The organism is Deinococcus wulumuqiensis R12, from assembly GCF_011067105.1.
Lineage (GTDB): Bacteria > Deinococcota > Deinococci > Deinococcales > Deinococcaceae > Deinococcus > Deinococcus wulumuqiensis.
In genome coordinates this window covers 1,257,297-1,313,907 of record NZ_CP049357.1, presented here as the reverse complement: position 1 = coordinate 1,313,907, position 56,611 = coordinate 1,257,297, and the positions used below count along the sequence as shown (strand labels likewise).

The window sequence follows — 56,611 nt, the reverse complement described above, 5'->3', positions numbered from 1 at the left end:
GCGAGGCCGCTTTGCAGGTCTTCTTTTTCGGTCTGCCCCGGCTCGCGCAGGTGGGCGTGAATTTCGAGGAAGGCGGGCGCGACGGTGCCGCCTTTGCCGTCCAGGACGTCACCTTCGGCGGGCAGGTTCCAGCCTTTGATTTTGCCGTTTTCTACTGTGACGGACTCGGTTTTATCCGAGCCGACGCGCTTGATGTTGGTGATGGTCAGGGTCATGGTTTCTCCTTGGTGAAGTGGGGGCCGCATTGGTCGGCAGTGAAGTAGCGCATGGTGCCCAGCGGGACGGAAGCGTCCGCCGAACGGCTGATAGAAACAGCGATGGTCGGCCCGCGCCCCAGCAGGTTGCCGGGCAGCACCGCACACTCGCCCACCGCATAACGGGCGCTGCTGCGAAGGCCGAGGCTGGCGCAGTCGGGCGGCATCAGATAGGTCCACGGGGACTTTTTCTGCTGCTGTTGAAAGGCGAGGAGAGCTTTTTCCAGGTCGAGTTCCAGCTGCTCACTGACGGGAGACTTCCGGCGATACTCCACGCGCGTGCCGCCGGAGACGGGCTGGATGATGATGCTGGCGGGAGTGCCCAGACCGTTCCAGGTGATACGGATTCCGATTGAATCTGGTAGTTTCAGATTCAATCCGAGCGGATGCGAGTAGGAAAAAATACGGATTCCGCGATATGGATGCACAGGCGGCGCTTTCCCGACTGTGCAGGAATTAAGCGGAATCCGTATGAGTTGTCGCCCGTTCCCAAAAGCTTTGTCCGTACCTGGATAGGCTTTCTTGTAGAGGTCAAGCACCGTTCCCAGAGGGGCGCGGTACAAGAGGCACTTCACGAATTCGGACGCGGCAGTCCGGCAGCTCAAGTTTTGCTGCGGCAGTTGCGCGATTCTCTTCCTCGCCGCACGCTGGGCTTCGGGCCAAGTGGCCTGCTCGCAAGTCAGCGCCCAGCCCCAACCGGACAAGCCCCAACCGGACAAGCACAGGAGGAAAACGGCTGACGCTCGCCTGCTCATCTGACCTTCGGCAATTCGCCCGCCGACACCCGCCGCGTGCCGTTCTTGTCGCTGACGGCGGCCGTTTCACCACCGGGCAGCGCCAAGGCCCATTGCATTACTCCCGCCCGACCAGCAGGTGGTACAGCACGCTCATCCGCACGGCCTGCCCGTTTTCCACCTGGTTCAGAATCCGGCTGCGCGGCCCGTCTGCCGCCTCGGAGCTGATTTCCAGGTCGCGGTTCATGGGGCCGGGGTGCAGCACGATGGCCCCGCTCTCGGCCTCCTGCATCAGCCCTTCGTTGACCTGATAGGTGTCGGCGTACTCCTGCATACTCGCCAGATAACCGCCGTTCATGCGCTCCTGCTGGAGTCTCAGCGCCATGACCGCGTGTGCGCCGCGCACGGCCTCGCGGGGGTCGGTGGTCAGGCGCACGCCCGGCAGCGCGGCGAGGTCACGCGGCAGCAGGGTCGCCGGGCCGCACAGTACGACTTCCGCGCCCAGCTTGGGCAACAGTTCGGCGTTGGAGCGGGCCACCCGCGAGTGGCGGATATCTCCGATGATGGCGACTTTCTTGCCAACGAGTTCGCCGTATTCCTGCCGAATGGTGTAGGCGTCGAGCAGCGCCTGGGTGGGGTGTGCCCGCCGCCCGTCGCCCGCGTTGATGACGGGTTTACCGCTGTACTTGGCGACCAGATGCGCTGCGCCCGAAGCGTGGTGCCGGACGATGTAGGCGTCCACCTTGTAGGCGGTCAGCACCTCCAGCGTGTCGCGTAAGGACTCGCCCTTGCTGACGCTGCTGTTTCCGGCGGCGAAGGTGAGCACGTCGGCGCTCATGCGGCGGGCGGCGAGTTCAAAACTCGTGCGGGTGCGGGTGGAGTTCTCGAAAAAAGCGTTGCAGACGGTCAGCCCTTGCAGCGCCGGAACCTTCTTCACCGGGCGGTCAAGCACCTGAAGCATGGTGTCGGCGTTGTCGAGAACGGCGTGCAGGCGCTCGGGCGTCCAGCCCTGAAAGTCGAGCAGGTGTTTGGGACGGGGGCCGGTCATCGCAGGTACTCCATCTCGTACAGTTCCACGATGTCGATGCCGTCGGTTTCCTGCAACTTGACCTTGACGATTTCGTGCTTGGCGGTGGGCAGGTTCTTGCCCACGTAGTCGGCACGGATGGGCAGTTCGCGGTGGCCCCGGTCAATCAGCACCGCCAGTTGGATGCCCTCGGGCCGGCCCAGGTCGATCAGGGCGTCGAGCGCCGAGCGGACCGTGCGCCCGGTGAACAGCACGTCGTCCACCAGAATCACGCGGCGGTGCGCGAGGTCGAACGGCACCTGCGTTTCGCGGATGATGGGCTGCCGCGCCACTTCCGACAGGTCGTCGCGGTAGAGGGTGATGTCCAGGCGGCCCTGCGGCACCTCCACCCCCTCCAACTCGCTGAGCTTGGCGGCGAGGCGCTCGGCAAGGGGGATGCCCCGGGTATGCACCCCGATGATGGCGAGGTTCTCGGCCCCCCGGTTGCGCTCCACGATTTCGTGGGCAATCCGGGTCAGGGCGCGGCGCATCTCGTCGCTGCTGAGGATGATCGCCTTGGGGATGCTCATGAGTTCCCCGGCACAAAAAAATAGCCGCCCAGCGCGTGCTGACGGCTCAGTTGAACATTCTGCATAAAGCTCCTTCTCCTGCCTCACGGGGCGTGCCACATTGGGCGGGTGTCGTCTCACAGGACGACGGAGAGAAAGGCGGGGGCACGGTGCCCAGGCCACCCGGAAGCATAGCAGGCCAGAAGGAAGAAGGCGGGGGAGAGGCGAGGGGTCAGGCGCCATCAGGACGCACGCACCAAACTTGACACAAATGCACTCAAGTTTTAGGATGACGGTACTTGAGCGCAGGTGGCTCAACTTTCTACTTCTCTCCCGGCTACTCCACTCCCGGCCACTTCACTCTCAGGAGGAACAGACGATGATGCGATTTGATCCTTTCCGTGAAATCGAAGAACTGACCCAGCGCATGGACCGCGCTCTCGCGTCCGGCGGCACCCAGACCACCCGCTTCGCCCCGCCGGTGGATGTCCACGAGGACGAGCAGGGCCTCGAAGTCACCCTCGACATCCCCGGCGTCCGGCCCGAGGACATTTACATCGAGGCCGAGAACCAGACGCTGACCGTGCAGGCCGAGCGCCGCTACAACCGCATCGACAGCCGCACCGCCCACCGCGTCGAACGGGCCTACGGCACCTTTACCCGCACCTTCAGCGTGCCCGCCAAGTACGACCTGACCAAGGTCGAGGCCGACTTCGACCACGGCACCCTGTCTCTGCGCGTGCCCCGCAGCGAGGCCGCCCAGAAGCGTTCCATCAGCGTGCGCAGCGGCGGGCAGCTCGCGCAGCCCAAAACCGTCGAGGCCGCGCAGCCGGAAACGGAAAAGACGGAAAAGAACGTCACCGAATAGTCCATCTTTACCTTTTCGGGAGGGGAGCAGCAGACGTAAAACTGCTGTCCCCTCCTGCTTTTTGGCGTTTGCAGCCGGGCGGCGTGACCACCCGGATGAAGACTTTCAGCGCGGGCCTTCAGTGAGGGGTCAGTTTCCGCCCCTACAGTGCGCGGCATGAACAAGACGAACAAGGCGCTCAGCGCCACGTTGGCCCTCGGCCTCGGCCTGACCCTCTCCGCCGCGCACGCCAGCCCCGCCAAGATCACCGCGCAGAGCATCATCGTCAACCCGGTGGTGACCGAGCTGAAGGTGGACGTGTGGACGAACAAGGATGCCACGGGCAACGCCAACCCGGTCTATCAGAAGGGCGAAGCCATCAGTGTCGGCGTCAAGGTCAACAAGGATGCCTACGTCTACCTGTTCAACGTCAACGCCGACGGCGCTATCGACCTGTTTTTCCCCAACGGCTACGAGGAAAGCAACTTCGTCAAGGCCGGAACGACCCGCACCCTCCCCGGCCAGGGCGCCAAGTACACGCTGAACATCGGCGGCCCCGACGGGCAGGACAAGCTGCTGGCGCTGGCGAGCCTCAAGGCGCTGACCCTCGACGACATCGCCAAATTCGTGGGTGACCAGGGCTTCGCGCAGGTGGGCGTCAAGGGGCAGGAGAACCTCGCCAAAGCGCTGAGCATCGTCGTCAACCCGCTGCCTGCCAGCAGCTGGGTGACCGACGTGGCGAACTTCCGCGTGACCGGAACCCAGGCGACCACCCCCGCCAAGCCCGCCCCCAACGTGGGCATCGCCCCCGGCGAGCGGCAGGACGGCACGGTGGACAGAGCGATGGCCGACGCCTACGACCGTCTGCGCGGTGAGGGCAGCCTGGGACAGGCGACCACCCACGCTGTCCGCTGGGGCGACGGCTGGTGGCAGAAGTTCAGGGGTGTCGGGGCTTACGGAGACGCCGCCCTGCTTCACGCCAACGGCAGCAGCCGCGCCTACGCGGTTCACGGCGCGATTCTCAAGCGGTACCTCGACCTCGCCCGGGCCGAAAACGGCGCGACCCGCCCCCCCAGCCGCCTGGGCTGGGCCGCGGGCGACGAAAAAGTGATTCCGCGCAACGCCTACGGCACCAGCGGGCTGTACGGGTTTTTCCAGAATGGGGCGCTGTACTCCACCGAAAAGTACGGCACCTTCTGGCTTCAGGGCCCCGTGCTTAAGACCTATCAGGGGCTGGGCGGCAGCGGCTCGTTCCTCGGCTTCCCCGTCCGTGACCAGTCCCTCAATGCCGGTGCCTGGACCGCCGACTTCGAGGGCGGCAGCATCCGTACCGTGAACGGCGTGCCCAAGGTCTACCGCAAGTAAACCCCTTCTCACCGGGCGCGACAGGTTCGTTTCTCTGGCCCCGCGCCCGCTTTCTCCTCCCACCTCGCGTGGGTCTGAATGTCCGCCGGTTCGGCCTCGCAGGAAAGGCTGCCTGTCTGCCGCGCCTCTCTTCAAGCCACCTTCAGGGAAATCCAGCCTGCCAGCAAAAAGCCCCCGGCACACGCGGCGCGGGGGCTTTTTGCGTGGCGGGAGGGCCTCAGCGGCCTTCGCGCACCTCGTCGAGCAGTTCGCGCACCAGGTCCAGGGCGCCGGGGCCGAGTGGCGAGCGCGTCACACCGAGCAGGATGCCCAGTTTGTCGCGCCGGGTGCTGCTCAGGTGCGCCCAGCGTTCCAGGTCGGTGCGGGCGACGCGGGCCGACTCGTCCCGCAGAAACCGCACGGCGCCGTCGTAGTACCCGGCCTGCACGGCGGCGCGGGCACGCTTTTCCTGCTCGACCAGGCCCAGGCCCCGGGTGGCGACCAGCATCCGTTTGGCCTCGGCTTCGCCGCCAAAGCCGTAGAGCTGGTCGAGGTGGTAGATGGCTTTGGGAAAACGCAGCCCGGCACTGGCCCGCCAGGCGTGGGGCAGGCGAATCTCGTATTCCGGCCAGCGCTCGATGTGGGTCAGCAGCGCCGGGTACAGCCACTTCACGGCGATGTCCCGGGCGTCGGCCAGGGCCAGCAGTTGTTCGCGGGGGCCGTGTCCGGGGCCGGTGTAGGCGGTCAGCGCCGCGCGGTGCGCTTCGGCTGCCCCGAACAGCAGTTCGCTGCGGTACTCGGCCAGTTGCGCCTCGCTGAGGTTCCAGAGCGTGCGCTGAATCCGCCCGAAAAAGCCGGTGGGGTCGTAGGCCACCCGCGCCGTCGCCAGCAGCGCCACCGGCGCCTCGGGCCGCGCCACTTCCCAGTCGCGCCAGAGTTCGAGCTGTTCGTAGGGATAACGGTGCAGCGTCACGCCCGAGCGGGTTTCGGTCTGCGCCGAGAGCAGCCCGCGCTCGAAGGTGATGAAGGTGGGAACGCTTCCGGCCCAGGCCAGTTCGCTGCCGTAGCTTCCGGCCTGCGCGACAGCCCGGACCTTGCGGTCGGAGACGAGCCGCTCGCTCAGCCGCTCGGGGGAGGGTCTGTCTTTGGTGAGGGATTCTTTGGGTTGTCGGGTCGAACGGGTCCTGCTCTGCTTGCTCTCGCTGGGTTCCGGCACGCGCCTTCTTGCCTCCTGCCCCAGCATAAAGACTTGGAAGTGCCTGGAAGAATGAAAGAGATGAGGAACACCCCAAAATCGGGGCGCTCCTCTGAAGGGGTGCCTGAAGCTGAAGGGGTGCCTGCAGCTCAGGCCAGAATCTGAGGCGGGGCCGAGCGCTCGGTCTGCTCGAACTCGATGCTGTCTTCACCCAGCACCACCCGCAGGTCCCGTGCGCCCTGTTCCACGAGGTAGAGCGCCAGCGGGTCTTCGAGTTCCTCGCGCAGCAGCGTGCGCAGTTGCCGTGAACTGCCCACCGCGTGCTTGGGCGAACGTGCCCTGAGCTTGCCCACCACCCACGCGGCGATGGCCGGGTCGAAGGTCACGTTCAGTTCGCGGCTGGCGAGTTCTTCGCGCATCTCGCCCAGCAGTTGCTGCGCGACCCGCACCAGTTCTTCCTCGCCCAGCGACTTGAAGCGAATCACGTCGTCGAGGCGGTCGAGAAATTCGGGCGTAAAGATGTTGCGCAGCGGCGCGTTGGAGTCGGGCGTCACGGGCGAGAAGCCCACCGTGGGGTTGACGTTGAAGCCGGTGTTGCTGGTCATGATGATGACGGTGCGGCGGAAATCCACCGTGCGCCCCTGTCCGTCGGTGAGGCGCCCGTCGTCGAGCACCTGCAGGAAGGTGTTGTAGATGTCGGGGTGCGCCTTCTCGATTTCGTCGAGCAGGATGACGGAAAAGGGCTGACGGCGCACGGCCTCGGTGAGCCTGCCCCCCTGCTCGAAGCCGACGTAGCCGGGAGGCGACCCGATGAGCTTGGAAATCGAGTGGCCTTCCTGAAACTCGGACATGTCCACCCGGATGAGCGCCCGTTCACTGCCAAACAGGGTGCGGGCCAGCGCCTTGGCGAGGTGGGTCTTGCCCACGCCGCTCGGCCCCACGAACAGGAAGCTGGCCGACACGCGGGCGCGTCCGCCCAGACCCACGCGGGCGCGGCGCATCGCACTCGTCAGCGCCCGGACCGCTTCGGCCTGACCGTACACCTGCTCGCCGAGCTGCTCCTCCAGGTCCACGAGTGCCGCGCCGGTTTCCTCGGAGTAGATGCCGCCCATGGAATTGATGACGCTTTCCATGTCTTCTCGCGTCACCATCGGCTCGCCGCTCTCGGTTTCGCCCACCGGCAGGCCGACACTCATGTTCAGGCGAACGCGGCTGGCGGCCTCGTCGATCAGGTCGATGGCCTTGTCCGGGAAGTTGCGCCCCGGCAGGCTGCGCTCCCCGATGCGAACGGCGAGTTCGAGCGCCGAGTCGGGAATCTGCACGCCGTGGTGCTCCTCGTACCTGGGCTTGAGGCCGCGCAGGATTTGCAGCGTTTCGGCGGGGCTGGGTTCGAGCACGATGACCGGCTGAAAGCGCCGTTCGAGCGCGGCGTCTTTTTCGATGTAACGGTGGTACTCGCCGGTGGTGGTCGCGCCGATGACCTGAATCTCACCGCGTGACAGCGCCGGTTTGAGGATGTTCGCCGCGTCGAGCGTGCCTTCCGCGCCGCCCGCGCCGACCAGGGTGTGCAGCTCGTCGATAAAGGCCATGACCTTGGCGGTGCGCAGCTCCTCGATGATCTGCCGCAGGCGCTCCTCGAACTCGCCCCGGTACTTGGTGCCCGCGACCACGCCGCTCAGGTCGAGGCTGATCAGGCGCACGCCGTGCAGCGACGGGGGCGTGCGCTGCTCGTGAATGGCGAGTGCCAGCCCTTCCACGATGGCGGTTTTGCCCACGCCGGGGTCACCGATCAGCACCGGGTTGTTCTTGGTGCGCCGGGTCAGGATCTGGGTCACGCGCCGGATTTCCTCGCTGCGCCCGATCACCGGGTCGAGCTTGCCTTCACGCGCCCATTTGGTCAGGTCGCGGCCATATTCGTCGAGAAAAGGCGTGGGGACGGGCTTGCTTCCCTTGCCTTCGCCGCCGCTGTCCTCGGCCAGAATGCGCCAGCGAATCGTTTCCACGTCCTTGGTGAGGTCCTGCAGGATGCGGAAGGCCACCCCGTCGCCTTCCCGGATGATGCCGAGCAGGATGTGCTGGGTGGAGGTGGTCTGCGACCCCAGGGCGCGGGCCTCGGCGCCCGAAAGTTCCATCACCCGGCGGGCGCGGGGCGTGATGCTCGGGGCGTCGTTCAGGCGGCTGCCTTCGCCCCGGCCGATGATGTCTTCGACCTTGCGGCGCAGCGAGTCGAGGGTGGCGCCGAACTCGCCGAGAATCTGCGCGGCGCCGCCGCCCTCGCGCATCAGCCCCAGCAGCAGGTGCTCAGGCCCGACCATCGCGTGCCCGAGACGGTTGCCCTCCTCGCGGGCGTAATGGAAAACGAGCCGGGCGCGGTCATCAAATCGATTGGTCATAGGGCGCTACTCCCCCTTGTGGTGTCCTGGCGAGAAATCTGGAGCGTGGTGTTCTGCATTTTGCGCCTTCTCGCCGTGAAGCGGAGGGCAGAGCGGACGCGGCAGGGACCAGGCCCGTGCAGCATAGCGCCCGCCCCGGACGCGGGCAGGTTGACAGCTCACCATCTGCGGCCCGGTGTGCCGGGGTCAGGGCTGCTCGCGGTCGAGCTTGGCGAAGATCATCCGGCCCACGTTGGTCTGCATGTTGTTCACGACCACCACGCGGGCGGGCTTGCCACGCAGTTTCAGTCCGTCTTCCACGACCACCATCGTGCCGTCTTCGAGGTAGCCCACGCCCTGCCCCTGCTGCTGCCCGCCCTTGCTGATGGTGACGGCCAGGGTATCGCCCGCCTGAAGCTGCGGGCGCAGCGCCACCGCCGCCTCGTGGATGCTCAGGACGTCCAGACCGTGCAGCTTGGCGACCTTGGCGAGGTTGGTGTCGTTGGTCAGCAGCTTGGCGCCGGTTTCGCGGGCCAGCCGGATCAGCTTGTCGTCGGTGGTGGGCAGGTGGGGGTCGTCCCAGTCCTCGATGCGCAGGGGCCGCAGCGCACGCAGTTCCTCCAGCACGCCCAGCCCCCGTTTGCCCCGGGTGCGTTTGTTGGCGTCCGCATTGTCCGACAGCGTCTGCAACTCACGCAGAATGAACGCGGGCACGATCAGGTCGCCGTCCAGAAACCCCGCCTGCGTCAGGGCCACGATGCGGCCATCGATAATCACGTTGGAATCCAGAATCTTGCCGCCGGGCTTGCGCCGCACCTGCGCAAAAGCGAGCGCACCGAACGCGTCGGCGTTGCGCACCGCGTAGGTCATGAAAAAGGCCGCCAGAAGCGCGGTGGCGCCCACGCTCAGCAGCCAGGAGTAGAACGGCAGGCCGCGCAGCAGATTGGTGAGCAGCACGCTGAGCAGCAGCGCCACGATCAGGCCGAAGGTGGCCGCCGCCACGGTGGTCGGGGCCAGGCGCTCGTACCACGCCCGGAAGCGTTCCGCCCAGCGCCGCGCCACCTTTTCGGCGCGGGGGGCCAGCAGCAGCGCCGACAGGGTCCCGGCCAGCATCAGGCTGACGGTGTTGATGACGGCGGTTTCGGGCGAACCGCTCAGTGCCAGAATCTGCCCGCCGCTGTATCCCAGAACCAGCCCCAGTACCATCAGGGCAAGACGAAAGAACATCATGCGTTCGCCAGTGTACCCGCTGCCCGCCCCAACCTTGAGGCGGCCCGGTTCTCTTTGCTGCGCTGCCGGGTGGCTTACTGAGCTGCCGGGTGGTCGGGCGAAGGGGAGAGCGGGGGTGCGCCGCCGGTGTCGAGCAGCAGTTTGGGCCGGAAACGCAGACCGTCGGCGGCGACCAGATGTGCCGGAATGCCGCCCACATGCTTCATCGCCCGTTCGGGCGCCACGCCGTGCAGGTGGCCGTACACCACCACGTCGGGTCGGGCCGCCGTGACGACCTTCGTCAGCGGGTTGGCCGGGTACGGCGGCGAGGCGGGCGGGTAGTGCAGCATCAGGATGAAGTGGTCGCCCGGCTGCCGCAGCCGCTCGGCGGCCCCCACGCTCAGGCTCAGGCGCTCGGCTTCGCGGGCCAGCAGCCGCTCGTCCTCGGCGCCCAGCGGTTCGTGTCCGGGGGTCAGCCAGCCGCGTGAGCCGCCGATCACCACGTTGCCGAGTCTGACCGCGTCGTTGACCACCGCGACCTGGTCGGGGGGCAGCGCGGCGCGGAGCTTGCTGGCGGTGGGCCACCAGTAGTCGTGGTTGCCGCGCAGCAGCACCTTGGTGCCGGGCAGGTCGCTCAGCAGCCGCAGGTCGCTCAGCGCACCGTCGAGCCGCATGGCCCACGACAGGTCGCCGGGCAGCAGCACCACGTCTTCCGGACGCACCTGCTCGCGCCAGTGGTCCCAGATCGCCTGCGGGTGCCCGGCCCAGCCCGGCCCGAACACGGTCATCGGTTTGGGCTGCGCCGTGGACAGGTGCAGGTCGGCAATGGCGAACACGCGCATGGGGGTCAGAATACAGAGGACAGAGAAAGGCGACGGGCAGAGAGGCGGGAATCAGAAAAAGACGGAAGGCGGTGGAGGGGGGGCCGATGAAAAAACCTCCCACCCGTTTCCGGAGGGAGGCTTTTTTCGCTGTGGTCGGGGCGAGAGGATTCGAACCTCCGACCCCGTCGTCCCGAACGACGTGCGCTACCAGGCTGCGCTACGCCCCGTCTCGACCACAAACTCCGCCCCTGCATTCAGAGGCAGGGGGTAGTGTACGCGCGGTTTTCCGCAGGTGTCAAGGTCCGGCAGGCGGGCAGGGGCAGCCACAGAACACGGGCATGGCAATTTGTTCGGACCTGCACTACGCTGGCGTGTCTATGATCGCGCACGTCATCAACCCGGGGATCAGTGGCGTCAAGCTCGCCTGTGCGGTGATCGAGCCGGGCCAGAATCCGGCATTTCCCAGCCAGTTGCGGGTGACCCTGACCCGTGAAGAACTGCCGCTGGAGACGGCGCCCGACGAACTCGGTCTGGAGGCCCTGACGCAGCGCATCCTGGAGCAGACCGCCGCCTGGCCTGCGCCCGACGCGGTGGTGGGGCGCGGCGGGCTGATGGGCCGGGTGCCTGCCGGGACCTATCACGTCACCCCCGAACTCGCGCACTACGTTCTCGACAACGTCTGCGGCTCGCCGCCCGCCGACGACCCCAGCCCCGGCCTGGGAGCGCCGCTCGCGCTGCGGGTGGCCCAGGCGCGGGGCGTGCCCGCCTACATCGTGGACCCGCAGAGTGTGGACGAACTCTTGCCCGAGGCCCACATGACCGGGGTGCCCGGCGTGCGCCGCGAGGCCCGCTTTCACGCGCTTAACGCCCGTGCGGTGGCCCGCCGCGCCGCCTACGAGGTCGGTAAACAGTTTCGTGAGGCCCGGGTGGTGGTCGCGCACCTCGGGGCCACCACCAGCGTCACGGCGTTCGATCAGGGCCGCGCCATCGACACCACCGGCACCGCCCCCGACGGCGGCCCGATGGGAGCGCGGCAAAGTGGGCCGCTGCCCACCCGCGCCGTCCTGCGGCTGCTCCAGACACACACCGAGCCGGAGTTGCTGCGGCTGCTCACGCGCGGCAGCGGCTTTTTCGCCCTGACCGGAACCGCCGACCTCAGCGAAATCGAGCGCCGCCAGGAACAGGGGGAGGACCCCGTGGCGCAGACTGCCATCGCCGCCTTCGTTCACCAGGTCTGCAAGGCCATCGGGGAACAGACGGCGGCGCTGCCGGGGCGCCCGGACGCGGTGGCGCTGACCGGCGGCATCGCCCGCTGGGACGCGGTGGTGGACCGCATCGAGCGCCGCCTGGCCTGGATCGCGCCCTTTGTCGTGCTGCCGGGCGAACTCGAACTCGAGGCGCTGGCCGAAGGCGCGGGGCGGGTGCTGCTGGGCCTGGAAGGGGTACGCGAATGGACCCCGGAAGGTGTGACCCTGCGGCCCCCCACGCCGCTGGTGCAGGCGCCGGGCAGCGGAGAGGAGAGCTGATGGCGCGCCGCGCCGGTCGTGCCCACACGGCGCACGAGCCGATCCGGGCGACGAGCATGTGGCGGGTGGATCAGGTGTTTCTGGCCCGGCGCGGACAGCGCATCGAAGTGATCTGTTCGCTGGTCAATGACCGGGGCGGCGACCTGCGGCACCTGAGCGTCGTGGCCCCCACCGACGACCCCGGCGAAGCCGTGCGGCACGCGGCGCGGTTCGTGGCAGGGAAGGGCAACGTGTTCTCGGCGTGGCACGCCCGGGTGCGCTGGGCGCGTGAACAGCTCACGACGCTGCAAGACGAGCTGATCCGTGACGCGCAACTCGAAGACGCTTTTCAGGACGAGTTCGAGGAGACGCTGGCGGCGGTGCGCGACCGCCTGCGCTAAGCCCCCCCGGCTTGACCGGACAGACCGCTCCGCAGCAGGACGGGCGCGTGTTAGCCTCCCCGCCATGACCGACGCCACGCCCCGGCCACCCTCCGTCTTGTTCGAACAGGTCGTGGTGGCCGGGGTGGGCCTGATCGGGGGCAGCGTGGCGCTGGGTCTGCGCGAGCGTGGGCTGGCCCGGCGCATCGTGGGCCTCGACCCCAGCCCCGACGCCCTGCGTGAAGCCGAGGCCCTCGGGGTGGTGGATGAGGTGCGCTCACGGCCCGGCGAGTGGCTCCGTGAGGCCGATCTGGTGGTCCTCGCCGCCCCGATGCGGGCGCTGGCGCCGCTGGCCGCCGAACTGGCCCCGTTGATCGGCCCGGCGGCCCTCGTCACCGATGTCGGCAGTGTCAAGTCGGGCATTGCCGCTGAGTTACAGGCCCTCGGGGTCCGCAACTTCGTTCCCGGGCACCCGATGGCCGGCAGCGAACGTGGCGGCGTGACCCACGCCCGCGCCGCGCTGCTGGAAAACGCCGTCTGGGTGCTCACCCCCACCGAGTACACGCCGCTGACCGCCCTGACCCGCATGCGTTCTCTGGTCGAAGCACTGGGCGCCGCGCCCGTCGTGATGCCGCCCGAGGCCCACGACGGCCTGGTCGCCACCATCAGCCACCTGCCCTACCTTGCCAGCCTCGCCCTGACCCACATGGTGGCCCGTGACGAGCGCCTGAGCCTGCTTGCCGCCGGGGGGTTTCGTGACCTGACGCGGGTGGCGAGCGGAGACCCCGTGATGAGCCGCGACATGGTGATCGAAAACCGCGCCGCGCTGCGGGAGGCCCTGGGCCGGTTCCGCACCCAGCTCGAGCGCCTCGAAGCCGATCTCGACGACCCCGAGGAACTGCTGGCCGCCGCGCACGAGGGCAAACGCACCCGCGACAGCCTGCCGGTGGTGCGCCGCAGCCTGCTGCCCCTGCGCCACGACCTCGTGGTGGTCCTGTCCGACCGCCCCAACCAGATCGGCGCCGTGACCCAGGCACTCGGGGCCGAGGGGGTCAACATCAAGGACATCGAGGTGCTCGCCATCCGTGAGGACGGCGGGTCGCTGCGCCTGGGACTCGAATCTCCGGAGGACACGGCCCGCGCCGCCGCCATTTTGCGCGGGGCAGGCTTCGAAGTGCGGGGTCGGGGAGCGGGCGCCTGACCTTCAGGCAACGGAGAGGGGGGCCGTGCATGATTCGCACGGCCCCCTCTCTTTTCCGTTTTCGCTCAGTCGTCGGCGGCGAGCACCGACTCGGTCTGCGTCACCTGGGCACCGATGCCGCGCAGCCGCTCGGCGAGGCGCTCGTAGCCCCGGTTGAGGTACTGCACGCCGTCGATGACGGTTTCTCCCTCGCAGGTCAGCCCGGCGATGAACAGGGCGGCGCCCGCCCGCAGGTCGGCGGCCTTGACCGGGGCCGCGTGCAGAGTGCCGCCCTGAATGACCTGGGTGTAGCCGCTGACGGTGATGGTGGCCCCCATGCGGTGCAGCTCGGCCACATGCGTCAGGCGGTCGGGGTACACCGGGTCCTGAATCACGCTGGTGCCGGGAACCGTGGCGAGCAGCGCACTCATCTGCGGTTGCAGGTCGGTGGGAAAGCCGGGGTAGCTCTGGGTGGTCACGTTGACCGGCTTCAGTTCACGGTCGCGGGCATCGACGATCATCCGGTTGCCGTCTTCCAGAATGTCCACGCCCATCTCGGCGAGCTTGCTCGTCACGGCCCGCAGGTGGTCGGGGCGCACGTTGGTCAGCGTGAGCTGCGAGCGGGTGGCGGCGGCCAGCATCATGAAGGTGCCTGCTTCGATGCGGTCGGGAATCACGGTGTACTCGCCGCCGCGCAGGGCCTTCACGCCGTGGATGGTGATCGTGTTGGTGCCCGCGCCCTCGATTCGTGCGCCGAGGACATTGAGGAACTCGATCACGTCCACCACGTCGGTGTCGATAGAGGCGTTTTCCAGGATCACGGTGCCCTCACCCAGCGCCGCCGCCAGAATCGCGTTGTGGGTGCCGCCCACCGTCAGCAGCTCGAACACGAAGCTGCCGCTCAGGCTGCCCTCGCGCCGCGCGAAGAAGTTGCCGCCGTCCTCGGTGACTTCAGCGCCCAGCGCCCGCAGCGCCTTGACATGCTGATCGACCGGGCGCGGTCCCCAGGCGCAGCCGCCGGGCATGCTTACGGTGGCGGTCCCGGCACGGGCCAGGATGGCCCCGAGCACGATGAAGCTCGCCCGCATCTTGCTGACCAGCGCGTAGGGCGCGTCCGTGTTCAGGATCTCGGGGGTGTGCAGGGTCAGGCTGTTGGGGCCGACCCAGGCATGCCGGGTCCCGAGGTGATGCATCAGTTCCAGAATCGTGTACACGTCCGAAAGGCGCGGAACGCCATGCAGCGTGACCGGCTCACTGGAAAGCAGCGTGGCGACGATGATGGGCAAGGCCGCGTTCTTGCTGTGCTGAACAGCGATTTCGCCGCTCAGTTGGCGGCCTCCGGTGACGTGGAGTGGAGTCAGTTGCATGGCAATTCCTTTGAAGACGCGGTGCGGCGGCCTGATCAGAAGGCAAGGGACGGCGACCGGAAAAGACGTGAAGAAGGACGGGTCCAGGCTCGGGTCCCACTGTTCCACACTGCGGCCTTCAGCCTGCTGATGCGGGGAGTGGAACGCTAGACGGGTGTATCTTACACATGCTACTCAAGGTGTGTCCAGCGACCGGGGGCCTAAGCCTAGGTCTAAATTGGTCTTTATTGAGGTCCAGAGCGTTCGGCTCCAGCGTCCGGACCAAGCGACCCTTTCGTACATCTACGCTGTCCCTGGCGACCTCGGTTTCTCATGAGTCCTGAAGATGAATCGCCAGTCCGAATCCTCATCGAAATGCGTAACGGTGCCGTCCCTGAGAGGAATAGAGGGGGCACATTTAAACCCTGGCTCTTATCATTCAATCCACATAATTGAGTTGTCAAGGAAGTTTTCGACCTTTTTGGGGTTCTTTTCTCCTCACAGACCAGCCGATTTTCACAGGATACTCATGACGGGTCTCTACCGTGTCGAGAGGAGCTGAAAACGGTTCGGAACACATCTGATCCTCTTCAGCCGCTCAAGGAGAACCCCATGCGAAAGACCCTCGTGATTTCCTCCATCCTGGCTCTGGGCCTCGGCGCTGCCAGCGCTCAGACCGCGGCCCCCGCGACCACCACCGCTGCTACTCAGGTGACGCAGTTCAGCGACGTGCCCGCCGGTCACTGGGCCAAGGACGCCGTTGACCGCATCACCCAGTGCGGCCTGATCCAGGGCTTCCCCGACGGCACCTTCCGTGGCAACGAGAACCTGACCCGTTACCAGGCCGCCCTGATTTTCTACCGCATGCTCAGCACCAACGCGCTGTCGACCTGCGGCCTGAGCCAGGGTGACATGACTGTCGTCATGAACGGCATGCAGGAAGTGAGCACCGAGCTGGCCGCCATCGCCACCCGCGTGGGCGACCTGGAGCGCGTGACCGCCGACCAGACCGCTCGCCTCGCGGCCCTCGAAGAGCGCATCAACGGCATGGCCACCGGCGCTGCCAGCCAGGACGTGACCGCCCTGACCGCCCGTGTCGATGCGCTGGAAGCTGCCGTGCGCAACATCCCCGCCGGCCCCCAGGGTCCTCAGGGCCCCGCCGGCCCCCAGGGTCCTGCCGGTCCTCAGGGCCCCGCCGGTCCCCAGGGTCCTGCCGGCACTGGCACCGTCTCCACCACCGACACCACGACGACCACCACCACCACCGAAGCGCCTGTCACCAACACCGGCACCACTGTGGTGATCGGTGACGTGACCCCGACCGTGGACACCGCGATGGGCAACCTGTATGCCGGCGTGACCGTGGGTGCCAAGCAGGGCATCACCACCCCCGCTCAGAGCCGCTGCATCAACAAGCTTGATCGTCAGGGCGACAACCGCGTGGACTACTGCGTCGAAGTGGGCGGTGTCGTGGGTGCCAAGAGCGTCTTCGGTCCCCTGGGCGCTCGCGTGTCCGCTGCCTACCAGCCTGCCTGGAACGGCGTGAGCGCCGACGTGGCCGCCACCGGCAGCTTCGACGTGGCCGACAACTTCGGCGTGTACGCTGGTGCGGGTCTGGGTATCACCAACAGCCGCACCCGTGCCAGCAACGGCAGCTCCGCCGTGAGCGGCAGCCAGACCGACCCCTACGCTCTGGGTCTGGTCGGCGTCGAGTACCGCGTGAACAACAGCATCGCCGTGTTCGCCGAAGGCAACGGCCGCTACTACCTGAGCAACAGGGGCATGGGCACTGGTCTGACCCCCGCTGCCACCTACGACAGCAAGCAGAAGGGCTTCAACATCGGCGGCAAGGCCGGCCTGAAGTTCTTCTTCTAAGTCTCTCGTAGACTCAGAGCCCCCTCCCCGTGAGGGGGTTTTTGCTGTTGTGGCCTTTATCCGGATGGTGCGGCGAGCTTGCGTTAGACTCACGGAATGCGCGTCATGCCGTTTGTTCAAGTGCTTTGCCTGCTGGCGCTGCTCGCTTATCTGCTGCTGGTGGGGTTGGAAAATCCCGGCATGGTTCGGCTGCCTCTTCCGCTGGGGCGAGGAGAAATGCTGCTCTCGACAGGATGGGCCGTCTCGCTGTTCGCCCTGCTTGGGGGCGGGTACATGTTGCTGCTGCTGCTGCCGCCCGTGGTGCGCGGCTCGCTGCGCCAACGCAAAGAGGGTCGGGAGCGGCGGCTGCTCGAACGTCGTCTGACCGAAACGCTGGGGGCGCGGGTGGCCCTGCCCGGCTCGCCCGGTCCCGAGACCACTGTCGCCCGGGGTGAGGAGTGAAACGTGACCTCCAGACCCGGTGGGTTCTGGCTGCTCCGGCCAGCCGGGACGTTCTGCTGGCAACCATGCGTGAGTGGCAGGTGTCGCCTGCGGTGGCGCAGGTGCTGTGCAGCCGCGACCTACGAACGGAGCTGCTGGCCGCCCCGCTGGAACTGACACCCAACCCGGCGCTCCGTGAGGCAGCCCGGCGCATCGTCGCGGCGGTGCAGGCGGGGCAACGCATTCGTATTCACGGGGACTACGACGCCGATGGCGTCAGCGCCACCGCGACCCTGGTGCTGGGACTGCGCGAGATCGGGGCGAACGTGCACGGCTTTATCCCCCACCGGCTGAACGAGGGGTACGGCATTCACCCTGACCGGGTGCCCGAACATGCCGCCGCCGCCGATCTGGTGGTGACGGTGGACTGTGGAGTCTCCAACCTGGAAGAAGTGCGGGCGCTGCTGGCGTGCGGCACCGAGGTCGTGGTGACCGACCACCACGCGCCCGGTGAAAATTTTCCCGAGTGTCTGGTGGTTCACCCCCACCTGACGCCGGGCTATGACCCCGACCGCCACAACCTGACCGGAGCGGGGGTCGCGTATCACCTGCTGTGGGCCGTGTATGAAGCGCTGGGGCGGCCGGAGCCGCGCTCGCTGCTGCCGCTGGCGACCCTGGGCACGGTGGCGGACGTGGCGCCGCTGCTGGGGGAAAACCGGGCGCTGGTCCGGGCCGGACTGGAGGAAATGGCCCGCACCGAGCTGCCCGGTCTGCGGGCGCTGATGAACGAGAAGCGGGTGCGGCAGCCCACCGCGCGGGACGTGGCCTTTATCCTCGCGCCGCGCATCAATGCCGCCGGGCGGATGGGGGAAGCGGACCGGGCACTCGACCTGCTGACCACCCCCAGCGACCACGAGGCCAAGAGTCTGGCGGCCTACCTCGAAATCCGCAACCAGGAGCGGCGCAAGATTCAGGACGACATGTTCGCGCAGGCGCTCGAACTCGCTGACCCTGGCGACCCCGCGCTGGTGCTCACCCACGAGGACTGGCACGCGGGGGTGATGGGCATCGTGGCGAGCAAACTGGTGGACACCTTCTACCGGCCCGTGTACATCGTTGCGCAGGGCAAGGGGTCGGTGCGCTCCACACCCGGGATCAGCGCGGTGCAGGGGCTGCGGGAAAGCCAGGACCTGCTCAAGCGCTTCGGGGGACACCCGGGCGCGGCGGGGTTTTCACTGGACCCGGACAACTTCGGGGCGCTGCGCGAGCGGATTCACGGGTACGCCCGGCGTTTTCCGCTGCCTGCCCAGACGGTGCGCCTGGACGCGCCTCTGCTTCCGGCGGCGCTGACGCCCGACCTGCTGGGCGAACTGAGTGCGCTGGAACCCTTCGGCGAGGGCCACCCGCGCCCGCTGTGGCACCTGCGCGGTCCCCTGGCCGAGACCCGGCTGGTGGGCAAGCAGGGAGACGCCCTGCAATTCCGGCTCGGCGGCGTCAAGGGCATCAAGTACAGCGAGCGCGACGACTCGCCCGGTGAGCGGGACGTGGCGGCGGAACTCGCCCTCAACGAGTGGCGGGGCCGGACCTCACTGGAACTGCATGCCTCGGGCCTGCGCCCGTCGGCTCCCCTCGCACTTGCCGGAGCGGCGGAGGGGGCGGCGACTCTGGCGCGTCTCCATCCCCGTGAGGCGATGACGTTTCTGAAAACAGGGGCGGCCGCCTACGCCGCAAACGGGGTCGCCGCTTACCTGCGTGACAATGTGCCGGGACTGACCCTGCTGGACGTAAACGCCGCGCATCCCGGCGGAGAGCTGATTCTGTACGGCCTGCCCCCCGAGGCCACCCTGCGCCGCTGGCTGAGCGAGGCCCACACACAGGGTGGCCGGGTGTCCTTCGCGCTGGGGCCGAAAACCCTGGCCGAACTGGACGCCGCACTGACGCTGGCGAGCCTGCTCCCTGACCCCCGCAACGGGGCCGCGCAGGAAACCGCCGCCGACGCCTACCGCTGCTGGCAGTGGGCACACCATTACCGCGTGCTGGACGACGCGGGCTGGACCGCCTCGGTCTACGCGATGCTGGGCGTGGCCGCACCTGCGGCAGTGCGTGCCGGGGCAATGGCGCTGGCCTGATACGGATGCCGGTCAAATCGCGTTGAAAACACGGTGAAATCCGGCCAGCGGAACTGGCAAAGCTGCGAAGGAACAGAGACGGCGGGGGAATCAGTCCGAAGCCGTAGGAGGTGGGCGGCCCTGAGGTCAGCCCTCAGAGCTTCAGCTCGCCTTCCTGGGTCACATTCAGCCCCTGGGCGATTTCGCGGGACGCGTTCTGGCGTTCGCGGTCGAGGTAGTGCTGGGCGTGGCCCACTTCCTTGTCGAGGACGCGGATGGTTTCGCTGAAACGCTCCAGCGCCTGCTGGCGGTAGGTGCTGATGCTGTCGAGTGCGCCGTAGACCTCGCGGAAGGCGTTCTGGATGACCTGCGGGTCCACCGTGGCGCTGCCCGCCTGCTGCTGAATGGCGGTGGACTGCTGGCGCAAAAGCTGCGCGGTGGACGAAATCATCTTGCCGGTGGTGTCGTTGACCGCCGTGACCTGCCCTAGCACCGCCTGCTGCGTGCCGAGCGCCTGCGACACCATCAGCGCGGTTTTGAGGGCACTGACGGTGGTGGTCGTGGCGCGGTCCACGCCCTTGATGAGTTCCATGTTGTTGCGCCGCACGAGGTCCAGGGCGAGGTAGCCCTGGATGCTCACGGCAAGCTGCGTCATCAGGTCGGTCACGCGCTGGCGCACGGCAAAGAGGAGTTCCTCGGAGACGATGCGGGCTTTTTCCGGGTCGGTCTGGGCCAGTTGCGACAGTTGCGCGGTCAGCGCCTCGTCCACCGCCTTGCCGACGTGGGCGTACTGCCGCAGCTTTTGCATGGTTTCCCAGAGGTGGACTTTTTCCGTTTCAATCACGGCGTTGTCGCGTCGCAGTTCGTCCTGGCCCCGGTAGAGCGACTCCAGAATGCCGTTGAGATGCGCCTGCGCCGACTGGTACTTGTCGAGGTGGTTCTGCACTTTTTTCGCGCCCGGCAGCAGCCCGAACAGGCGGCGCGGCGTGGGCGTGCGGCTGGGGTCTAAGTCCTCGACGGTGCGCCGCAGGTCGGTCAGGCCCTTCAAAATGTCGCTGCCCTCGGCCAGTGCCCCGGCTTTGGTGGCCCGCAGGGGGCGGTCGAGCATCCGGTTGCTGCTCTGGGCGGCGGCGCGCTGCTCGGGGAGGCCGAGGTCATGCACCGCGTCGAGCTTGCGGCGGAACTCAGGCGAGTTGGTCCCCGCGCTCAGCACGTCCTGGGCAAAGGCGCGGGCCATCCCGTCGAGCCGCACCCGGTCTTCGGGCGAGAGCGGCACCATTTCGGGCGCTTCGGCGGCCTGGATACTCGGCACCGCGTCCGGGGCCTGGAGCATGGCGTCGGGGGGGGTGAGCAGGGGCCTGTCGGTCATATCTCCATTACGCGCCGGACAGGTGAGAAGTTGCATCCGGCAAAAGGGGGAGAAGCGGGGGGCAGCGGCAGCCTCATACGGATTCCGCTCGGATTGAATCTGGTAGTTTCAGATTCAATCGGAATCCGTATCATGGAGCGAAAAAGTGACCAGACGAAGCAAAATCCCCGCCCGACAGTCAATCGAGCAGGGGAGGGGAGCCGGGAACGTTGGCCTTTATCGGGGTATCACCCAGCCACGCCCAGCGCGGCCACCACGTCCCGCGCCGCCGTCCGGCCCGCGTTGACGCAGTCGGGAATGCCCACGCCCGTGTAACTCGCGCCCGCCACGCGCACATTCGGCGGCAGCGCGGCGCGAATGCGGGCGAGATGTTCCAGATGCCCCACCTGATAGGCCGGGTTTTTGCCGCGCCAGTCGGCATAGGCGTGCCACAGCGGTTCGCCCTGCGCCCCGAACAGACGCTCCACTTCGCGCACGGCTTCGGCGCAGGCCGTCTGCGGCTCCAGTTCCTTGAAAAAAACCCGCACCAGCACGTGTCCTTCGGGGGCACGTCCGTGCATCTTGGCCGAGTGGACGGTGATGGCCTTCATGTGAATGCCCTCGTCGGCGGCGACTTGCAGCCCGTGCAGGTGCATGTCGCGGGGGAACTGCCCCTCGCGGTAGGCCAGAATGACCGCCACCGAGCCGTTCGCCTTCAGTTCGCCGACCAGCGCGGAGGCTTTGGGAAAACTCTGGCGCAGCATCGGCGCGGCGTACCACGCGGGGGTGGTCAGGATGACGCCGCTCCCCGCGATTTTTTCACCGCCCGCAACCGTGACGCCGTCGGGGTGAACGGCCAGCACAGGTGTATTCAGCCGCACGTCGCCCGTCAGCTTCTCGGCCACGGCGTTCGCCAGCGTGGACATGCCGCCCCGGAACGACCCGAAAATCGGCCCCTGGGCGCGGGGTGTGGCGCGGCTGCCCGCGATGACGCTGCCATACTTCTGTTCCAGTGCGAGGAACTGCGGAAAGGCCGCCTTCATGCTGAGTTCGTGGGGGTTGGCAACATAGATGCCCGCCGCGAGGGGCACGATGAAATTCATGGCCTCCTCGCCGAAGCGCCGCGTGATGAAGGACGCCAGCGACTCGTCCTCATCAGTGGGGGGTTTGGGCGGGACGTGCTGCTCGTCCAGCATCCGCTTGAGGCCCTCGGGCGACAAAACACCGCTTTGCAGAAAGCTCTCGTCGTCCAGCGGCACGAACATTTTCAGGTTCTGCGGAAAGTCCAGCAGTTGCCCGCCGCGCAGGAAGTACAGCTTTTTGGTGTCCTCGCGGGGGTGAATCAGTTCCTCGCGCAGCCCGACCTCATGCGCGAGTTCCAGCGCCCAGGGCTTGCCCAGAATGAAGGCGTCGGCGGCTTTTTCCACCAGAAAGCCGTCTTCGGTGGGTTCGGACTGCACCTTGCCGCCGAAATAGTCGCCCGCTTCGAGCAGCACATACGGCACGCCGCGCTGCTGCAATTCCCACGCGGCGGCGAGGCCGGTCATGCCCGCGCCGACGACGATGGTGGGGAGCTGTTCAAGTTGGTTTTGTTGGGTTGTCATGGGCGGTTTTCCCCCTCCGACCCCTCCGGGGCCACCTCCCCTGAAAAGGGAGGCCACTGGCATGGTTTTTTCGGCTCCCTTGTGAGGGGAGCTGTCAGCAGAGCTGACTGATACGGATTCCGATTGAATCTGGTCGTTTCAGATTCAATCCGACTTGCAAAGCTGCGCAGCAGAGCGGATGCGAGTAGGAAAAAATACGGATTCTGCGATATGGATGCACAGGCGGCGCCTTCCCAACTGTATAGGCCCGACTGTGCAGGAATTAAGCAGAATCCGTATGAGGGGTGTCTTTACAGCGCAGCCGCCTTGCGCTCAATCACACTCGCCAGCGTCCCGATAAACAGCGGGTCGGTGTTCAGCGCGGGCGGGCGCACCAGCTTCATCCCCAGTTCCTGCGCGACTTCCTGCGCGGCGATGTCGATGTCGAAGAGGATTTCCACATGGTCGGACACGAAGCCCACGGGCACGCTGACCACCTTCTTCACGCCTTTTTCCGCCAGCGCCTCCAGATGCTCGTCGAGCTGCGGCCCCAGCCACGGCTCCGGGCTGCGGCCCGCCGACTGGTAGCTCCAGCTCCACTGGTCGTCTCGCAATCCGGCGTGCTGGGCCACCAGAGCGGCGCTTTCGAGCAGTTGCCTGGAGTAGGGGTCGCCTTCCTTTTCAATCCGCACGGGCAGCGAGTGGGCCGAGAGAACCACATGCACGTCGTCGCGCTCGCCTTCGGGCCACTGGGCGATGCCTTCGCGCACACGGTCTGCTAGCGCGGTGATGTAACCGGGTTCGGTGTGGTAGTCGTTGATGAACGCGAAGTCGATGTGCCCGTGGTACATCTTCAGGGCCGACTTGATTTTCTTCTGGTACTTCTCGACGCTGAGACTGGAGTAGTGCGGGGCCAGCACGATGGCGATGGCCTGTTCGATACCGTCGTCGAGCATGTCGCGCACGGCGTCCTCAATCCAGGGCGACCAGTGACGCATGCCGATGTACGCCTTGAGCGGGCGGCCCGTCGCTTCCAGTGCCTTCATGGTGGCGTCCACCTGCGCCTGCGTGAACTCGGGCAACGGCGATTTGCCTCCAATCTGGCGGTAGTTGTTGGTGATTTCGTCCAGAATGGCGCTGGAAGTCACGCGACCTGCACGGATGTCGGCCAAGTAACCGGCCATCTCGTCGAGGTTTTCGGGGCCACCGTAGGCCATGAAGAGGATGCCGAGGGGTTTTTGAGTGGATTGTTCAGGGATTGGGGTGGTCATGGGTACTCCTTGAGTTGCAGAAGGCAGATGGCAAAAGGCGTCAAGCCATCTGCTATCGGCCTTCTGCCATCTGCATCAGATATTCCGCACTGCCCCCCGCGCCGCGCTCGTCGTCATGGAGGCGTAGGCACGCAGGGCGGCGGTGATTTTGCGGGGGCGTTCCTCGGCGGGTTTGAAGCCGTGTTCCTCGGCCCTCAGGCGGCGGGCGGCGAGTTCGGCGTCACTGACGGCAAGGTGGATGGTGCGGTTCGGGATGTCGATTTCAATGGGGTCGCCTGTCTGCACCAGGGCGATGGTGCCGCCCTCCGCCGCTTCGGGCGAGACGTGGCCGATGCTGAGGCCACTGCTGCCGCCCGAGAACCGCCCGTCGGTGACGAGGGCACACGCCTTGCCCAGGCCCCTGGACTTGAGGTAACTGGTGGGGTACAGCATTTCCTGCATGCCGGGGCCACCGCGCGGACCTTCGTAGCGAATCAGCACGACCTCGCCTTCCACCACTCCGCCGCCCAGAATGCCGTCCACGGCGGTGTCCTGCGACTCGTAGACGCGGGCGGTTCCGGTGAATTTCAGGATGCTCTCGTCCACGCCAGCGGTCTTGACCACGCATCCGTCTTCCGCGAGGTTGCCGTACAGCACGGCGAGACCACCGTCGGGCGAGAAAGCGTGCTCGGCGTTGCGAATCACACCGCCCTCGCGGTCGGTATCAAGTTCCTTGTATCGGCGCGACTGGCTGAAGGCGAACACGGTGGGAATGCCGCCCGGCGCGGCGCGGTAGAACTCCTCGTGCTGGGCACTGCGTTTCACGTCCCACTCGTTCAGGGCGTCGGCCATCGTCGGGGCGTGGACGGTGCGGGCCTCGGCGTGCAGCAGCCCGGCGCGGTCGAGTTCGCCCAGAATCGCCATGATGCCCCCGGCGCGGTGAACGTCCTCCATGTGCACGTCGGCCTTGGCGGGCGCGACCTTGCACAGCACGGGCACGCGGCGCGACAGGCGGTCAATATCCGCCATCGTGAAGTCCACGCCCGCCTCGTGCGCGGCGGCGAGCAGGTGCAGCACGGTGTTGGTGCTTCCGCCCATCGCAATATCGAGCGTCATGGCGTTCTCGAAGGCGTCGAAGGTGGCGATGTTGCGCGGCAGCACCGAAACGTCGTCGCCCTCGTAGTAGCGCTTGGCGAGGTCCACGATGAGGTGGCCCGCCCGTTTGAACAGCGCCGCGCGGTCAGAGTGGGTCGCCAGGGTGGAGCCGTTGCCCGGCAGCGAGAGGCCCAGCGCCTCGGTCAGGCAGTTCATGGAGTTGGCGGTGAACATGCCCGAACAACTGCCGCAGGTGGGGCAGGCCGAGCGTTCGACCAGGTCGAGGTCTTCCTGGCTCACGTTGTCGTCGGCGGCCATCACCATGGCGTCCACGAGGTCGAGCGCGTGCTCACCGTCTTTCAGGCGCACCTTGCCCGCTTCCATCGGCCCGCCGGACACGAACACCACCGGAATGTTCAGGCGCAGCGCGGCCATCAGCATTCCCGGCGTGATCTTGTCGCAGTTGGAAATGCACACCATCGCGTCGGCGCAGTGGGCGTTGACCATGTATTCCACGCTGTCGGCGATGATTTCGCGGCTGGGCAGCGAGTACAGCATTCCGTCGTGGCCCATGGCGATGCCGTCGTCCACAGCGATGGTATTGAACTCCTTGGCGACCCCGCCCGCCTGATGAATTTCGGCGGCGACGAGTTGGCCGAGGTCCTTGAGGTGAACGTGCCCCGGCACGAACTGGGTAAACGAGTTGACCACGGCGATGATGGGCTTCTGAAAGTCGCCTTCCTGCATCCCGGTGGCGCGCCACAGGGCACGGGCCCCCGCCATGTTGCGGCCTTCGGTGGTGGTCTTAGAGCGGTATCTGGGCATGGGGTATTGTCCGTGATTTGGGGTCTGAGACGGGGGAAGTGTCTAAAAGGCAGATGGCAAAAGGCAGATGGCAGATGGCTAAAGGAGCTTAGGCGTCCGCTTTGGCCCGCCTTCTGCCATCTGCCTTAAGCCTTCTGCGTCCTTTCGTGCACGTACTCCGTCACCCGCATCACCGCGTCCATCGGCGTTTCGGGCAGCAGGCCGTGACCCACGTTGAAGATGTGGCCGGGGCGTCCGTTCGCTTCCGCCAGAATGCGGTCGGTCTGGTGCTTCAGTTCGCGCCAGGGCGCTTGCAGCAGCAGGGGGTCGAGGTTGCCCTGAATGCTCTGGCCCCTTTGCACCAGTCCCCACGCCTTGTCGAGCGGGGTGCGCCAGTCGGCGCCCATCACATCCGACCCCAGCGAAGCCATGTCGGGCATCAGGTGGGTGGCTCCGGTGCCGAAGTAGATGACGGGGACGCCCAGCGCCTTGACGCGCTCGATCAGGCGACCTGTGGCGGGTTTGACGAAGGTCTGGTAGTCGTAGATGCTCAGCGCCCCGACCCAGGAGTCGAAAATCTGCACCGCACTTGCGCCCGCCTTGACCTGTTCGGTGAGGTAGTCGGCGAGCAGCGCCTCGAATTTGCCCATCAGGCGTTCCCAGGCGGCGGGTTCGGCGTACATGAAGCGCTTGGTCTTTTCGTAGTTGCGCGAGCCTTTGCCCTCAATCGCGTAGCTGGCGAGGGTAAACGGCGCACCGACAAAGCCGATGAGCGGAATGCCCCGCGAGTTCAGTTCGGGGACGAGCAGGCGGATGCTTTCGGCGGTGTAGGGCATCGTCTCGGCGGTGGCGGGCACGCCGAGCATGTCCACGTCTTTGGTGGTCGTAATGGGGTTGTGAATGACGGGGCCGACGCCGCCCACGAAGTCCAGGCTCAGGCCCATGGTGGGCAGTGGGGTCAGGATGTCGTTGAACAGAATCGCGGCGTCCAGCGGAAACGCCCCCACGGGTTGCAGCGTGATTTCGGCGGCCAGGTCGGGCGTGCGGATGCAGTCGAGCATGGACTTTCCGGCCCGCAATGCGCGGTATTCGGGCATGTAGCGCCCGGCCTGCCGCATGAACCACACAGGCGTGTAATCGGCCTTCTCGCCGCGCGCCGCTTTCAGGAAGGCCGAGTTGCGCACCTTGGGGTCGAGTTCTGGCTTTTGCACCTGTGGGCGGCCTGGGACGCGGCCCACAGAGGGGTATTGGGCGGCAGGGTGCGCCGCGTCGGGCCTGGCCCCAGTCGGCTGATTTTCGGGGGCTTGTTCGGATTGAGGACGAGTCATCCTTCCCAGCTTACGCGGCGCTGGGGCGTGGAAAGTCCCGTACTGAACGGTCGGAAAGGCTGGGGGCGTCTAAGGGTCTGAGGGGCTCAGAAAGACGACCCCTCAGCTACTCACACTCCGTCAGCTTGGCAGCGGCAGCATGAGCCTATGCGCTTCTTCTGGCTCCTCCCGCTCCTCTTCGCCTCGCCCGCCGCTGCGCAGGTCAGCCTCGAATTGCAGCAGCTTCAGCCCGTGCTGGCGACCCAGCAGGCCAAACTGCGCCTCATCGTCTACAGCCCCAAAACCGTCACCTTGGACGGCTTTCGCGGCGACAGCGTGCCCTGCCCGCTGTTCAAGGTTTTTGATAAGGCAGGCGGGCCACCACTGATAGAGCGTTACCTGACCGCCGACTGCGACACGGGCGAGAAAACCACCTTTCAAGCAGGCAAAGCCCGCGTGTTCAGCGTCACCTTGCCCATGAAACTGAATCCCGGCCAGTACACCGCCATCCTGACCCTGCGAACCCAGCCGCCGCTGTATGCCAAGGCGAATGTCAACGTCGGGCCGGGGCCGTTCGTGACCGAACTGGTGTTTTCCAAGGCCAAGGCGGGGCAACCGCTGGACATACAAGTCGCCTCGCGCAACATCTGGCGCAGTGCGGTAGAGCGGGATATGCGGCTGTGCGGCGCGGGCCTACTCATTCGCAATGGCAACGGCAGGGTCGTCTACGACAGCAAGCCGGAAGGCACCGCCTGTACGACGGATTTGCAGCCTACGCTCGTCCCGTCGGGCGGCGTTCATCTGGAGCCGTGGCGGGGCCAATTGCCCGCGCTGCCCGCTGGAGATTACACGGCGCTGATGTGGCAGGCGGGCGAGAGCGCGGTGAAGCGGTTCACGGTGAAGTGAGGCAGGACAAACGTAAAGCCAGAGCGTCGGCCCTGGCTTTTCCTTTCGCCCCGTTGTCGCGGAGCTTTACTCCACGGTCACCCGGAAGTCGGCGGCGCGAATCAGGATGCCCGCGCCCCGGAACACGGCCCGAATGGTGTATTCCCCGGCGGGCACCGGCTGTCCGGCGGCGTCTTTGCCTTCCCAGCGGATTTTTTGCACTCCCTGGGTCTGACCGGGGGCCACGTCGGTCACGACGAGTTGCAGGGTGCAGATGGTGTTGGTGGGGTCGGTGCGCACGACTTCACCCGCCGCATTGACGACTTCGAAACGCACGTCACAGGCCCCGTGTTCGAGGTGGATGGCGCTGCTGCCCGTGTTGACGAGGTCGAAGCTCCAGGTGTTCGCCTCGCCTGCCCGCACGACCTGCGGCCCGCTGAGTTCGGCGCGGTGGGCCTGCGCCAGGGGAGCACCGTTGGTCGGGAGGGAGCTGTTCTGCGGCGCTGCTGGGTTCTGCGCGGCTGGGGTCTGGTTGCCGGAAGCGGGCGCCTCGGTCACGGTTCCGGGCTGGGTGCCGCCGCTGACCGGAACGCCACCGAAAGCCAGCACACCGGTCGGCAGGCCCGCCGCCGCGACCTGGGCAATGGCCTGTTCACGCGCCGCGTCGTCGGCCACTGTCAGGTTGAGGTAGCCCCGGTCGTCGAAGCCCACGCCGCGCAGGTTCACGCCTTTGAGCGCGCCGAGGGCGTCGAGCATTTGCCGGAAGGTGTAGCCCGAAGGGTAGACCTCGGAAGACGGGGCCGTCGAGGTCTGGGGCGTGGAGGTGGTGGTGGTCACGCTCTGGGCAGCGGTCTGGGCAGACGCGCCACCTGCGAGCAGGGCCAGGGTCAGCAGCAGGTTCTTCATGGAGTTACCTTGCCCGCTTCAGCCTGACGGGAGGTGAGGGGGAAGGGGCAGGGCATTAAGCGATGCCGTCTGCCGCGCCCAGTTCAGTCAGCCCCAGTTCAGCCAGCCATGTCTGCGCGGCGGCGGCGTCCAGCAATTTGGCCCCGCGCTCCGGAGGAAACCACGCGAGCAGCGCGGCGAGGTGGGCTTCCTGCGCCTCGCCGAAAATCACTTTGTGGTCGCCGTCGGCCAGATGCAGCAGGCCACTGGGGGTCAGACGGGTTTCAGTGCCGACGGGCAGCGCCTCGCCCAGCCACACCGCGTCCACCTCGGCGGCGTCGGCGGGGTTCAGGGTGCCGGGCAGACAGCCGTAATTGACTGGGGCGGGCAGCGGCTCGGTGCGGTAGGGCACGACCTCCCCATCCCGCCACACGAAGCGTTCGCGCTCGCCCAGCGTCCACTCCACCACGCCCAGCCATTCGGGGGTCGTGGGGGCCGGAGAACTCACGGCTGGACCTCGTACAGTTCGACCTGCCGCAGCACCGTGCCGCCGAAACTCAGCACGGCGCGGTAGGCCCCCTTGCCTGTCGCGGGCAGACGCAGGGCGGCGCTGCGGGTGTCGGCGTCCAGATACACGCTGTCGGTGCCGAGTTCGCGTGCGCCGTCGAACCAGTGGGCGGTCAGGTAGCCGGGTTCCAATCGTCCGTCCAGCGTGACCGCCAGCACCAGCGCGTCGCCCTCGCGTTTCAGCTCGGCCTGGGTGATGCGGGTGGGCAGCGACACCTGCACGGGCGGCGGAATCAGCGGCACGAAGTTGAAGCGGCAGCCGCCGAGCAGGGGAGAGGCGAGCGCGAGGGCCAGCAGAACGGGGCGCTTCATGTCGCCCCAGTATGGCGGCCCCCCGGCTGAGAAAGCCCCGCGTCCGACTGCCGTCAGACCTGCGTGACGCGCTGGCCGCTATGCTGCGCCCCGCCATGTCCGAGTTCGGTTCTTCTTCCGCGCCTGTCACCCCCGAATGGGTCACGGGCGCCGTCTTCTACCAGATTTTTCCTGACCGGTTCGCCCGCTCGGGCCGCGTGACCGGCCTGAACCTGCAAGCCTGGGGCAGCCCCCCCACCCTTCACGGCTACATGGGCGGCGACCTGTGGGGCGTAGCGGAAAAGCTCGATTACCTCGTCAGTCTGGGCGTCAATGCCCTCTATTTCTGCCCGGTGTTCCAGTCGGCTTCAAATCACCGCTACCACACCCACGACTATTTTCAGGTGGACCCCATGCTCGGCGGCAACGAGGCGCTGCGGCACCTGCTCGACGAGGCGCACGCACGCGGCATCAAGGTGGTGCTCGACGGCGTGTTCAACCACGCCAGCCGGGGCTTTTTTCAGTTCAACGACCTGCTCGAACACGGCGAGGCGAGTGCCTACCGCGACTGGTTCCACGTGACCGGCTGGCCGCTGAGCGCCTACGACGAGGACCGGCCCGCCAACTACGCCGCGTGGTGGGGAATGCGGGCGCTGCCCAAGTTCAATACGGAGCACCCCGCCGTGCGCGAGTTTCTGCTGAGCGTGGCCGAACACTGGATGAAATTCGGCATCGACGGCTGGCGGCTCGACGTGCCGAACGAAATCGACGACGACGCCTTCTGGCAGGAGTTTCGCCGCCGGGTCAAGGCCATCAACCCCGAGGCCTACATCGTGGGCGAACTCTGGGGCGACGCCGGGCGCTGGCTGGCGGGCGACCAGTTCGACGCCGTGATGAACTACCACTTCACCCGCCCCTGCCTGGGCTTTTTCGGGGCGCGGACCCTCGACCATCCCATGAACGAGCGCAGCGGCACCGGACGGGTGGACCCCATCGACGCCGCCGCGTTCGCCGCCCGCATGGACGAGGTCACCCGGATGTACCACCCCGAAGTCGTGCGCGTGCAGCTCAACCTGCTCGACTCGCACGACACCGCCCGCTTCCTGACCGCCGTGGGCGGTGACACGTCGGCGCACCGGCTGGCGCTGGCTTTCCAGTTCAGCTACGTCGGCGCCCCCTGCCTGTACTACGGCGACGAAATCGGGTTGCCCGGCGGCGTGGACCCCGACTGCCGCCGCGCCTTTCCCTGGGACGAGCCGGGGCAGTGGGACCGCACCACCCTCGAACTCGTGCGCAGGCTGACGGCGGCGCGGCACAGTTCACGGGCGCTGCAACGCGGCACCTTCGAGGTGTTGCACGCACACGGGGAACAGGTGTCGTTCGCCCGCCGCCACGAGGGAGAGGCCGCCTACGCAGCGTTCAACTGCGCCCTGGACGCGGCCCCGGTTCCCGTGCCTGCCCAGCCGGGCCGGTACCGCGACGTGCTGACGGGTGCGGTGCATGACCTGCACGAAGGCTCGGTGCTGACGCTGCCCGCCCGCACCGGGGCGCTGCTGCTGCGCGAGGACTAGAGCATTTGACAAAAAGACGCAACGTCTTTTTGGCGAGCGGACTGGGACAGCTCCGCAGGAGAGAATGGAGTGATGCGGGGTGCCGTTCCGCGCATCACGTAATTCGGAGAACTGCTCTAAAGCCTTGAGCGCCCCGCGTCCAGTGGCCGGGGCGTGCTGTCCTACACGACCCGGCAGCTCACGTACCACCACTGAAAAAACCGACCAGCCGCAGCCCGTCGGTTTCTTCTCCAGAGTGTCTTATCAATGGTGCGGACAGTTTCGAGGGGGTAAAGGAGAGATCTCCGGTACGGTGAGGTTGAAATGACTTCACGCACAGGAGACCTGCTTCGATGTTACTGATTCTGCTGACCCTTTTGGCCCTGCCCGCCCATCAACATCGTTTTTTTGCTGCACTCATTCCGCTTTGGCAAGCCATTCCCGGTCGGATCAACGCCAGGAATTTCAGCCGCTACAGCGGCTGGAACGAACGAACGCTCCGTCGCTGGTTTCAGAAGACCTTGCCGTGGGCGGAGTTGCACTGGGGTCTGCTACAACTCTTGGTCCGACTGGGCGTGTTGGAGGGGCGCTTCATCCTGGCCCTGGATGCCAGCTTCGTTCCCAAGTCGGGCAAGCACACTCCGGGGTTGGGGGCCTTCTGGAACGGTGCATTGCACCGTTCCGAAACTGGGTTGGAGCTGTCGTGTCTGGCGCTGCTGAGCTGGTCGGGCCATCATGCGTTTCCTGTCCATGTACAACAAACTCAGCCACGTGGACAAAAGGCCGACCGCCTCGAACAGTACCTGGATCAGCTGGTCTCTTTCCTGGAGCAGCGCCGGACCTGGTTAGCCCGGCATCTCCGCGTGGTGGTCGCGGATGGTCAGTACGCCAAGACGATGTTTATGGACGCTGTAAGTCGCGAAGGCTACGCCTTCGTGACCAAAATGCAGTGCAACGCCAACCTGCTTTACCCCTTTACTGGCGCACACCCCAAGCGGCGGGGAGGCCGGCAGAAGTGGGCCGGGAAAGTCGATTTCATCAACTTTGATGGGTGGGCCCGTGTGCCGGGTGAGGACCGGGAACGGGTGTGGACGCGCGTCGTGTGGGCACCCCGTTACGCGCGGCTTCTCCGGGTCGTGGTCATCCAGAACGTAGACCGACGCGGCAAGGTAAAGGGGCACGTGGTGCTGTGCAGCACCGATCCGACGCTGCCAGCGGAGCAGATTCGGGCACTGTACAGTGCCCGGTTCAGGCTGGAATTTGTGTTCCGGGACGCCAAGCAGTTCGCGGGGTTGAACACGTGTCAGCTTCGCCGCACCATCGCGTTGGAAAACCACTGGAATGCCGCCTTCTTTGCGCTGAGTCTGGGACGGGCAGAGGTCTTGCTCGAAGAGGCAGGACGCCTCCAGCGTCCTGTCTCCCAGATGATGTTCTCCTACGAAGACATCAAACGACGGGCCTACAACCGGCTCTTTGCCCGCCGAATTCTTCGCAATCTCGGTCTTGAGGCACGATTCCACGAGTTAGAGAAACATCCGTCCAGGCCGCTCGACCTTGGCGTCAAAGCCGCCTAAAACTGTCCGCACCATTGCTTATACGGATTCCGATTGAATCTGGTAGTTTCAGATTCAATCCGACTTGCAAAGCTGCGCAGCAGAGCGGATGCGAGTAGGAAAAAATACGGGTTACGCGATATGGATGCACAGGCAGGGCTTTCCCGACTGTGCAGGAATGAAGCGGAATCACCTCGGGTGCGGCGGCAAATGAGTGTTCAACCGAGGCCCAAACCATGTTGTGGGGGACCTTTTGCTCGGCGCTGTGGAAAGCGGTCGGAAGTGAAATCTATCCGGCGAGGGGGGACATTCACGCGATGAAGAGGGCGGGACTGGAAGGCGGAGACCGCTCCCGCGCTCTGCACGGCATTTTTTCCTTCCCACTACCGCGAACCTCGCCGCACCCGAGGTGAATCCGGATAAGCAATCGGATTTTGCGAGTGCTTGGAGAAATAAGCTGCCACGGAGTGATAGAGATAACGGCGCCTGACCTCTTCCGGGGCAACGTGTCCGACAAATTCCCACCGCTGCGGGTCACTGACCTCTTCGGCAGGGCGGGTCTGGTAGGGAGTTTGGCCTGCCGGGTGCCATGACTCGGTGGTATACACCTCACGCACGACACCTTCAAAGACCGCCAGCGCGTATTTCACTTCCTGCTGACGCCATTTCGCCACTTTCCAGATGCCCCGTGTGGCCTCGTATAACTCCTGCGCGGGCATCCCGTGCCAGTAGAGCTTGTTGATCCGGATCAGCATCACCGGGTCGGTAATCACGGCTGGCGGCGCGGCGTAATAACTCACCAGTTCTCCAAGCGAGCGGCGTCCAGAGCGCACACTTTGCCAGCCCCTCACCAGATTGGACAGGGAATCCATGCGCAGGAGATCGATGGCCGCCGCCTCGATTCGGTAGGCGGTGGCTTCGTCTGGGAGGCCGTGGGCCAGAATGTCGATTCTCGGCGACAGGTGCGCTTGACGGAGTTCGGACAGGATTTGCGCCTTGCGTGACTCGCCTACCGCCGACAGATGCGAAAGAACGCGCTGGCCCTGGCCTTTGCCCACATAGAAGATTTGCTCCGTCCTGGGGTCTACGTACAGATAGACGTAGTGGCCCAGATGCTCGGCGACTTCCGGCGGAATGCGGGTTTCCGTTTCCACAACCTGCTTACTCCTCCGTACTCAGCACTGCCAGGAAGGCTTCCTGCGGCACCTCCACCGTGCCGAACTGCTTCATGCGGGCGCGGCCCTTCTTCTGCTTTTCCAGCAGTTTCTTTTTGCGCGAGATGTCGCCGCCGTAGCACTTTGCCAGCACGTCCTTGCGGTACGCCTTGACGGTGGCGCGGGCGATGATTTTGGCGCCGATGACGGCCTGTACCGGCACCGGGAACATCTGCCGGGGAATGACTTCGGCCATCTTGTCCACGATTTTGCGCCCCAGCGAGTAGGTCTTGGTTTCGTGGACGATGACGGCGAGGGCGTCGATGACCTCGTTGTTCACCATGATGTCCACCTTGCGCAGGTCGCCTTCGCGGTAGCCGAGCTGCTCGTAGTCCATGCTGGCGTACCCGCGCGAGATGGATTTGAGGCGGTCGTGGAAATCGTAGAGAATCTCGGCGAACGGCACCTCGTAGACCAGTTCCACGCGCTTGCCGACATAGTTCATCGTCTGCATGGCGCCCCGGCGCTCCTGCAGGAGCTGCATCACCGGCCCCACGTAGTCCTCGGGCAGCATCACCGAGAGCTTGATGTACGGTTCCTCGACCATTTCGATGCGGTCACGGGTGGGAAACTCGGCGGGGTTTTGCGTCTCAAAAATCTCGCCGTTGGTGAGCGTGACGCGGTAGACGACGGCGGGCGCAGTGGCGATCAGGTCGAGGTCGTACTCGCGCTCCAAACGCTCCTGAATGATTTCGGCGTGCAGCAGCCCCAGAAAGCCGCAGCGGAAGCCGAAGCCCAGCGCCTCGGAGGTTTCCGGCTCGAAGGAAAAGGCGGCGTCGTTGAGCTTGAGCTTTTCCAGCGCGTCGCGCAGCTTGCGGTAGTCCTCGGTGTCGGTGGGGTACAGGCCCGAAAACACCACCGGCTGCGCGGGCTTGAAGCCGGGAAAGGCTTCGTCGGTCTGCCGGTCGCGTCCGGTGAGGGTGTCGCCCACCTGCGCGTCTTGAATGTCCTTGATGCCGGCGGCCACCCAGCCCACCATGCCCGCCGAGAGTTCCTCCCCCACGACCAAGCCGGGGCTGAAGGTGCCGACCTTGTCCACCTCGAAGTTCTTGCCCGCGTTCATCAGCCGCACGCCGTCTTTGGCCTTCATGGTGCCCTCGAGCACCCGCACGAACAGAATCACGCCCTGGTAAGCGTCGAAAAACGAGTCGAAAATCAGCGCCTTGAGAGGTGCAGCGGGGTCGCCGGGGGGCGGGGGAATGCGCTCGACCACCGCTTCCAGAATCTCGGGAATACCGATGCCCGATTTGCCGGACGCCCGCACCGCGCCCTCGGCGGGAATGCCGATGACTTCCTCCAGCTCTCGGGCAGCGCTCTCGGGGTCGGCGGCGGGCAGGTCGATTTTGTTGATGACCGGGATGATTTCGAGGTTGTTGTCGATGGCGAGGTAGGCGTTGACGATGGTCTGCGCTTCCACCCCCTGCGAGGCGTCCACGAGCAGCAGCACGCCCTCGCAGGCGGCCAGCGAACGCGAGACCTCGTAGTTGAAGTCCACGTGGCCGGGAGTATCGATCAGGTTGAAGACGTACGATTCGCCATTGTCCCGAACATAATTCAACCGGATGGGCGTGGACTTGATGGTGATGCCACGCTCGCGCTCCAGTTCCAGCGTGTCGAGCGTCTGGTCGCGCTTGTCACGCTCGCCCATCGCGCCGAGTTTTTCGAGAATGCGGTCGGCCAGCGTGGACTTGCCGTGGTCCACATGCGCGATGATGGAAAAGTTGCGGATGCGTGCGGTCGGGTTGGGGTCGGGGGGGCCTGCGGTCACATCCTTCAGTGTAGCCGACACAGCAACTTCCCGGCTTCCAACCCTCCGCAGCAGGAGCGGGCAGGGTTCAGTGGGCTGGGTTCAGTAGGCAGGGGTCAGCGGGCGGCCACGCACTCGATTTCGACGTTGGCGTTCAGGGCGAGGTCTGCGCCCCCGAAGGTGGAGCGCACCGGGTACGGGCGGCGCATCCACGACCCGTAGACCTCGTTCATGGCGGCGAAATCTTTCATGTCGCGGAGCATGACCATGCATTTGACGAGGTGCTCGCGGCGGTAGCCCTGCCGGGTCAGCGTCGCCTCGATGTTGCTCAGGGCCTGGAGGGTTTCGGCGCGGACGCCGCCCGGCACGAGCTGGCCCTGTGCGTCCAGTCCAAGCTGGCCCGACAGGTAGAGGGTTTGCCCCACCTGAACGGCTTCGGAAAACGGCAGGGTGCCCGAGGACGGCACCGATTTGACCGGCCCCCCGGTCAGGGTGCACGACGCGAGCAGGCAGGGCAGCAGGAAGAGGGCAGGTTTCATGCTCTCACCTTACTGATACGGATTCCGATTGAATCTGGTAGTTTCAGATTCAATCCGAGCGGATGCGAGTAGGAAAAAATACGGATTCCGCGATATGGATGCACAGGCGGCGCTTTCCCGACTGTGCAGGAATTAAGCGGAATCCGTATGAGAACGTGCAAAGTTGGTATCAGGTCTCCTGTACCGACTGGGGCTGAGCTGTGAGCCATGGGCGATGGGCCATGAAGAGGCTGTTCAGAGCTTATGGCCCATAGCTCATGGCAAGGAAAATATGGCTCCTTGGCAGCCAATACGGACCTACTCTCGGCAAAGGCGACACAGAGCCGCTGCCTCTCATCCATCCTGACGCAAACCTTAAAACGGTAATCAGGCCCTCAGACCCCCCGGCACCCTCTGCCGATGCTCGGGGCATGAGTGACCAGACCATGAACCGTGAGCAGCCGTCCCGTGAGCAGGCCGTTGGGACCGTCGCCGGACTGATCAAGGACATCAAGTTCGCCATGCTGGTGACCACCACCGACGAAGGCCACCTGCACGCCCGCCCGATGACCACGCAGCAGACCGAGTTCGACGGCGACCTGTGGTTCATCGGGGCCAAGGACAGCGAGGCGGTGCACGACATGCGGGCGCGGCCCCAGGTCAACGTGAGCTACGCCGACACCGGCAGCAACAACTACGTGAGCGTTCACGGCACCGCCGAACTGGTCGAGGACCGCGCCAAGCTCGACGAACTGTGGAGCGACATGTACGACATGTACTTCGAGGGCGGCAAGGAAGACCCCAACGTGCAGCTCATCAAGATTGACGCCCGCGGCGCCGAATACTGGGAAAGCGGCGGCAAGGTCCGCACCCTGTTCGCCCTCGCCAAGAACCTGATTCCCGGCCAGAAGGCCGAAGCGGGCGAACTGGGCAAGAACGAGACCGTCGAGCTGTAGAGGGCTGATGGCCGATGGCAGATGGCAAAAAGCGGGGGGCGGGCTGGGTGTGCCTGCCTCCCTCTTTTTGTTTGGCCCTCTGCTCTCTACTCTTTGCCCTCCGCCCCCCTCACTCCACCGTTCCCTGCGCCGCCGGGTAACTGCCGATAATCTTGGCGTAGCTCGCCTTGAGCAGCACCCCGGCGAGGGCCTGGGCGACCTGCGGGTCACTGGCGCGGCCCTCGATGTCCACGTACATCAGGTAGCTCCAGGCGCGGTCACGGCGGGGGCGGCTCTCGATGCGCGAGAGGTTGAGGCCGCGCAGTTCGTTCAGCGTCTCGACCAGAAAACCGGGGGTGTGGCGCACCGCGAACACGAGGCTGGTTTTGTGCGGCACGTCCGGCGCGGCCTCGGCAGGGGCACGGCGCGAAAGGACCATGAAGCGGGTGAAGTTGAACGGCTCGTCCTCCACCTCGGTTTGCAGGATGTTCAGGCCGTAGAGTTCGGCGGCGCGGCGGCTGGCGATGGCGGCTTCGTCGCGGGCGCCGCGCTCGGCGAGGTCCTTGGCGCTGCCCGCCGTGTCGTGTTTGGCGAGCGGCTGCCAGCCGTGCTTGCGAATCAGGTGGGTGCACTGGTCGAGCGCCGGTTGCTGACTGCCGACCTTGCGGATATCCCCGAGTTCGACCCCCGGCAGCGCCATCAGGCAGTGGGTCACGCGCACCACGACCTCGCCGGTCACGTGCAGCTCGGTTTCGGTCAGCAGGTCGATGGACTGGTGAATCGCGCCCATCAGACTGTTTTCCACCGGCAGCACGCCGAAATCCGCTTCTCCCGTTTCGACGGCCCGCACGGTTTCGTGAAAGGTGGGGTAGCCCCGTGTTCCGCGCACCTGCGGCAGAGCGTTCAGCGCCGCAATTTCGCCGTAGCTGCCGGGGTTGCCCTGAAAAGCCACCACCGGTCCTGTCTGCTCCGTTGCCTGCGCCGCCTCGCTGCCTCTCATCCGGGGAGGCTAGCGCGGGGCCAGGGGAAAGGGCGCGGGGAGGTCTAGCAGCGTGCAGGCCGGGAAACGCGCTTCCGGTAGCTTGGGGCGTATGCCCCGCCTTCTGCTCGTGCCGCCCGACACCCGCCCGCCCACCCTCGACCTGCCGGTGTCGCTGGGCCGCATGACCGGGGCCGACATGCGGGTGCCGCCCGCCGGGGCGCTGCCGCACTTTTTCACCCCCGGCGACACGGACGCGCTCGCCGACTGGCTGCGGGCCGAGGGGGGACAGGCCGACGCCCTGGTCGTGTGCCTGGAAACCCTGTGTCTGGGCGGCATGATTCCGGCGCGGCGGGTGGCCGACCCGCTGGACACGGCGCTGCGCCGCCTGGAGGTGCTGCGCGAGCTGAAGGGCAGGCACCCGAAGCTGCGCATCTACGCCTTCGGGGTGGTGGTGCGGGTGGCGCACGACAACGACCCGCACGAGGAAAAACCCTACTACGGCGACTGGGGGCGCGAGCTGCGGGCCTACAGCACCGCCTTCGACCGCCATGCCCGGCACGGCGAGGGCGAACGCGCTGGCCTGGACGCCGCCCGCGCCGCCGTGCCCGCAGACATCCTGGCCGACTGGCTGGGCACCCGCGAACGCAACCGCGCCCTGCACCTCGCGGCGCTCGACCTGCTGGCCGAGGGGGTGTTGCGGCACCTGTGCGTCACGCTGGACGACACCTCCGAGTACGGGCTGGCCGCCTACGACCGCCGGATGCTGGAAGCGCGGGCGGACGAACTCGGTGTCTGGGACCGCTTCGACACCTACCCCGGCGCCGACGAGGTGCCGTGTGCGCTGCTCACGCGGGCGCTACGTGAGGGCCTGCCGTCCGCCCGCGCCTGGGTGCGCTACTCCGGCACGCTGGGCGCGGGGGCAGGGCTGATCTACGAGGACCGTCCCGCCGGGGAACTCGTCGCCGCGCACCTGCGGGCCGCCGGGTGCGTGCCCGCCGACAGCATGCAGGAGGCCGACTTCATCCTGGCGGTCAACACGCCGGGGCGGCGGCAGGCGAACGTGCAGCCCGACCTGGCGACGGTGGACACACCGCACCGCCACCTGCCGGCCTTCGTGGACGCGCTGCGGCGGGACCTCGCGGCGGGGCGGGCCGTGTCGCTGGCGGACATCGCCTACCCCAACGGGGCCGAGCGGCGGCTGTGGGGGCTGCTGCGCGGGTTTCCGCTGGCGGGGCTGGCAGGCTACAGCGCGTGGAACACGGCGGGCAACACGCTGGGCAGCGCGGTCGCCTTCGGTGCCCTGAGTCCGCTGGTGACGGACCGCGCCGAACACGCCGGGGCGCTCTTTTCGCGGCTGGTGGACGACGCGCTGTATCAGGCGTTCGTCCGGGCCGAAGTGCGCTCGGCGCTGGACCGTCCCAGTCCCTTCGACCTGGGCGAACAGTACCCGCAGGCCGAGCAGGAGCTTCGGGACAGGATGGGTCCCCGCGTGCAGAATCTCTGGGACACCCACTTTGCCCATCTGCCGCTCGAATTCAGTGTGCAGCCCGCCCGCCTCGCCTGGCCGCGCCTGTTTACCGGGGTCTTTCCGCTGACGGTGCGCGAAAAGCCCTCTGCCTGACCGCCTGACCCCCGCTGACCTTGCGGCTATGCTGGTCTCATGGTCAGACTGGAAGAAACGTCCCTGCCCGGCGTGGGGATGCGCTACGACTTCGACGGACGCTTCGGCAAGCGCGTGGGCGTCATCGTTCACCGCGACGGGCGGCGCGAGATGTTCGTCTCGCTGCGTGAGGACCCCGACGCCTGCGCCCAGAGCATCACGCTCGACGAGGGCGAGGCCGAGGTGGTGGCCGACCTGCTCGGTGGCAGCACCGTGTCGCGCCGGGTGGGACAGACCATGCAGGACATCGAGGGGCTGGCGATGGACTGGCTGCCGCTGGAGCGGGGCAGCCCCTTTGCTGGGCGCGCGCTGGGCGACTCGCAGATGCGCACCCGCACCGGCACCAGCGTGGTCGCGGTGATGCGCGCCGGGCAGGCGGTGCCCGCGCCGGGGCCGGAGTTCGTGCTGGAAGCGGGCGACACGGTGGTGGTGGTCGGCACGGCAGGCGGGGTGCGCCGCGCCGCCCGGCTCCTGAGCAGCGGAGCGGAGCATTGACCCGTCCTGAGCAGAGGCGGCGGTCCGGAACATGCTAGGCCGCCTGTTTCTGGAACTCGGCACGGTCATCCTCGCGCTGGCGCTGGTGGGCCGCGCCGCCGGGCGGCTGGGCATCACCCCGATTCCGCTGTACCTGATGGCGGGCATCGGCCTGGGCACCGTCATGCACCTCGACGACACCGCCGAGAAGTTCATCCACACCGGGGCGGAAATCGGCGCCATTCTGCTGCTGTTTATCCTGGGGCTGGAATACACCAGCGACGAACTGCGCACCAACCTGCGGGCCAACCGCCGCATCGGGCTGCTCGACCTCGCGCTCAACTTCACGCCGGGGGTGGTGGCCGGGGCGCTGCTCGGTCTGCCGCCGCTCGCCTGGGTGCTGCTCGGGGGCATCACCTACCTCACCTCCAGCGGCATCGCCTCCAAAATCCTCTCGGACCTGGGTCGCCTGGGCAACCGTGAAACGCCGACCATTCTCGCCGTGTGCGTCATCGAGGACGTGGTGATGGCGTTTTACCTGCCCGTCGTGGCGGCGCTGCTCATCGGCGGCAGCCTGCTCACGGTGGGGGTCAACCTCGCGCTGGCGCTGACGGCGTTCGGGGTGACCTTTTTTCTCGCCATGCGTTACGGCCACGTGCTGAGCCGCGTGCTCAACGTGCCCAGCGACGAAACGCTGCTGCTCGGCGTGCTGGGGCTGGTGCTGGTGGTGGCGGGCGCCGCCGACCTGCTCAAGGTCAGCGCGGCCATCGGCGCCTTCCTCGTCGGCATCGCGCTCTCGGGCGAGGTCGCGCACCGGGCGCGGGCGCAGATCGAGCCGCTGCGCGACCTGTTCGCCGCCGTGTTTTTCCTCTTTTTCGGCCTGCAACTCGACCTGGCGGCGGTGCCGGACGTGCTGCTGCCTGCCGCGCTGCTGGCCCTCGTGACTGCCGTGACCAAATTTCTGGTCGGCTGGCACGGCGCCGCGCAGGCCGGGGTCCAGAGCCGGGGCCGCTTTCGCGCGGGCACCACCCTGATCCCCCGGGGCGAATTCAGCATCCTGATTGCGGGCCTGGGCCTGGGTCTCGCTCCGGTGCTGGGGCCGCTCGCCGCCGTCTACGTGCTGCTCACCGCCATCATCGGCCCGGTGCTGGCCCGCTTCGACGCGGCCCTGGCCCCCCGTGTGGCGCGGGTGTTGGGGGGGTAGGGGGCAGAGGCGAGGGGGGAGGGGAAAGGGCAGGGAGCGGCGTTTCTCGTTTGCTTCGCCGGGGGAAGGCTGAAACACGCTATCCTCCCAAGTCGCCCCCGCCCCCTCCCGGCGGCCCAGGCACGCGGCCCCGGAATCCCTCCGTCAGGCCCGAGGAGAAGTCATGAAGGCACACCTCATCACCTACGGCTGTCAGATGAACGAGTACGACACGCACCTCGTGCAGTCCCAACTCGTTTCTCTCGGCGCCGACATCGTGGAGTCGCCCGACGAGGCCGACTTCATTCTGGTCAACACCTGCGCGGTGCGCGGCAAGCCGGTGGACAAGGTCCGCTCGCTGCTCGGCGACCTGCGCAAGCAAAAGGCCCAGCGTTCCCTCGTGGTGGGCATGATGGGCTGCCTCGCGCAGCTCGAAGAGGGCCAGCAGATCGCCCGCAAGTTCGAGGTGGACGTGCTGCTCGGCCCCGGCAGCCTGCTCGATATTGGTCAAGCTCTGGAGAGCAACGAACGCTTCTGGGGCCTGCAATTCAAGGACGAACTGCACGACCACATTCCGCCCCCGCCCAGCGGCAAGTTGCAGGCGCACCTCACCATCATGCGCGGCTGCGACCACCACTGCACCTACTGCATCGTGCCGACCACGCGCGGGCCGCAGGTCAGCCGTCACCCCGACGACATCCTGCGCGAACTCGACATGCAGCTCGCGGCGGGGGTGCGCGAAGTCACCCTGCTCGGTCAGAACGTCAACGCCTACGGGGTGGACCAGGGTGCCAGGCTGAAGGGCTACCCGAGCTTCGCCGACCTGCTGCGCATGGTGGGCGCCAGCGGCATCGAGCGCGTCAAATTCACCACCAGCCATCCCATGAACTTCACCGAGGACGTGGCGGCGGCCATCGGCGAGACGCCCGCCATCTGCGAGTTCGTGCACCTGCCGGTGCAGAGCGGCTCGGACCGGGTGCTGCGGCGCATGGCCCGCGAGTACAACCGCGAGAAGTACCTCACCCACATCGCGCAGATCAAAAAGCACATCCCTGACGTGGTGCTCGCCACCGACATCATCGTGGGCTTTCCCGGCGAAACCGAGGAAGACTTTCAGGACACCCTCTCGCTCTACGACGAGGTGGGCTATGACTCGGCCTACATGTTCATCTACTCGCCGCGTCCCGGTACGCCGAGCTACAAGCACTTTCAGGATCTGCCGCGCGAACTCAAGACCGAGCGGCTCCAGCGTCTGATCGCCCGGCAAAAGGACTGGTCCGCCCGCAAGAACGCGCAGAAGGTCGGCACCGTCCAGCAGGTGCTGCTGCGCGGCGACGCCCACGACTCGGGGTTTCTGGAGGGTCACACCCGGGGCAACCACCCCACCGTCGTCCCCAAAGCCATCGGCGCGGACGGCGCGGGCATCTATTCGGTCCGCATCGACCACGCCACGCCGCACATGATGTACGGGCACATCCTCGGCCCCGACGGTCAACCCCTGCCCGAACAGCCGCGCTTCAACCCCGAAGCGGCGGCGGTGAGCGGGGCGCTCCCGATGCTGTAATACGGTTTCAAATGGAGTCCCGGACATGTCCGGGCGCAATTTTGCGCGGAGCGCATGGAAAAAATACGATTTTAAGGAGATGGACGGGCATCCGGCGCCTTTCCGGATGTTCGGGAATCGGATTAAAACCGTATAAGGGCGGCAGGAAATAAGGCGCAGAGGCCGAAGCTTCTGCGCCCTTTTCTTATCCGCTGCTACGGGTGTGAGCGGAGCTGTGGGAAATCTATTCTTTGAACCCCTCTTACTCGCCCCTGAACTCGGGTTTGCGCTTTTCCAGAAAGGCCCGCGTGCCTTCCTTGAAGTCGCTGGTGGCGAAGGCCATGCCGAACAGGTCGGCCTCGATTTCCATGCCCGCTTCGAGGTCGGTGGCGAGGCCCCGCCTTACTGCTTCCTTGACCAGCGAGATGGCGAGCGGGCCGTTTTTGATGATCTGCTCGGCCACTTCGCGGGCCTTTTGCAGCGGGTCGTCGGCGACATAGTTGACCAGACCCATGCTCAGGGCTTCCTCGGCGCCGATCTGCCGGGCGGTGAGCATCAGGTCCAGGGCGCGGCCTGCCCCGATCAGGCGCGGCAGGCGCTGGGTTCCGGCAAAACCGGGCAGCAGCCCCAGCGTCACTTCAGGCAGCCCCATCCGGGCACGCGGCGAGGCGATGCGAATGTCGCAGCACAGCGCCAGCTCCAGCCCGCCGCCGAGCGCGTAGCCGCCTATCGCCGCGATCACCGGAATCGGCAGGTTGCTGATCTGCGTCATGGCGTCTTGCCCCAGCAGCGACATGTCGCGCCCGGCAAACGGTCCTTCCAGCCCCGCCAGCTCGCTGATGTCGGCCCCCGCCACGAACGCCTTGTCGCCCGCGCCGGTCAGAATCAGGGCGCCCACCTCGGGGTCGTTGGCGATCATCTCGGCGGCCATCGCCAGTTCGCTGAGGGTGGTGCCGTTCAGGGCGTTGAGCGCCCCCGGACGGTTGACGGTCAGCACCGCAATCGGGCCGTGCTGGTCGATGGTCAGGTTCTCGAACTCCATCTCGTCGAGGCGCATGTCGTCCATATCATTCTGGGTCATGCCCGCATGGTGACATGAGTTGAGGGGAAAGGGGAGAAGGTGGGGGAGGGGCCTGGCTCATCCGTTCGCAGGACCCACCGGAAAACGATTGAAAACCCCCCCTCCCGGCGGGAAGGGGGGCCGTGACGGACAGGCGAAGGCTCATACGGATTCTGCTTAATTCCTGCACAGTCAGGAAAGCGCCGCCTGTGCATCCATATCGCGGAATCCGTATTTTTTCCTACTCGCATCCGCTCTGCTGCGCAGCTTTGCAAGTCGGATTGAATCTGAAACTACCAGATTCAATCGGAATGCATATTAGGGGTACTCGACGCTGATGACCTTGAGGCTCACGTCGCCCTTCGGCCCGGGCCACACGGCGCTTTCGCCCTTGCGCTTGCCCAGCAGGGCCTGTCCCATCGGGCTGGCGTCGCTGATTTTGCCCTTGAGCACGTCCACCTCGAAGCTGCCGACGATTTCCAGGGTGCGCTGCTTGCCCTGGGCGTCCTCGACCACCACGCGGGCGCCCACGCCGACGGCGCTGGTGTCGATCTCGTCCTCGTTCATGATCTGGGCGCGTTCGAGCTGCGCCTCGATTTCGGCGATTTTGGCCTCGTTCTCGCTCTGCTGCATCCGGGCCTCGTCGTAGGCCGCACTTTCGCGCAGGTCGCCGTCTTCGATGGCCTTGCCCATGTACTCGCTGATCTGCTCGCGGCGGGTGGTCTTGAGGTACTGCAATTGCTCTTCGAGCCTTTCCTTGCCCTGGCGGGTCATGCGAACGGGTTCCCTGGTCATAACCGAAACAGTATAGGGCAGCGCCCGCCAGACGGCGTGACCGCCCTGCCCGGCCTACAGCCGCCCGCTCTGGGTCAGCCGCAGCCGCAGCTCGTGCGGGCTGGTGGCGGCGGCAAGCGCGGCGTCGAGGCCGATCAGCCCAGCGCGGTAGAGCATCGCCAGATGTTCGTCGAAGGTGTGCATCCCCCGGATGTTGTCCTCGAGCAGCACGTCCTTGAGCAGCGGCGTGCGCTCCTCGTCCTTGACGTACTCCTGCACCAGCGGCGTGCTGATCAGCACCTCGGTCGCGAGCACCCGGCCCACCCCGTCGGCGCGGGGAAGCAGGCGCTGACTCACGATGCCGCCCAGACACTCGGCGAGTTGCAGCCGCACCTGATCGCGTTCGTGCGGCGCGAAGAACTCGGCGATGCGGCCCACGGTCCGCACGGCGTCCTGGGTGTGCAGCGTGCTGATGACGAGGTGCCCGGTCTGCGCGGCCAGCAGCGCGGCCTCCACCGTCTCGCGGTCGCGGATTTCCCCGATCACGATCACGTCGGGGTCCTGGCGCAGCGCGTGCCGCAGGGCGGAGGCGAAGCTGTGCGTGTCCTGCCCCACCTCACGCTGCACCACCAGGCTGCGGCCATTGCGGTGCAAAATCTCGATGGGGTCCTCGATGGTCAGAATGTGATAGGCGAAGTGCCGGTTGAGGTAATCGATGAGGCTGGCGACCGAGGTGCTCTTGCCGCTGCCGGTCGGCCCGGTAATCAGCACCAGGCCGCGTGGCAGACCGGCGAGCTGCTCCATGACCTCGCGCGGCAGGCCCAGCGCCTCGAAACTGGGAATGGTGTCGCCCACCACCCGCAGCACCAGCCCCACCGCGCCGCGCTGCAAAAAGACGTTGCAGCGAAAGCGGCCCAGGCCCGGCACGCTGTACGCCACGTCGAGTTCCTGCTGGTACTCGAATTCCTCGAGCTGCGCCGGGGTCAGCACCGCCTGGGCCAGGGCGCGGGTGTGCTCGGGGGTCAGCGGGTGGGTGCCGAAGGGCAGCAGGCGCCCGTCCACCCGGCCCAGCGGTGGGCTTCCGGCTTGCAGGTGAATGTCGGAAGCGCGGCGGCCCACCAGCTCGCGCAGCAGCTGTTCCAGGGTCATGACGGCGCCCGTCACGCCGGAGTCGGGGCAGACGGGGACGGGGCCGCAGCAGACGCAGCCGCAACAGTCGGGGCCACGCCGAGTGGCATGTTGTCGATCAGGCGCACGCCGAACAGGCGTCCGGCGACCAGCACCCGGTTCAGGGGGTCGTCGGTCAGCCGGGGCACGTCACGCAGGTCCGGCCCCACCACCGCGAGGTAGTCGAGGGCGAGTTCCGGTTCGCTGCCCAGCACGTCCAGCCCGGCCTGCCGCAGCCGCCCGGTGTCGCGCTCGCCGCCCGCGTAGGCAGTCTGCACCGCCCGCAGAGCGCGGGAAAGCACCGTGGCCCGCCGCTGCTGCTCGGGCGAGAGGTAAGTGTTGCGGCTGCTCAGCGCCAGACCCGCGTGCGGCGTGTCTGCGCTTGCCCGCACCGTCGGCACCCCCACGATCTCGGTGTTCAGGTCGAGGTCGCTGACCAGTCGGCGCACCACCGCGAGTTGCTGCCAGTCCTTTTCCCCGAAATAGGCCCGCGTGGGCTGCACGATGTTCAGCAGCTTGAGGACCACCGTCGCCACCCCGGTAAAGTGCCCGGGCCGCGCTGCGCCGTCGAGCGGTTCGCTGACGCCGCTGATCTCCACCCGGGTGCTGAAGCCCGCCGGGTACATCGCGCCCGCCGCCGGATGAAAGACGAAATCGGCGCCCGCCGCGCCCGCCACGCCCAGGTCGCGCTCGAGGTCGCGCGGGTACTTGGCGAGGTCCTCGGTTGGTCCGAACTGCATGGGGTTGACGAAAACGCTCACGACGACCACGTCGCACTCGGCGCGGGCCTGCGCGATCAGGGTCGCGTGGCCTTCGTGCAGGTAGCCCATCGTGGGCACCAGTCCCACCCGGCCCCGGCCCGCGAGCGCGGCGCGGACCTCGGCGGGCGTGGTCAGCAGTCGGGGTAAAGCTGTCCCCTGCCCGGCCTCAGCCACGGCGCCCGTCCAGGCCCAGCGCCGTTACCAGCGCGTCGAGCAACCAGGAAATCAGCGCCAGGACGAGGGCGCCCAGGATGGCGGCGCCGAACCCGGCCACGTTCAGGGCCGTGACCTGCGCGACCAGCCACAGCACGGCGCCGTTGACCACCAGCGTAAACAGGCCCAGCGTCAGCACGTTGACCGGCAGCGACAGCAGCAGCAGCACCGGACGAATCAGGGCGTTGACGATGCCCATGACCAGCGCGGCGAGCACCACACTGACCACGTCGGTGCCAGGAGCGAACGACACCCCGTTGTAGACCCGGCTCAGCAGATACAAGGCCAGGGCGTTGAGCAGCAGCCTGAGAAAAAATCCCATGAGGACAGTCTAGGGCAGTTCTGCGGGTGTTCCGCTCCTTTCTCCGTCCTGCCCCTGGGCTGGAAGGGAGGGCAAGGCGCTGCTTTCGGGGGCGGGGACCGGCGTACTCGTATACTGCCCGGCATGGTTCCCGCCGCTTCCCCCCGCCCGGCCGCGCTGCTCGGTCTGCTGGGCGCCGCCCTGCTCAGCGGCTGCGCCCGCACCGCCGACAACTTCACGCCCCGCATCGTCGTGAGCGGGTCCGACGGGGGCACGGTGGCCCAGAGTGCCCAGGCCGCCGTGCGCGGCTACGTGGTCGACGACGTGGGCGTGGTTCAGATCACGGTGGACGGCAAGCCGGTGCCTATCGAGGGCAGCAACAAGATCGCCAACTTCAAGTTTCAACCTGCCGCCAAAAGTGGCAAGGCGCAGTACACCGTCGCTGCCCGTGACGCCGCCGGACACGTCAGCAAGCAGACGGTGACGGTGCTGGTGGACGCCACCGCCCCGCAAATTCAGATCGGCTCGTACAGTCGCGTGGGCAACCTGATCCGGGTGTCGGGCATCGCCAGCGACAACAACCGCGTCTCGCAGATTCTGATCGACGGCAACCGCCTCAACATCTCACCGGGCCAGAAGGTCGAGTTCTACGCCGAGACCACCGGCGTCTATGCCGACCTGACCGTGATCGACGTGGCAGGCAACAAGGTGACGAAGCGGGCGCAGTGATACGGATTCCGATTGAATCTGGTCGTTTCAGATTCAATCCGACTTGCAAAGCTGCGCAGCAGAGCGGATGCGAGTAGGAAAAAATACGGATTCTGCGATATGGATGCACAGGCGGCGCCTTCCCAACTGTATAGGCCCGACTGTGCAGGAATTAAGCGGAATCCGTATGAGACGAACTGGAGAGTGAGGACCCGGGGCGAAGACCTTGTTCGTGAGCTTCGTCCCCGCCCCGCCCTACTCGCCCAGCCGCAGCACGTCCCCGAACGGAAAGCCCTCGTCTTCCAGTCCGCCGGGCGGCACCACCCACAGCGTCGGCGTGCGCGGGGCCTCGTCGGGAAAGTCGCCGTAGCCGTCGGTGAGGTAAATCAGCACGTCGGGTTCGTGCTGCTCCAGCAACTCGAAGATGGGCCGGAAGTCGGTGCCGCCCCCGCCCTGGGGTGGGGGAATCTCGTCGCCGGGGCGCAACTCGAAGGGGCCGTAGGCTTCGGTGTCGGCGTAGTAGAGGGTCGCCCGAACGTGCGGGTAGGCGCCCAGGACGCCCTGCACTTCGCCCACGAGTGCGCGCACCGCGTCGTCGTCCACGCTGCCCGAGGTGTCCACCGCGACCAGGGCGGTCAGGGTTTCGTCGTCCAGCGCCTCCAGGTACAGCCCCCGGCCCACGAAGCGCCGGTCGAAGCCGCCGAAATCCACTGGGGTCCGCGCCAGAAAGCGCCACAGTTGCGCCCGCCAGTCGAGCCGCGCCGGGGCGAGGCGCTGCAACTCGCGGTGCATCCCGAGGGGGTCGTGGCCCTGGCCCCCGCTCATGGCTTCCACGCTGCGGGCCTGCGCGAGCGCTTGCTGCCACTCGCGGGCCACCTGACGGCCCGGTTTGCCCTGACGGGCCGGGGCGTCGCTGGGCGGGGCGTCGAGCAGGTCGTCGCCTTCCTTGTCGCCCTCGCCGTCCGCTTCGCCTTCCAGCGAGGTGTAGACCTCCTCCACGCTCAGCCGTTCCAGATGCTCGTCGCGGCGCGAGTTGGGGGGGGTGGGCAGCCCGGCGGCGTCCACCATGCCGTTGACGATGAGGTCGGCGGCGCGGTTCCAGCGCTTCTTTTCACGCGGCCCGCGCCGCTCCACATGCGAAAGCGCGGCGTGCAGCACCTCGTGCAGCAGCAGGCCGTCGAGCACGTCGGGCGGCAGGCTGGCGGCGACCTCGGGGTTGAGGTAGACGCGCTCGCCGTCGGTGCCCGCCGCCAGGACTTCCCGCGACGGCACGATGTCGGCGTAGAGCAGCAGCGTGGCGAAAAACGCCGACTTACCGCGCAGCCGCAGCCGGGAACCCGACACGAGGCGCTGAAATTCAGGGGTGATGGGCAGAGGCTGGGTCATGGTGCGGGGGGCGGAGGGTCGGTCATCGTCGGAGACGACGGTAACAACGACATGTACAGGAAGGACATAGACAGGAAGGTCGCCAGCCTCATCCTCAGCCCTCCGCGAGGCTCAGGGCGCCCTGAACCAGTTCGGCCAGCCGGGGGTCACGGCCCAGCAGCCCGGCGAGTTCGCCCAGTTGCCCGGTGGCCTGGAACTTGCTGACCAGTGTGGCGACGTACAGTTGCAGCCACTCGGGTCCGGCGGTCCCGGCCAGCCACTCGAAGGCACGGTAGGCTTCCTCGGCGTCCTGGGCGCGGGCGGCCAGTCCCACCACGGCGGCGTAGCGCACGCTGGGTTCGTCGGGCAGTTTCAGGCCCGCGCCATTGCCGCTCAGAACCGTGCCGAGGTCGGGCAACTGTTCGAACAGCCGCACGAACGCGGCAAACTCGGCGCCCGCCGCTTCCCCGATGGCCGAAGACGCGTCCAGCCCGGCACGGTGCAGGTGCGCGGCCATTTCCCACGAGCGCGGGCTGGGCCAGGCGGGTTGCTGCGGGTCGAGGCGCCACAGCAGTTCCGGGCGGAAGGTCAGGAAAGCCACGACATGCTCGTGCAGACCCCGCGCCAGAGCGTACGAGCGCCACGAGTCGAAGTCGGGCCGCACGGTCAGGTGCAGAAAGCGGTTGGCGAGCGGCGCGGGCATGTCGAACACGCTGGCGCGGTCCTCCTTGCGGTTGCCTGCCGCCCAGACAAACCAGCCGCCTGGCAACTCGTAGCTGCCCACCCGGCGGTCCAGGATGAGTTGCTGCGCCATGCCCTGCATGGTGGGCGGCGCCATGTTCACCTCGTCCAGAAAGAGGATGCCTTTGCCGGAGCGCGGCAGGAACTCGGGGGGATACCAGCGGCTCACGCCACTGCCCTGCCCGTCGGTTTCCGGCACCGGCAGCCCGCGCAGGTCGGTGGGGGCGAGCTGCGAGAGCCGCACGTCCACGAACTCCAGGTCGTGCTGCCGCGCCACCTGCGCCACCACGCTGCTTTTGCCCACACCGGGCGGCCCCCAGATCATGGTGGCCATCTGAAGGTTCTGGCGCACCAGGGCCGAGAGATAGGTTTGAAGGTCTTGCGGGGTCAGGGTCATGGAAAATACCTCGTCAAAGTGGGGGGGCGGGGGAGCAGCCCAGCAGAGGGCGCCGCTTGGGGGCGCGGTCAAAGGGGCCGGGGCACGCCCGAGCACGAAAAACAGTCCCCCCGGAGCGGAAGGACTGCCTCAGAAACCGAGCCGAACTCAGTTCTTGCGGTTGCCGGTGTTGCTGTTGCCCGCGCTGCCCTGACCGCTCTGCTTGTTGGCTTCGGCGTCGGTGCGCAGGTCGAAGGCCCAGCTCTTGGCCTTGGCGTCCACATCGGTCTTGGCGGCCTGGGCGTCCTGCTTGACGTCCTGGGCCTTGTCCTTGACGTCGGCGGCGACCTGCTGCGCCCCGGCCTTCACGTCACGCGCCGTGTCCTGCGCCTTGTCCTTGGCCTGGTCCACGACTTTGGCAGCGTCCTGCTTGACATCCTGGGCTTTGTCCTTGACATCGGCGGCGACCTGCTGCGCTCCGGCCTTCACGTCACGGGCGGCGTCCTGGGCCTTGTCTTTCGCCTGCTCGGCGGCCTGGGCAGCGTCGGCCTTGAGGTCCTGGGCTTTGTCCTGCGCCTTGTCGGCGAGGTCGGCGGCTTCGCGCTTGACATTCTGGCCCACGTCCTGCGCCTTGTCCTTGGCGGCGGCGGCCACGTCCTTGCCCGCGTCCTTGACATCGGCGGCGGCGCTCGACACGGCGGCCTTCACTTCACCGGCGGCGTCCTGGGCCTTCCCCACCACGTCCTGCGCCTTGTCGGCGATGACCGCGCCAGCACTCTGGGCGGCGTCCTTGGTCTTCTCCCAGCCCTTGGTCACGCTGCTGCCCACGTCCTGCGCGGCGTCTTTCAGGCCGAGTTCGGCCAGCTTGGCGTCGAGCGCCTTGCGGTTTTGCTCGCGGCTCAGGTAGTACGCACCGGCACCCACCAGGGCACCGAGCAGCAACAGGCGCTTCACGGGAAAGTGATGTTCATCGCGTTCAAACATACTGAGCAGCCTACGCCCCCCCTCTCATGAAAGGATGAGGCCAGATTAGGGAAGGCTTTGGTCTGACACAGGCTTTTTTACGGAGAGAGTCAGCCTAGGGCCTTTACACTGTGCCGCGTGACTGTGCCCGCCCCTGCTGCGCCTGCCCCTCTGTCCGGCCCGCGCCGCGCTTTTTTGTACGCCGACCCGGCGGCGCACTCGCTCTCGCCCAGGATGCACCGCGCCGCCTTCATCTGGGCAGGCCTGAGCGGCAGCTACGAGGCCGAGCGTGTTCCGCCCGCCGAATTGCCTGCGGCCCTGGCCCGGCTGCGCACCCCCGGCGTTCTGGGGGCCAACCTCAGCCTGCCGCACAAGGAAACGGCGCTCCCGCTGCTCGACCGGCTCTCGGACGCGGCCCGGACCATCGGCGCGGTCAACACCGTGATTCACCGCGATGGTGAGCTGCACGGCGACAACACCGACGCGCCCGGCCTGCTGCGGGCGCTGGAAGACGCCGGGCTGACCGCTGGTCTGGGCGCCGCTGACCGGGTGGTCGTGCTGGGCGCGGGGGGCGCGGCGCGGGCGGCCACCTACGCTGCTGTCGCCCTTGGCCTGGAGGTCTGGGTGGTCAACCGCACCCCGGCGCGGGCACGAGCGCTCGCCGCGAGCTGGCAGGGGGGCGGGCAGGTCCGGGCCGCCGAGCTGGACGAGGTGCCCTGGGCGCAGGTCGGCCTGGTCATCAACAGCAGCAGCGCCGGACTGGACCGCCCCGACGAGACGCCGCTGCCCGACTTCGATTTCGGGCGGCTGCCGTCCCGTGCGGGGGTCTACGACATGGTCTACCAGCCGCGCCGAACCCGGCTGCTGCGCGACGCCCAGGCCGCCGGGCTGCCTGCCGAAAACGGCCTGGGAATGCTGGCACATCAGGCGCGGCTGGCCTTTGCCGCGTGGACCGGGGCAGACGTGCCGGTGTCGGTGTTTCTGGAGGCCCTGAACTCCCCGGATGCCCCAGACGCAGCGCAGCGACCGGGGCCGGAGTCGGCATGAGCGGCCGGGTCAGCGAGGACCGAAAAGGCGGATGGGCGCGGCTGATGGCGCGGCTTTCGCCGTGGATGCACTGGATGCCGCTGATGTTGATGGGCGTGGTGCTGGTGTCCTCGCTCACGGCGGCGGCGCTGGTGTCGCGGCTGACGCATGAGCAGCAGCAGGCCCGCTTTGCCCGCGAGATTACCGCGCACACCTCGGCGCTCAGGGGCCGGGTCGACGGCTTCGGCAAGCTGCTGGTCGCCACCCGCGCCTTCTGGCTGTCGCAGGCGGAGCCGCCGACGCCCCCACGCTTCCGGGCCTTTACCGCCGGGCTGGACCTGGGGGAGCGCTACCCCGACGTGCAGGCGCTGGGGTTCGTGCGCTGGAGCGAAAGCAGCGTCACTCCGGCGCGGCTTTCGCCCAGCAGCCGCTCACCTGTGGAGAACGGCGTCGCAGACGTGGGCATCCCGATTTTTCCCGCGCAGACCTCGCAGCCCTACCGCGCGCTCATCCAGTTCATCGCGCCGCCGACGGCCGTCAACCTGCGGGCGCTGGGGTTCGACATGTACAGCGAGCCTCTGCGCCGCGCCGCGATGGAAGCCGGACGCACCCATCAGGGCATGCACGCCACCTATCCGCTGCGACTGGTGCAGGGAGGCGAAAACGGAACGGCCCAGAGCGGCTTTCTCCTGATGCTGCCGGTGTGGCAGGCCACGGAGGGCCGCGCCGCCACGCCGCAGGGGCAACTGCTGGGGTTCGTGTATCTGGCGATTCGCTCGGCCGAGTTCGTGCGCTCGCTGGATCAGAGTTACGGGCTGGACCGCCCCACCTCACGCATCCTGCTTGCCGGGCGCCCCCTGCTGGGCACGGAGAACACGGGCCAGTCCATGCTGGAAACGTCGCTGCTGGGGCCAGTGTCTCCGCCGGGGCTGGTCACGCAGCCGCCCCTGCAACTGGCCGGGCAGACCTGGCAGGTGTCCTACGCGCCGCCGGCCACCTTCGCCACTGAGCCGCTCAACTGGCTCTCGCCGCTGCTGGCGCTGCTGGGTCTGGTGGCGTCGGGGGTCGCCTTCCTCATCAGCCGCGCCCAGGTGGTCGCCCGCGAGAGTGCCGAGGCCACCACCCGCGAACTCAGCGACCTGGAGCGCCGTCAGCAGCAGGCCCGCGCCGAGTTCGAGGCGATTTTTCAGGCGATGCAGGACGCCGCCGCCTTCACCGACGACCAGGGGCGGGTGCGGCTGGTCAACCGCGCCATGACCGAGCAGTTCCGCACCCCGGCGTCTGAACTGGTGGGCCGGCCCCTGACCCTGCTGCACGTGGACCGGCGGCTGGACGACCGCGCCAGTTTCCGGGCGATCACCACGCCCTACCAGCGCAGCGACGGCACCCGCTTTTACGGCGAGGCGCAGCGCAACGAGGTGTTCGGCCCCGGTCACAGGCTGCTGGGGCACCTCGAGGTCGTGCGTGACGTGTCCGAACGCGTCAGCGCCGACCAGGCCGTGCGCGACGAGGAGCGGCGTTCGCGGGCGATTCTGGACACCATTCCTCACATGCTGTGGGTGAGCAGCCCGCAGGGAGAAACCACCTACGTCAACACGCAGCACCGTGACCGCCTGGGAGGACTGGGCGTGCGCAGCCGACTCGACCCGGCCGACGTGCCCACCTACGACCAGATGTGGAAGGAAGCGTATATCCACCTGAGCAGCGCCCAGAGCACCGTGCAGATCGGTGTGGGGCCGGACGGCAAGCAGCGCCGCTGGTTCGAGGTGCGGGTGGCGCCGCTGCTGGACGAAAGCGGTCAGGTCCGCGAGTGGGTGGCAAGTGCCACGGATATTCATGACCGCGTGCTGGCCGAGCGTGACGCCCAGACCAACGAGGCGCGTTACCGGGGCGTGGTCGAGGGCATGCCTCAGATCGTGTGGCTGGCCGACGCGCAGGGGCAGACCACCTACTTCAACCGCCGCTGGAAGGAGTACGTGGGCGAACAGGACGGCGCCGACCTGATTGCCGCGCTGCACCCGGACGACCGCGCCGAGTACCGCCTGCGCTGGTCACAGGCCCTGAGCAGCGGGCACCCCTTCGAGGCCGAACACCGCCTGCGCAGCGAGCGCGGCGAGTACCGCACCTTCGTGACCCGTGGCCTGCCCATCTGGCGGGGGCAAGACCGGGTGCTCGAATGGGTCGGCACCACCACCGATGTCGACGACAGCGTGTACGCCGAAAATGCGGCGCGGCTGCTGGCCGACGTGACCGAGGCGCTGGTGGTCCGGGCCAGTGACCCGCTGGCGGTGCGCCGCGAGCGTTACGAGGCGGTGCTCGGCCTGCTCACCTCGCGCCTGATGGAAGCGGCGGCGATCTGGACCGTGCCGCGTCTGCAAGCGGGCGAGACGCCGCCGGGCGCGGACGAGCACGTCGTCGAGCTGGCTTCGTGCGCCGTCAACCCCAACTGGCGACTGCTGCATATCGTCAGGGTGGTGCAGCGACTGGCCTACCGCGCGGCGGTCACCCGCGAGCCGGAGTACGTGCTGACCCATCCGCTGCTGCACGCCGTCGAGGTGTCGGGCGGGCTGCTGCAACCGCTGGTGGGGCTGGACGGCACCCTTCACGGGGTGCTGGGGGTGGCCCACCGCCATCCGCTGCACGACCGCGACCACGAACTGATTCTCGAACTCGCCTCGCGCCTGACCACCGCGCTGGAAAACGACGCGCTGCGTGAGCAGGCCGCCAGAGCGCAGCAGGAGTTGCGCCAGCTCAACCAGTCGTTGGAAGAACGGGTGCAGCGCCGCACGCTGGAACTGGAAGAAGCCAACCGCGAGCTGGAGGCCTTCAGCTACTCGGTCAGCCACGACCTGCGCACCCCGCTGCGGCACATCGTGGGCTTCGGCGACCTGCTGCGCAAGGACAGCGCCGAGGTGCTGAGTCCCAAGAGCCAGCGTTACCTGGGGGTCATCACCGACGCCGCCGGGCGCATGAGTGGGCTGATCGACTCGCTGCTGGAGTTTTCACGTATGGGCCGCCAACCGCTGCGTCTGGTGCCGGTCAATCTGGATGAACTGGTGGGACGGGTGTGGCAGACCCTGGAACCCGACCGGCAGGGGCGCGAGGTGCAGCTCACGCTTCAGCCGCTGCCGCAGGTGCCCGGCGACCCGGCGCTGCTCGAACTGGTGTTCCAGAACCTGCTGTCCAACGCGCTCAAGTACAGCCGCACCCGCGAGGTCGCGCGAATCGTGGTGGCCGCCGCCGAGGAAGACGGAGCGGCCCGCATCACCGTGACCGACAACGGCGTGGGCTTCGACCCCAAATACAGCGATAAACTGTTCGGCGTGTTTCAGCGTCTACATCGTGCCGAAGAATTCGACGGCATCGGCATCGGCCTCGCCAACGTGCGCCGGATCGTCAGCCGTCACGGCGGTCAGGTCAGCGGGTCCTCGGTGCCCGGCGAGGGCGCGACCTTCACCGTCGTGCTGCCGCTGCGTCAGGCAGGCGAGTCTTGAGTCCGTCCTTTCCCCCCCTGCGCATTCTTCACCTCGAAGACAGCGAACTCGACCACGAGCTGGTCAGCATGGCGCTGGGCAGTGACCTGGGCCGTGACTTCACCATTCAGCGGGTGGAGGACGAGGAAGGCTTTCTGGGTGCCCTGCGCGACTCGCCGCCGCACATCGTCCTGAGCGACTACGCGCTGCCGGGCTACGACGGCCTGAGTGCGTTTCACGCGGCGCACACGCTGGAACCCAACCTGCCGTTCATCATCGTGACCGGGGCGATGGGAGAGGAGGTGGCGGTCGACACGTTGCGCCAGGGCGTGACCGACTACATCCTCAAGGCGCGGCTCGAGCGCCTCGCCCCCGCCGTGACCCGCGCCCTGGCCGAGGCCGACGCCCGGCTCTCGCGCGAACGGGCCGAGCAGGAAGTCCGCGCCCTGAACGCCAGCCTGCAACTGCGGCTGGAGGAGGTCGAGCGGCTGCGCGGCACCACCGAGCGCCAGAACCAGCGCCTGGAGGTGCAGGCCCGGCAACTCGAGGAAGCGCTCAACCTGCAAAAGACCTTTCTGGCCGAAACCAGCCACGAACTGCGAACCCCGCTCACCGCGCTGCTGGGCTACCTGCGCCGCGCCGAACGTGAGGCGGGAGGCTCGCAGGTCCTGCAAGACGCGCAGCGCGTCGCCGAGAACATGACCCGGCTGGTCAACGACCTGCTGCAACTCTCGCGCGGCGAACTCGTCCAGAGCATCGAGATGCATTTCGTCAACCTGGGCAACGTGCTGCGGCAGGTCGGACGCGACTACGGCGTGCAGGCCGACGTGCCCGACTGCGAAATCGTGGGGGACCCGGGGCGGCTGACCCAGGTGTTCGCCAACCTCGTGAGCAACGGCATCCGCGTCAGCGGCGGCCCCGACAAGGTCAGGATCGAGCTGCGGCTGCGTCCCGGCGAGGTCGAGGCGCTGGTGATCGACCACGGCCCCGGCGTGCCCGACGACATCAAGCCGCGCATCTTCGACAAGTTCTACCGGGGCAAGGAAGCAGGCTCGGCGGGACTGGGCCTGACCATCGCGCAGCAGGTCGTGACCGCGCACTCGGGCGCCATCGACGTGTTCGACACCCCCGGCGGTGGGGC

The 56,611-nt window shown here is 67.1% G+C and carries 49 protein-coding genes and 1 tRNA gene (2 of these 50 only partly in view); 20 read left to right on the top strand and 30 right to left on the bottom strand.

Going from position 1 to position 56,611, the window contains the following annotated elements; all coding sequences use genetic code 11:
• The 4 genes from G6R31_RS06465 to pyrR all read right to left on the bottom strand — a co-directional run.
• On the bottom strand, positions 1–215 hold the beginning of the coding sequence (locus G6R31_RS06465; RefSeq protein ID WP_017870810.1) for a dihydroorotase. It extends 1,036 nt beyond the left edge of the window; the window shows 215 of its 1,251 coding nt (coding positions 1–215); its start codon is at positions 213–215; its stop codon lies beyond the left edge, outside the window.
• Complete coding sequence (locus tag G6R31_RS06460; protein ID WP_161617970.1) at positions 212–793, bottom strand: hypothetical protein; 582 nt, start codon at positions 791–793, stop codon at positions 212–214. The genes G6R31_RS06465 and G6R31_RS06460 overlap by 4 nt, the downstream gene beginning before the upstream one ends.
• A 313-nt stretch (positions 794–1,106) precedes the next feature.
• Positions 1,107–2,036, bottom strand: a complete 930-nt coding sequence (locus tag G6R31_RS06455) for an aspartate carbamoyltransferase catalytic subunit (RefSeq protein ID WP_017870807.1) — start codon at positions 2,034–2,036, stop codon at positions 1,107–1,109.
• Positions 2,033–2,584, bottom strand: a complete 552-nt coding sequence (gene pyrR / locus G6R31_RS06450; RefSeq protein WP_017870806.1) for a bifunctional pyr operon transcriptional regulator/uracil phosphoribosyltransferase PyrR — start codon at positions 2,582–2,584, stop codon at positions 2,033–2,035. The genes G6R31_RS06455 and pyrR overlap by 4 nt, the downstream gene beginning before the upstream one ends.
• Positions 2,585–2,942: 358 nt before the next feature.
• Between pyrR and G6R31_RS06445 the strand changes: the two genes are divergently transcribed.
• Complete coding sequence (locus G6R31_RS06445) at positions 2,943–3,431, top strand: Hsp20/alpha crystallin family protein (RefSeq protein WP_017870805.1); 489 nt, start codon at positions 2,943–2,945, stop codon at positions 3,429–3,431.
• A gap of 156 nt (positions 3,432–3,587) precedes the next feature.
• Entirely contained in the window at positions 3,588–4,775 is a 1,188-nt protein-coding gene (locus tag G6R31_RS06440; protein WP_017870804.1) for a DUF4384 domain-containing protein, read from the top strand.
• Between the two features lie 217 nt (positions 4,776–4,992).
• Here G6R31_RS06440 and G6R31_RS06435 read toward each other — a convergent pair whose 3' ends face one another.
• The 5 genes from G6R31_RS06435 to G6R31_RS06415 form a co-directional block, all read right to left on the bottom strand.
• Positions 4,993–5,970 carry a hypothetical protein gene (locus G6R31_RS06435; RefSeq protein ID WP_017870803.1) on the bottom strand — a complete coding sequence of 326 codons (978 nt, stop codon included), beginning with the start codon at positions 5,968–5,970 and terminating at the stop codon, positions 4,993–4,995.
• Positions 5,971–6,098: 128 nt separating this feature from the next.
• Positions 6,099–8,342 carry an ATP-dependent Clp protease ATP-binding subunit gene (locus G6R31_RS06430; protein ID WP_025567101.1) on the bottom strand — a complete coding sequence of 748 codons (2,244 nt, stop codon included), beginning with the start codon at positions 8,340–8,342 and terminating at the stop codon, positions 6,099–6,101.
• 186 nt (positions 8,343–8,528) lie between these two features.
• Positions 8,529–9,551 (bottom strand): PIN/TRAM domain-containing protein, encoded by a 1,023-nt coding sequence (locus tag G6R31_RS06425; RefSeq protein ID WP_017870801.1) that lies wholly within the window; start codon positions 9,549–9,551, stop codon positions 8,529–8,531.
• A 74-nt stretch (positions 9,552–9,625) separates the two neighbouring features.
• Positions 9,626–10,372, bottom strand: coding sequence for a metallophosphoesterase (locus tag G6R31_RS06420; protein ID WP_017870800.1), 747 nt, complete (start codon positions 10,370–10,372; stop codon positions 9,626–9,628).
• A gap of 132 nt (positions 10,373–10,504) precedes the next feature.
• A tRNA-Pro gene (locus G6R31_RS06415) sits at positions 10,505–10,581 on the bottom strand.
• A 150-nt stretch (positions 10,582–10,731) separates the two neighbouring features.
• Here G6R31_RS06415 and G6R31_RS06410 point away from each other — a divergent pair.
• From G6R31_RS06410 to G6R31_RS06400, 3 genes are all read left to right on the top strand, one after another.
• Entirely contained in the window at positions 10,732–11,880 is a 1,149-nt protein-coding gene (locus G6R31_RS06410) for a butyrate kinase (protein ID WP_017870799.1), read from the top strand.
• Complete coding sequence (locus G6R31_RS06405) at positions 11,880–12,260, top strand: hypothetical protein (RefSeq protein WP_017870798.1); 381 nt, start codon at positions 11,880–11,882, stop codon at positions 12,258–12,260. Before G6R31_RS06410 ends, G6R31_RS06405 begins: the two co-directional genes overlap by 1 nt.
• A gap of 64 nt (positions 12,261–12,324) precedes the next feature.
• Complete coding sequence (locus tag G6R31_RS06400) at positions 12,325–13,440, top strand: prephenate dehydrogenase (protein ID WP_017870797.1); 1,116 nt, start codon at positions 12,325–12,327, stop codon at positions 13,438–13,440.
• Between the two features lie 65 nt (positions 13,441–13,505).
• Here the strand turns inward: G6R31_RS06400 and murA are convergent, their stop codons facing one another.
• Positions 13,506–14,786, bottom strand: a complete 1,281-nt coding sequence (gene murA / locus G6R31_RS06395) for a UDP-N-acetylglucosamine 1-carboxyvinyltransferase (protein WP_025567098.1) — start codon at positions 14,784–14,786, stop codon at positions 13,506–13,508.
• A 591-nt stretch (positions 14,787–15,377) separates the two neighbouring features.
• Between murA and G6R31_RS06390 the strand changes: the two genes are divergently transcribed.
• The 3 genes from G6R31_RS06390 (at position 15,378) to recJ (ending at position 19,189) form a co-directional block, all read left to right on the top strand.
• Positions 15,378–16,640, top strand: coding sequence for an outer membrane protein (locus G6R31_RS06390; protein ID WP_017870795.1), 1,263 nt, complete (start codon positions 15,378–15,380; stop codon positions 16,638–16,640).
• A 96-nt stretch (positions 16,641–16,736) separates the two neighbouring features.
• The gene (locus tag G6R31_RS06385; protein ID WP_017870794.1) at positions 16,737–17,081 is read left to right on the top strand and encodes a hypothetical protein; all 345 of its coding nucleotides are present in this window, start codon (positions 16,737–16,739) and stop codon (positions 17,079–17,081) included.
• Positions 17,082–17,146: 65 nt separating this feature from the next.
• Positions 17,147–19,189: a single-stranded-DNA-specific exonuclease RecJ gene (gene recJ / locus G6R31_RS06380; RefSeq protein ID WP_152423665.1), complete on the top strand. Its 2,043-nt coding sequence runs from the start codon at positions 17,147–17,149 to the stop codon at positions 19,187–19,189.
• A 133-nt stretch (positions 19,190–19,322) separates the two neighbouring features.
• Here the strand turns inward: recJ and G6R31_RS06375 are convergent, their stop codons facing one another.
• The 5 genes from G6R31_RS06375 to hemE form a co-directional block, all read right to left on the bottom strand.
• The gene (locus tag G6R31_RS06375; protein WP_017870792.1) at positions 19,323–20,537 is read right to left on the bottom strand and encodes a toxic anion resistance protein; all 1,215 of its coding nucleotides are present in this window, start codon (positions 20,535–20,537) and stop codon (positions 19,323–19,325) included.
• Positions 20,538–20,764: 227 nt separating this feature from the next.
• Positions 20,765–22,120 (bottom strand): protoporphyrinogen oxidase, encoded by a 1,356-nt coding sequence (gene hemG / locus G6R31_RS06370; RefSeq protein ID WP_017870791.1) that lies wholly within the window; start codon positions 22,118–22,120, stop codon positions 20,765–20,767.
• Between the two features lie 290 nt (positions 22,121–22,410).
• Entirely contained in the window at positions 22,411–23,370 is a 960-nt protein-coding gene (hemH, locus tag G6R31_RS06365) for a ferrochelatase (RefSeq protein ID WP_025567887.1), read from the bottom strand.
• Between the two features lie 75 nt (positions 23,371–23,445).
• Positions 23,446–25,269 carry a dihydroxy-acid dehydratase gene (gene ilvD, locus G6R31_RS06360; RefSeq protein WP_017870789.1) on the bottom strand — a complete coding sequence of 608 codons (1,824 nt, stop codon included), beginning with the start codon at positions 25,267–25,269 and terminating at the stop codon, positions 23,446–23,448.
• Between the two features lie 125 nt (positions 25,270–25,394).
• Positions 25,395–26,576, bottom strand: a complete 1,182-nt coding sequence (hemE, locus tag G6R31_RS06355) for a uroporphyrinogen decarboxylase (RefSeq protein ID WP_152423659.1) — start codon at positions 26,574–26,576, stop codon at positions 25,395–25,397.
• Positions 26,577–26,723: 147 nt separating this feature from the next.
• Here hemE and G6R31_RS06350 point away from each other — a divergent pair, with 147 nt between their 5' ends.
• The gene (locus tag G6R31_RS06350; protein ID WP_017870787.1) at positions 26,724–27,461 is read left to right on the top strand and encodes a hypothetical protein; all 738 of its coding nucleotides are present in this window, start codon (positions 26,724–26,726) and stop codon (positions 27,459–27,461) included.
• Positions 27,462–27,527: 66 nt separating this feature from the next.
• Here G6R31_RS06350 and G6R31_RS06345 read toward each other — a convergent pair whose 3' ends face one another.
• From G6R31_RS06345 to G6R31_RS06335, 3 genes are read right to left on the bottom strand one after another with little or no spacing between them, the layout of a single operon-like run.
• Positions 27,528–28,346 carry a flagellar hook assembly protein FlgD gene (locus G6R31_RS06345; RefSeq protein WP_017870786.1) on the bottom strand — a complete coding sequence of 273 codons (819 nt, stop codon included), beginning with the start codon at positions 28,344–28,346 and terminating at the stop codon, positions 27,528–27,530.
• 55 nt (positions 28,347–28,401) lie between these two features.
• Positions 28,402–28,833, bottom strand: a complete 432-nt coding sequence (locus tag G6R31_RS06340; RefSeq protein ID WP_017870785.1) for a hypothetical protein — start codon at positions 28,831–28,833, stop codon at positions 28,402–28,404.
• Positions 28,830–29,204, bottom strand: a complete 375-nt coding sequence (locus G6R31_RS06335) for a hypothetical protein (RefSeq protein WP_017870784.1) — start codon at positions 29,202–29,204, stop codon at positions 28,830–28,832. The genes G6R31_RS06340 and G6R31_RS06335 overlap by 4 nt, the downstream gene beginning before the upstream one ends.
• Before the next feature lie 95 nt (positions 29,205–29,299).
• On the opposite strand from G6R31_RS06335, the gene G6R31_RS06330 reads away from it, so the two are divergent.
• Positions 29,300–30,754 carry a glycoside hydrolase family 13 protein gene (locus G6R31_RS06330; RefSeq protein WP_026138750.1) on the top strand — a complete coding sequence of 485 codons (1,455 nt, stop codon included), beginning with the start codon at positions 29,300–29,302 and terminating at the stop codon, positions 30,752–30,754.
• A 332-nt stretch (positions 30,755–31,086) separates the two neighbouring features.
• Positions 31,087–32,307: a transposase gene (locus tag G6R31_RS06325; RefSeq protein WP_164993970.1), complete on the top strand. Its 1,221-nt coding sequence runs from the start codon at positions 31,087–31,089 to the stop codon at positions 32,305–32,307.
• A gap of 362 nt (positions 32,308–32,669) precedes the next feature.
• On the opposite strand, the gene G6R31_RS06320 is transcribed toward G6R31_RS06325, so the two are convergent.
• From G6R31_RS06320 to G6R31_RS06310, 3 genes are all read right to left on the bottom strand, one after another.
• Positions 32,670–33,440, bottom strand: coding sequence for an LEM-3-like GIY-YIG domain-containing protein (locus tag G6R31_RS06320; protein ID WP_017869961.1), 771 nt, complete (start codon positions 33,438–33,440; stop codon positions 32,670–32,672).
• Positions 33,441–33,447: 7 nt separating this feature from the next.
• The gene (gene lepA / locus G6R31_RS06315; protein ID WP_017869960.1) at positions 33,448–35,268 is read right to left on the bottom strand and encodes a translation elongation factor 4; all 1,821 of its coding nucleotides are present in this window, start codon (positions 35,266–35,268) and stop codon (positions 33,448–33,450) included.
• A gap of 95 nt (positions 35,269–35,363) precedes the next feature.
• Complete coding sequence (locus G6R31_RS06310) at positions 35,364–35,786, bottom strand: RidA family protein (RefSeq protein ID WP_017869959.1); 423 nt, start codon at positions 35,784–35,786, stop codon at positions 35,364–35,366.
• A 410-nt stretch (positions 35,787–36,196) separates the two neighbouring features.
• Between G6R31_RS06310 and G6R31_RS06305 the strand changes: the two genes are divergently transcribed.
• The gene (locus tag G6R31_RS06305) at positions 36,197–36,721 is read left to right on the top strand and encodes a pyridoxamine 5'-phosphate oxidase family protein (RefSeq protein WP_017869958.1); all 525 of its coding nucleotides are present in this window, start codon (positions 36,197–36,199) and stop codon (positions 36,719–36,721) included.
• A 109-nt stretch (positions 36,722–36,830) separates the two neighbouring features.
• Here the strand turns inward: G6R31_RS06305 and G6R31_RS06300 are convergent, their stop codons facing one another.
• A complete protein-coding gene (locus tag G6R31_RS06300) occupies positions 36,831–37,700 on the bottom strand; it encodes a prephenate dehydratase (RefSeq protein ID WP_026138707.1) in 870 nt (289 codons plus the stop codon).
• A gap of 91 nt (positions 37,701–37,791) precedes the next feature.
• Between G6R31_RS06300 and G6R31_RS06295 the strand changes: the two genes are divergently transcribed.
• The 4 genes from G6R31_RS06295 to miaB all read left to right on the top strand — a co-directional run bounded on the left by G6R31_RS06295 (position 37,792) and on the right by miaB (position 42,563).
• The gene (locus G6R31_RS06295; protein WP_164993969.1) at positions 37,792–39,303 is read left to right on the top strand and encodes a DUF4127 family protein; all 1,512 of its coding nucleotides are present in this window, start codon (positions 37,792–37,794) and stop codon (positions 39,301–39,303) included.
• 39 nt (positions 39,304–39,342) lie between these two features.
• Entirely contained in the window at positions 39,343–39,837 is a 495-nt protein-coding gene (locus G6R31_RS06290) for a cation:proton antiporter regulatory subunit (protein ID WP_017869955.1), read from the top strand.
• Between the two features lie 31 nt (positions 39,838–39,868).
• Positions 39,869–41,020 (top strand): cation:proton antiporter, encoded by a 1,152-nt coding sequence (locus tag G6R31_RS06285; RefSeq protein ID WP_017869954.1) that lies wholly within the window; start codon positions 39,869–39,871, stop codon positions 41,018–41,020.
• 163 nt (positions 41,021–41,183) lie between these two features.
• Positions 41,184–42,563, top strand: a complete 1,380-nt coding sequence (miaB, locus tag G6R31_RS06280; RefSeq protein ID WP_025568067.1) for a tRNA (N6-isopentenyl adenosine(37)-C2)-methylthiotransferase MiaB — start codon at positions 41,184–41,186, stop codon at positions 42,561–42,563.
• 241 nt (positions 42,564–42,804) lie between these two features.
• On the opposite strand, the gene G6R31_RS06275 is transcribed toward miaB, so the two are convergent.
• From G6R31_RS06275 to G6R31_RS06255, 5 genes are all read right to left on the bottom strand, one after another.
• Entirely contained in the window at positions 42,805–43,623 is an 819-nt protein-coding gene (locus tag G6R31_RS06275; protein ID WP_225983231.1) for an enoyl-CoA hydratase/isomerase family protein, read from the bottom strand.
• Between the two features lie 297 nt (positions 43,624–43,920).
• The gene (locus G6R31_RS06270; protein WP_025568143.1) at positions 43,921–44,397 is read right to left on the bottom strand and encodes a transcription elongation factor GreA; all 477 of its coding nucleotides are present in this window, start codon (positions 44,395–44,397) and stop codon (positions 43,921–43,923) included.
• A gap of 54 nt (positions 44,398–44,451) precedes the next feature.
• A complete protein-coding gene (locus G6R31_RS06265) occupies positions 44,452–45,525 on the bottom strand; it encodes a type IV pilus twitching motility protein PilT (RefSeq protein WP_025568144.1) in 1,074 nt (357 codons plus the stop codon).
• Between the two features lie 11 nt (positions 45,526–45,536).
• Positions 45,537–46,478 carry a pantoate--beta-alanine ligase gene (panC, locus tag G6R31_RS06260; protein ID WP_017869949.1) on the bottom strand — a complete coding sequence of 314 codons (942 nt, stop codon included), beginning with the start codon at positions 46,476–46,478 and terminating at the stop codon, positions 45,537–45,539.
• Positions 46,471–46,839, bottom strand: coding sequence for a phage holin family protein (locus G6R31_RS06255; RefSeq protein ID WP_017869948.1), 369 nt, complete (start codon positions 46,837–46,839; stop codon positions 46,471–46,473). Before G6R31_RS06255 ends, panC begins: the two co-directional genes overlap by 8 nt.
• A gap of 123 nt (positions 46,840–46,962) precedes the next feature.
• Between G6R31_RS06255 and G6R31_RS06250 the strand changes: the two genes are divergently transcribed.
• The gene (locus tag G6R31_RS06250) at positions 46,963–47,547 is read left to right on the top strand and encodes a hypothetical protein (protein WP_017869947.1); all 585 of its coding nucleotides are present in this window, start codon (positions 46,963–46,965) and stop codon (positions 47,545–47,547) included.
• 234 nt (positions 47,548–47,781) lie between these two features.
• Here the strand turns inward: G6R31_RS06250 and G6R31_RS06245 are convergent, their stop codons facing one another.
• From G6R31_RS06245 to G6R31_RS06235, 3 genes are all read right to left on the bottom strand, one after another.
• Entirely contained in the window at positions 47,782–48,912 is a 1,131-nt protein-coding gene (locus G6R31_RS06245) for a vWA domain-containing protein (RefSeq protein ID WP_017869946.1), read from the bottom strand.
• Between the two features lie 94 nt (positions 48,913–49,006).
• Positions 49,007–50,029, bottom strand: a complete 1,023-nt coding sequence (locus G6R31_RS06240) for an ATP-binding protein (RefSeq protein ID WP_017869945.1) — start codon at positions 50,027–50,029, stop codon at positions 49,007–49,009.
• Between the two features lie 147 nt (positions 50,030–50,176).
• Positions 50,177–50,992, bottom strand: coding sequence for a hypothetical protein (locus G6R31_RS06235; RefSeq protein WP_017869944.1), 816 nt, complete (start codon positions 50,990–50,992; stop codon positions 50,177–50,179).
• 117 nt (positions 50,993–51,109) lie between these two features.
• Between G6R31_RS06235 and aroE the strand changes: the two genes are divergently transcribed.
• The 3 genes in view from aroE to G6R31_RS06220 are tightly spaced (each overlapping or abutting the next) and all read left to right on the top strand, a layout consistent with a single transcriptional unit that may run on beyond the window.
• Positions 51,110–52,018 (top strand): shikimate dehydrogenase, encoded by a 909-nt coding sequence (gene aroE, locus G6R31_RS06230; protein WP_229659257.1) that lies wholly within the window; start codon positions 51,110–51,112, stop codon positions 52,016–52,018.
• Positions 52,015–55,491 (top strand): PAS domain S-box protein, encoded by a 3,477-nt coding sequence (locus G6R31_RS06225; RefSeq protein ID WP_017869942.1) that lies wholly within the window; start codon positions 52,015–52,017, stop codon positions 55,489–55,491. Before aroE ends, G6R31_RS06225 begins: the two co-directional genes overlap by 4 nt.
• Positions 55,488–56,611 carry the 5' portion of a hybrid sensor histidine kinase/response regulator gene (locus tag G6R31_RS06220; protein ID WP_017869941.1) on the top strand. The gene runs 61 nt beyond the window's last position, so only the first 1,124 of its 1,185 coding nucleotides appear in the window; it begins with the start codon at positions 55,488–55,490; its stop codon lies off the right edge, out of view. Before G6R31_RS06225 ends, G6R31_RS06220 begins: the two co-directional genes overlap by 4 nt.

Coding starts and splice junctions, on each gene's coding strand:
- G6R31_RS06455 (WP_017870807.1), bottom strand. CDS start 2,036: ATGACCGGCCCCCGTCCCAAACACCTGCTCGACTTTCAGGGCTGGACG.
- pyrR (WP_017870806.1), bottom strand. CDS start 2,584: ATGAGCATCCCCAAGGCGATCATCCTCAGCAGCGACGAGATGCGCCGC.
- G6R31_RS06445 (WP_017870805.1), top strand. CDS start 2,943: ATGATGCGATTTGATCCTTTCCGTGAAATCGAAGAACTGACCCAGCGC.
- G6R31_RS06440 (WP_017870804.1), top strand. CDS start 3,588: ATGAACAAGACGAACAAGGCGCTCAGCGCCACGTTGGCCCTCGGCCTC.
- G6R31_RS06430 (WP_025567101.1), bottom strand. CDS start 8,342: ATGACCAATCGATTTGATGACCGCGCCCGGCTCGTTTTCCATTACGCC.
- G6R31_RS06425 (WP_017870801.1), bottom strand. CDS start 9,551: ATGATGTTCTTTCGTCTTGCCCTGATGGTACTGGGGCTGGTTCTGGGA.
- G6R31_RS06420 (WP_017870800.1), bottom strand. CDS start 10,372: ATGCGCGTGTTCGCCATTGCCGACCTGCACCTGTCCACGGCGCAGCCC.
- G6R31_RS06410 (WP_017870799.1), top strand. CDS start 10,732: ATGATCGCGCACGTCATCAACCCGGGGATCAGTGGCGTCAAGCTCGCC.
- G6R31_RS06405 (WP_017870798.1), top strand. CDS start 11,880: ATGGCGCGCCGCGCCGGTCGTGCCCACACGGCGCACGAGCCGATCCGG.
- G6R31_RS06400 (WP_017870797.1), top strand. CDS start 12,325: ATGACCGACGCCACGCCCCGGCCACCCTCCGTCTTGTTCGAACAGGTC.
- murA (WP_025567098.1), bottom strand. CDS start 14,786: ATGCAACTGACTCCACTCCACGTCACCGGAGGCCGCCAACTGAGCGGC.
- G6R31_RS06390 (WP_017870795.1), top strand. CDS start 15,378: ATGCGAAAGACCCTCGTGATTTCCTCCATCCTGGCTCTGGGCCTCGGC.
- G6R31_RS06385 (WP_017870794.1), top strand. CDS start 16,737: ATGCGCGTCATGCCGTTTGTTCAAGTGCTTTGCCTGCTGGCGCTGCTC.
- recJ (WP_152423665.1), top strand. CDS start 17,147: ATGCGTGAGTGGCAGGTGTCGCCTGCGGTGGCGCAGGTGCTGTGCAGC.
- G6R31_RS06375 (WP_017870792.1), bottom strand. CDS start 20,537: ATGACCGACAGGCCCCTGCTCACCCCCCCCGACGCCATGCTCCAGGCC.
- hemG (WP_017870791.1), bottom strand. CDS start 22,120: ATGACAACCCAACAAAACCAACTTGAACAGCTCCCCACCATCGTCGTC.
- hemH (WP_025567887.1), bottom strand. CDS start 23,370: ATGACCACCCCAATCCCTGAACAATCCACTCAAAAACCCCTCGGCATC.
- ilvD (WP_017870789.1), bottom strand. CDS start 25,269: ATGCCCAGATACCGCTCTAAGACCACCACCGAAGGCCGCAACATGGCG.
- hemE (WP_152423659.1), bottom strand. CDS start 26,576: ATGACTCGTCCTCAATCCGAACAAGCCCCCGAAAATCAGCCGACTGGG.
- G6R31_RS06350 (WP_017870787.1), top strand. CDS start 26,724: ATGCGCTTCTTCTGGCTCCTCCCGCTCCTCTTCGCCTCGCCCGCCGCT.
- G6R31_RS06345 (WP_017870786.1), bottom strand. CDS start 28,346: ATGAAGAACCTGCTGCTGACCCTGGCCCTGCTCGCAGGTGGCGCGTCT.
- G6R31_RS06335 (WP_017870784.1), bottom strand. CDS start 29,204: ATGAAGCGCCCCGTTCTGCTGGCCCTCGCGCTCGCCTCTCCCCTGCTC.
- G6R31_RS06330 (WP_026138750.1), top strand. CDS start 29,300: ATGTCCGAGTTCGGTTCTTCTTCCGCGCCTGTCACCCCCGAATGGGTC.
- G6R31_RS06325 (WP_164993970.1), top strand. CDS start 31,087: ATGTTACTGATTCTGCTGACCCTTTTGGCCCTGCCCGCCCATCAACAT.
- G6R31_RS06310 (WP_017869959.1), bottom strand. CDS start 35,786: ATGAAACCTGCCCTCTTCCTGCTGCCCTGCCTGCTCGCGTCGTGCACC.
- G6R31_RS06305 (WP_017869958.1), top strand. CDS start 36,197: ATGAGTGACCAGACCATGAACCGTGAGCAGCCGTCCCGTGAGCAGGCC.
- G6R31_RS06300 (WP_026138707.1), bottom strand. CDS start 37,700: ATGAGAGGCAGCGAGGCGGCGCAGGCAACGGAGCAGACAGGACCGGTG.
- G6R31_RS06295 (WP_164993969.1), top strand. CDS start 37,792: ATGCCCCGCCTTCTGCTCGTGCCGCCCGACACCCGCCCGCCCACCCTC.
- G6R31_RS06290 (WP_017869955.1), top strand. CDS start 39,343: ATGGTCAGACTGGAAGAAACGTCCCTGCCCGGCGTGGGGATGCGCTAC.
- G6R31_RS06285 (WP_017869954.1), top strand. CDS start 39,869: ATGCTAGGCCGCCTGTTTCTGGAACTCGGCACGGTCATCCTCGCGCTG.
- miaB (WP_025568067.1), top strand. CDS start 41,184: ATGAAGGCACACCTCATCACCTACGGCTGTCAGATGAACGAGTACGAC.
- G6R31_RS06275 (WP_225983231.1), bottom strand. CDS start 43,623: ATGACCCAGAATGATATGGACGACATGCGCCTCGACGAGATGGAGTTC.
- G6R31_RS06270 (WP_025568143.1), bottom strand. CDS start 44,397: ATGACCAGGGAACCCGTTCGCATGACCCGCCAGGGCAAGGAAAGGCTC.
- G6R31_RS06265 (WP_025568144.1), bottom strand. CDS start 45,525: ATGACCCTGGAACAGCTGCTGCGCGAGCTGGTGGGCCGCCGCGCTTCC.
- G6R31_RS06255 (WP_017869948.1), bottom strand. CDS start 46,839: ATGGGATTTTTTCTCAGGCTGCTGCTCAACGCCCTGGCCTTGTATCTG.
- G6R31_RS06250 (WP_017869947.1), top strand. CDS start 46,963: ATGGTTCCCGCCGCTTCCCCCCGCCCGGCCGCGCTGCTCGGTCTGCTG.
- G6R31_RS06245 (WP_017869946.1), bottom strand. CDS start 48,912: ATGACCCAGCCTCTGCCCATCACCCCTGAATTTCAGCGCCTCGTGTCG.
- G6R31_RS06240 (WP_017869945.1), bottom strand. CDS start 50,029: ATGACCCTGACCCCGCAAGACCTTCAAACCTATCTCTCGGCCCTGGTG.
- G6R31_RS06235 (WP_017869944.1), bottom strand. CDS start 50,992: ATGTTTGAACGCGATGAACATCACTTTCCCGTGAAGCGCCTGTTGCTG.
- G6R31_RS06225 (WP_017869942.1), top strand. CDS start 52,015: ATGAGCGGCCGGGTCAGCGAGGACCGAAAAGGCGGATGGGCGCGGCTG.